The sequence below is a fragment of the Thalassospira permensis NBRC 106175 genome (assembly GCF_000714555.1).
In the GTDB taxonomy this organism is placed as follows: domain Bacteria; phylum Pseudomonadota; class Alphaproteobacteria; order Rhodospirillales; family Thalassospiraceae; genus Thalassospira; species Thalassospira xiamenensis.
In genome coordinates this window covers 1-57,671 of the sequence record NZ_AUNC01000011.1, presented here as the reverse complement: position 1 = coordinate 57,671, position 57,671 = coordinate 1, and the positions used below count along the sequence as shown (strand labels likewise).

53 protein-coding genes and 1 pseudogene are annotated in these 57,671 nt (G+C 55.8%); 28 read left to right on the top strand and 26 right to left on the bottom strand.

Annotated elements, in window-relative coordinates; all coding sequences use genetic code 11:
• The first annotated feature begins 175 nt into the window (after positions 1-175).
• Complete coding sequence (locus SMB34_RS06980; RefSeq protein WP_051682163.1) at positions 176-841, top strand: TetR/AcrR family transcriptional regulator; 666 nt, start codon at positions 176-178, stop codon at positions 839-841.
• Positions 842-853: 12 nt separating this feature from the next.
• Here SMB34_RS06980 and SMB34_RS06975 read toward each other — a convergent pair whose 3' ends face one another.
• Genes SMB34_RS06975 through SMB34_RS06965 form a run of 3 tightly spaced genes read right to left on the bottom strand, consistent with a single transcriptional unit; the run spans position 854 to position 4,673 of the window.
• Entirely contained in the window at positions 854-1,486 is a 633-nt protein-coding gene (locus tag SMB34_RS06975; RefSeq protein WP_037988810.1) for a hypothetical protein, read from the bottom strand.
• A gap of 30 nt (positions 1,487-1,516) precedes the next feature.
• Positions 1,517-3,820: a protein-arginine deiminase family protein gene (locus SMB34_RS06970; RefSeq protein WP_037988808.1), complete on the bottom strand. Its 2,304-nt coding sequence runs from the start codon at positions 3,818-3,820 to the stop codon at positions 1,517-1,519.
• Between the two features lie 7 nt (positions 3,821-3,827).
• Complete coding sequence (locus tag SMB34_RS06965; RefSeq protein ID WP_037988806.1) at positions 3,828-4,673, bottom strand: hypothetical protein; 846 nt, start codon at positions 4,671-4,673, stop codon at positions 3,828-3,830.
• Between the two features lie 313 nt (positions 4,674-4,986).
• Here SMB34_RS06965 and SMB34_RS06960 point away from each other — a divergent pair.
• The 3 genes and pseudogenes from SMB34_RS06960 to SMB34_RS06950 form a co-directional block, all read left to right on the top strand.
• Positions 4,987-5,715, top strand: a pseudogene (locus SMB34_RS06960) (methionine ABC transporter ATP-binding protein); the annotation flags it as partial.
• A 74-nt stretch (positions 5,716-5,789) separates the two neighbouring features.
• Positions 5,790-6,449 (top strand): methionine ABC transporter permease, encoded by a 660-nt coding sequence (locus SMB34_RS06955; RefSeq protein WP_037988803.1) that lies wholly within the window; start codon positions 5,790-5,792, stop codon positions 6,447-6,449.
• A 67-nt stretch (positions 6,450-6,516) separates the two neighbouring features.
• Positions 6,517-7,317 carry a MetQ/NlpA family ABC transporter substrate-binding protein gene (locus SMB34_RS06950; protein ID WP_007091435.1) on the top strand — a complete coding sequence of 267 codons (801 nt, stop codon included), beginning with the start codon at positions 6,517-6,519 and terminating at the stop codon, positions 7,315-7,317.
• 156 nt (positions 7,318-7,473) lie between these two features.
• Here SMB34_RS06950 and SMB34_RS06945 read toward each other — a convergent pair whose 3' ends face one another.
• The 7 genes from SMB34_RS06945 to SMB34_RS06915 form a co-directional block, all read right to left on the bottom strand.
• Entirely contained in the window at positions 7,474-10,248 is a 2,775-nt protein-coding gene (locus SMB34_RS06945; protein WP_167332742.1) for a DUF2339 domain-containing protein, read from the bottom strand.
• A gap of 216 nt (positions 10,249-10,464) precedes the next feature.
• Positions 10,465-11,193 (bottom strand): DUF899 domain-containing protein, encoded by a 729-nt coding sequence (locus SMB34_RS06940; RefSeq protein WP_037988866.1) that lies wholly within the window; start codon positions 11,191-11,193, stop codon positions 10,465-10,467.
• A 154-nt stretch (positions 11,194-11,347) separates the two neighbouring features.
• Positions 11,348-12,031 (bottom strand): GNAT family N-acetyltransferase, encoded by a 684-nt coding sequence (locus SMB34_RS06935; protein ID WP_037988798.1) that lies wholly within the window; start codon positions 12,029-12,031, stop codon positions 11,348-11,350.
• Between the two features lie 5 nt (positions 12,032-12,036).
• Positions 12,037-13,686 carry an MFS transporter gene (locus SMB34_RS06930; protein WP_037988796.1) on the bottom strand — a complete coding sequence of 550 codons (1,650 nt, stop codon included), beginning with the start codon at positions 13,684-13,686 and terminating at the stop codon, positions 12,037-12,039.
• Between the two features lie 139 nt (positions 13,687-13,825).
• Entirely contained in the window at positions 13,826-14,251 is a 426-nt protein-coding gene (locus SMB34_RS06925; protein ID WP_240478769.1) for an SRPBCC family protein, read from the bottom strand.
• Between the two features lie 39 nt (positions 14,252-14,290).
• Positions 14,291-14,656 (bottom strand): ArsR/SmtB family transcription factor, encoded by a 366-nt coding sequence (locus tag SMB34_RS06920; protein WP_037988792.1) that lies wholly within the window; start codon positions 14,654-14,656, stop codon positions 14,291-14,293.
• 37 nt (positions 14,657-14,693) lie between these two features.
• A complete protein-coding gene (locus SMB34_RS06915; RefSeq protein WP_037988790.1) occupies positions 14,694-15,341 on the bottom strand; it encodes a LysE family translocator in 648 nt (215 codons plus the stop codon).
• A gap of 99 nt (positions 15,342-15,440) precedes the next feature.
• Here SMB34_RS06915 and SMB34_RS06910 point away from each other — a divergent pair, with 99 nt between their 5' ends.
• The 6 genes from SMB34_RS06910 (at position 15,441) to SMB34_RS06885 (ending at position 21,018) form a co-directional block, all read left to right on the top strand.
• Positions 15,441-15,872: a VOC family protein gene (locus SMB34_RS06910; protein WP_240478768.1), complete on the top strand. Its 432-nt coding sequence runs from the start codon at positions 15,441-15,443 to the stop codon at positions 15,870-15,872.
• A 112-nt stretch (positions 15,873-15,984) separates the two neighbouring features.
• The gene (locus SMB34_RS06905) at positions 15,985-16,311 is read left to right on the top strand and encodes an ArsR/SmtB family transcription factor (RefSeq protein ID WP_007091426.1); all 327 of its coding nucleotides are present in this window, start codon (positions 15,985-15,987) and stop codon (positions 16,309-16,311) included.
• Between the two features lie 60 nt (positions 16,312-16,371).
• Entirely contained in the window at positions 16,372-17,457 is a 1,086-nt protein-coding gene (gene arsB, locus SMB34_RS06900; protein WP_007091425.1) for an ACR3 family arsenite efflux transporter, read from the top strand.
• Positions 17,458-17,466: 9 nt separating this feature from the next.
• Positions 17,467-17,886 carry an arsenate reductase family protein gene (locus tag SMB34_RS06895; RefSeq protein WP_037988786.1) on the top strand — a complete coding sequence of 140 codons (420 nt, stop codon included), beginning with the start codon at positions 17,467-17,469 and terminating at the stop codon, positions 17,884-17,886.
• Positions 17,879-18,592: an arsenical resistance protein ArsH gene (arsH, locus tag SMB34_RS06890; RefSeq protein WP_037988784.1), complete on the top strand. Its 714-nt coding sequence runs from the start codon at positions 17,879-17,881 to the stop codon at positions 18,590-18,592. Before SMB34_RS06895 ends, arsH begins: the two co-directional genes overlap by 8 nt.
• 308 nt (positions 18,593-18,900) lie before the next feature.
• A complete protein-coding gene (locus SMB34_RS06885) occupies positions 18,901-21,018 on the top strand; it encodes an autotransporter outer membrane beta-barrel domain-containing protein (protein WP_037988782.1) in 2,118 nt (705 codons plus the stop codon).
• 4 nt (positions 21,019-21,022) lie between these two features.
• Here the strand turns inward: SMB34_RS06885 and SMB34_RS06880 are convergent, their stop codons facing one another.
• The 3 genes from SMB34_RS06880 to SMB34_RS06870 form a co-directional block, all read right to left on the bottom strand.
• Positions 21,023-22,060 (bottom strand): helix-turn-helix domain-containing protein, encoded by a 1,038-nt coding sequence (locus tag SMB34_RS06880; protein WP_037988780.1) that lies wholly within the window; start codon positions 22,058-22,060, stop codon positions 21,023-21,025.
• A 451-nt stretch (positions 22,061-22,511) separates the two neighbouring features.
• A complete protein-coding gene (locus SMB34_RS06875; protein ID WP_037988777.1) occupies positions 22,512-23,786 on the bottom strand; it encodes a calcium-binding protein in 1,275 nt (424 codons plus the stop codon).
• 119 nt (positions 23,787-23,905) lie between these two features.
• Positions 23,906-25,816 carry an ABC-F family ATP-binding cassette domain-containing protein gene (locus tag SMB34_RS06870; protein ID WP_037988776.1) on the bottom strand — a complete coding sequence of 637 codons (1,911 nt, stop codon included), beginning with the start codon at positions 25,814-25,816 and terminating at the stop codon, positions 23,906-23,908.
• A gap of 376 nt (positions 25,817-26,192) precedes the next feature.
• Between SMB34_RS06870 and ndk the strand changes: the two genes are divergently transcribed.
• Positions 26,193-26,615: a nucleoside-diphosphate kinase gene (gene ndk, locus SMB34_RS06865; protein WP_007091418.1), complete on the top strand. Its 423-nt coding sequence runs from the start codon at positions 26,193-26,195 to the stop codon at positions 26,613-26,615.
• 117 nt (positions 26,616-26,732) lie between these two features.
• Here ndk and SMB34_RS21025 read toward each other — a convergent pair whose 3' ends face one another.
• The 5 genes from SMB34_RS21025 to purM all read right to left on the bottom strand — a co-directional run bounded on the left by SMB34_RS21025 (position 26,733) and on the right by purM (position 29,580).
• On the bottom strand, positions 26,733-26,867 hold the full coding sequence (locus tag SMB34_RS21025; RefSeq protein WP_110252298.1) for an aa3-type cytochrome c oxidase subunit IV: 135 nt from the start codon (positions 26,865-26,867) through the stop codon (positions 26,733-26,735).
• Between the two features lie 179 nt (positions 26,868-27,046).
• A complete protein-coding gene (locus SMB34_RS20855) occupies positions 27,047-27,175 on the bottom strand; it encodes an aa3-type cytochrome c oxidase subunit IV (protein WP_007091417.1) in 129 nt (42 codons plus the stop codon).
• Between the two features lie 114 nt (positions 27,176-27,289).
• Positions 27,290-27,667 (bottom strand): hypothetical protein, encoded by a 378-nt coding sequence (locus SMB34_RS06860; RefSeq protein WP_037988774.1) that lies wholly within the window; start codon positions 27,665-27,667, stop codon positions 27,290-27,292.
• A 177-nt stretch (positions 27,668-27,844) separates the two neighbouring features.
• Positions 27,845-28,519 (bottom strand): phosphoribosylglycinamide formyltransferase, encoded by a 675-nt coding sequence (gene purN, locus SMB34_RS06855; RefSeq protein ID WP_037988772.1) that lies wholly within the window; start codon positions 28,517-28,519, stop codon positions 27,845-27,847.
• On the bottom strand, positions 28,507-29,580 hold the full coding sequence (purM, locus tag SMB34_RS06850) for a phosphoribosylformylglycinamidine cyclo-ligase (RefSeq protein WP_007090847.1): 1,074 nt from the start codon (positions 29,578-29,580) through the stop codon (positions 28,507-28,509). Before purM ends, purN begins: the two co-directional genes overlap by 13 nt.
• 318 nt (positions 29,581-29,898) lie before the next feature.
• Between purM and SMB34_RS06845 the strand changes: the two genes are divergently transcribed.
• The 7 genes from SMB34_RS06845 (at position 29,899) to rnd (ending at position 36,915) form a co-directional block, all read left to right on the top strand.
• Positions 29,899-31,023, top strand: a complete 1,125-nt coding sequence (locus tag SMB34_RS06845) for a DUF2066 domain-containing protein (RefSeq protein ID WP_240478767.1) — start codon at positions 29,899-29,901, stop codon at positions 31,021-31,023.
• A gap of 96 nt (positions 31,024-31,119) precedes the next feature.
• Positions 31,120-32,217, top strand: coding sequence for an AI-2E family transporter (locus SMB34_RS06840; RefSeq protein WP_007090849.1), 1,098 nt, complete (start codon positions 31,120-31,122; stop codon positions 32,215-32,217).
• A 7-nt stretch (positions 32,218-32,224) separates the two neighbouring features.
• A complete protein-coding gene (locus SMB34_RS06835; RefSeq protein WP_007090850.1) occupies positions 32,225-32,977 on the top strand; it encodes an HdaA/DnaA family protein in 753 nt (250 codons plus the stop codon).
• Positions 32,978-33,061: 84 nt separating this feature from the next.
• Positions 33,062-33,598: an ATP-dependent zinc protease family protein gene (locus tag SMB34_RS06830; protein ID WP_007090851.1), complete on the top strand. Its 537-nt coding sequence runs from the start codon at positions 33,062-33,064 to the stop codon at positions 33,596-33,598.
• Between the two features lie 61 nt (positions 33,599-33,659).
• Positions 33,660-34,565, top strand: a complete 906-nt coding sequence (gene rimK, locus SMB34_RS06825; protein WP_007090852.1) for a 30S ribosomal protein S6--L-glutamate ligase — start codon at positions 33,660-33,662, stop codon at positions 34,563-34,565.
• Between the two features lie 3 nt (positions 34,566-34,568).
• A complete protein-coding gene (locus SMB34_RS06820) occupies positions 34,569-35,657 on the top strand; it encodes a succinylglutamate desuccinylase/aspartoacylase family protein (protein WP_007090853.1) in 1,089 nt (362 codons plus the stop codon).
• 88 nt (positions 35,658-35,745) lie between these two features.
• A complete protein-coding gene (rnd, locus tag SMB34_RS06815; protein WP_037988767.1) occupies positions 35,746-36,915 on the top strand; it encodes a ribonuclease D in 1,170 nt (389 codons plus the stop codon).
• Between the two features lie 98 nt (positions 36,916-37,013).
• On the opposite strand, the gene SMB34_RS06810 is transcribed toward rnd, so the two are convergent.
• Both SMB34_RS06810 and SMB34_RS06805 read right to left on the bottom strand, forming a co-directional pair.
• Positions 37,014-37,475, bottom strand: coding sequence for a nuclear transport factor 2 family protein (locus tag SMB34_RS06810; RefSeq protein WP_037988764.1), 462 nt, complete (start codon positions 37,473-37,475; stop codon positions 37,014-37,016).
• Complete coding sequence (locus SMB34_RS06805) at positions 37,472-38,332, bottom strand: SDR family oxidoreductase (protein ID WP_037988762.1); 861 nt, start codon at positions 38,330-38,332, stop codon at positions 37,472-37,474. The genes SMB34_RS06810 and SMB34_RS06805 overlap by 4 nt, the downstream gene beginning before the upstream one ends.
• Before the next feature lie 105 nt (positions 38,333-38,437).
• On the opposite strand from SMB34_RS06805, the gene SMB34_RS06800 reads away from it, so the two are divergent.
• A complete protein-coding gene (locus SMB34_RS06800; RefSeq protein WP_037988761.1) occupies positions 38,438-39,352 on the top strand; it encodes a LysR family transcriptional regulator in 915 nt (304 codons plus the stop codon).
• Here SMB34_RS06800 and SMB34_RS06795 read toward each other — a convergent pair.
• The 3 genes from SMB34_RS06795 to SMB34_RS06785 all read right to left on the bottom strand — a co-directional run bounded on the left by SMB34_RS06795 (position 39,349) and on the right by SMB34_RS06785 (position 44,456).
• The gene (locus tag SMB34_RS06795) at positions 39,349-40,593 is read right to left on the bottom strand and encodes a DUF1835 domain-containing protein (protein WP_037988758.1); all 1,245 of its coding nucleotides are present in this window, start codon (positions 40,591-40,593) and stop codon (positions 39,349-39,351) included. The genes SMB34_RS06800 and SMB34_RS06795 overlap by 4 nt on opposite strands.
• A 192-nt stretch (positions 40,594-40,785) precedes the next feature.
• Positions 40,786-42,282, bottom strand: a complete 1,497-nt coding sequence (gene ppx / locus SMB34_RS06790; RefSeq protein ID WP_007090859.1) for an exopolyphosphatase — start codon at positions 42,280-42,282, stop codon at positions 40,786-40,788.
• A 26-nt stretch (positions 42,283-42,308) separates the two neighbouring features.
• Positions 42,309-44,456 (bottom strand): RNA degradosome polyphosphate kinase, encoded by a 2,148-nt coding sequence (locus SMB34_RS06785; protein WP_037988756.1) that lies wholly within the window; start codon positions 44,454-44,456, stop codon positions 42,309-42,311.
• A 195-nt stretch (positions 44,457-44,651) separates the two neighbouring features.
• On the opposite strand from SMB34_RS06785, the gene SMB34_RS06780 reads away from it, so the two are divergent.
• The 4 genes from SMB34_RS06780 to SMB34_RS06765 all read left to right on the top strand — a co-directional run bounded on the left by SMB34_RS06780 (position 44,652) and on the right by SMB34_RS06765 (position 49,179).
• The gene (locus tag SMB34_RS06780) at positions 44,652-45,188 is read left to right on the top strand and encodes a SixA phosphatase family protein (RefSeq protein WP_037988754.1); all 537 of its coding nucleotides are present in this window, start codon (positions 44,652-44,654) and stop codon (positions 45,186-45,188) included.
• Between the two features lie 246 nt (positions 45,189-45,434).
• Complete coding sequence (gene aspS / locus SMB34_RS06775; RefSeq protein ID WP_037988860.1) at positions 45,435-47,222, top strand: aspartate--tRNA ligase; 1,788 nt, start codon at positions 45,435-45,437, stop codon at positions 47,220-47,222.
• A 146-nt stretch (positions 47,223-47,368) separates the two neighbouring features.
• Positions 47,369-48,283, top strand: coding sequence for an SPOR domain-containing protein (locus SMB34_RS06770; protein ID WP_037988752.1), 915 nt, complete (start codon positions 47,369-47,371; stop codon positions 48,281-48,283).
• 2 nt (positions 48,284-48,285) lie between these two features.
• The gene (locus tag SMB34_RS06765; RefSeq protein WP_037988750.1) at positions 48,286-49,179 is read left to right on the top strand and encodes an EipB family protein; all 894 of its coding nucleotides are present in this window, start codon (positions 48,286-48,288) and stop codon (positions 49,177-49,179) included.
• A 97-nt stretch (positions 49,180-49,276) separates the two neighbouring features.
• Here SMB34_RS06765 and SMB34_RS06760 read toward each other — a convergent pair whose 3' ends face one another.
• Positions 49,277-49,594 (bottom strand): ArsR/SmtB family transcription factor, encoded by a 318-nt coding sequence (locus SMB34_RS06760; protein WP_007090865.1) that lies wholly within the window; start codon positions 49,592-49,594, stop codon positions 49,277-49,279.
• Positions 49,595-50,059: 465 nt separating this feature from the next.
• Here SMB34_RS06760 and SMB34_RS06755 point away from each other — a divergent pair, with 465 nt between their 5' ends.
• Positions 50,060-50,989 carry a histone deacetylase family protein gene (locus tag SMB34_RS06755; protein WP_037988748.1) on the top strand — a complete coding sequence of 310 codons (930 nt, stop codon included), beginning with the start codon at positions 50,060-50,062 and terminating at the stop codon, positions 50,987-50,989.
• A gap of 2 nt (positions 50,990-50,991) precedes the next feature.
• Here the strand turns inward: SMB34_RS06755 and SMB34_RS06750 are convergent, their stop codons facing one another.
• Positions 50,992-52,176 (bottom strand): O-antigen ligase family protein, encoded by a 1,185-nt coding sequence (locus tag SMB34_RS06750; protein ID WP_037988745.1) that lies wholly within the window; start codon positions 52,174-52,176, stop codon positions 50,992-50,994.
• Entirely contained in the window at positions 52,163-53,194 is a 1,032-nt protein-coding gene (locus tag SMB34_RS06745; RefSeq protein WP_156962652.1) for a glycosyltransferase family protein, read from the bottom strand. Before SMB34_RS06745 ends, SMB34_RS06750 begins: the two co-directional genes overlap by 14 nt.
• Positions 53,195-53,426: 232 nt before the next feature.
• On the opposite strand from SMB34_RS06745, the gene SMB34_RS06740 reads away from it, so the two are divergent.
• The 4 genes from SMB34_RS06740 to dxs all read left to right on the top strand — a co-directional run bounded on the left by SMB34_RS06740 (position 53,427) and on the right by dxs (position 57,619).
• Complete coding sequence (locus SMB34_RS06740; RefSeq protein ID WP_037988743.1) at positions 53,427-53,690, top strand: exodeoxyribonuclease VII small subunit; 264 nt, start codon at positions 53,427-53,429, stop codon at positions 53,688-53,690.
• Positions 53,691-53,704: 14 nt separating this feature from the next.
• Positions 53,705-54,601 carry a polyprenyl synthetase family protein gene (locus SMB34_RS06735; protein ID WP_007090870.1) on the top strand — a complete coding sequence of 299 codons (897 nt, stop codon included), beginning with the start codon at positions 53,705-53,707 and terminating at the stop codon, positions 54,599-54,601.
• A 16-nt stretch (positions 54,602-54,617) separates the two neighbouring features.
• Positions 54,618-55,586: an alpha/beta hydrolase family protein gene (locus tag SMB34_RS06730; protein ID WP_037988740.1), complete on the top strand. Its 969-nt coding sequence runs from the start codon at positions 54,618-54,620 to the stop codon at positions 55,584-55,586.
• A 113-nt stretch (positions 55,587-55,699) separates the two neighbouring features.
• Positions 55,700-57,619 carry a 1-deoxy-D-xylulose-5-phosphate synthase gene (gene dxs / locus SMB34_RS06725; protein WP_007090872.1) on the top strand — a complete coding sequence of 640 codons (1,920 nt, stop codon included), beginning with the start codon at positions 55,700-55,702 and terminating at the stop codon, positions 57,617-57,619.
• Positions 57,620-57,671: the final 52 nt, after the last annotated feature.

The window sequence follows — 57,671 nt, the reverse complement described above, 5'->3', positions numbered from 1 at the left end:
AGCAGGGGCCGAAGTCTCGCCCCGGTTGGGTTTTGCTTCTAGTAAGCATGCGGTGCAGTTTTTGAAATTACTGAAAACCTTTTTAAAACAATGGAATATCGGAACTGGTCGGCTTTCTGGCGCATTCGGGGTTATGCTGTGCGACGGAAAACTGTACCGCCGGTAGGGTAAAGTGATGAACCAGACGATTGATCAGGCCGCCGATGCGGCATCAGAGCAGGCCAAGGGCAAGGGTGAGCGCACCCGCGACCGTATCCTCGAAATTGCCGAAAACTCTGTGCTGAACAAGGGATTTGGCGCAACCTCTATCGAGGAGCTCATCTGCGAGGCTGGCATCACCAAAAGCGGATTTTTCTATCACTTCAAGGATAAGAACGAACTGGCGCGCGCCCTTTTGCTGCGTCATATCGAACAGGATGAAAAGATTCTCGATCAGGTGTTTTTGCGCGGGCAGGAACTGGTTGATGATCCGCTGCAACAATTCCTGATCGGGCTTAAAATCCTTGCCGAACTGGTCGAAGATCTGCCGCAGGGTCACCCGGGATGCCTGATCGCGGTTTACTGTTATCAGGAACGGCTGTTTGACAATGAAGTCCGGCTTTTGAACCGGCAGGCGGTGCTGGGCTGGCGCACACGGTTCCGCGCCATTCTGGATCGGATCGTTGATGTTTATCCGCCCAACGAGCCGGTCGACCTTGATGAACTTGCCGACATGGTTTCAACCGTGGTGGAAGGTGGCATCGTTATGTCAAAGGCGCTTGGTCGCCCGCATATGCTTGCCAATCAGATCATGTTGCTACGCAGTTTCGTCAAATTGCTGTTTACCCGGCAACCGGTCTGATTTGATACGGGCTCAAGGCGTGCCGGTTTTGCCGCTACCACCAGTGCTCATGACATCCTCAAACAGGATTTCCACCAGCGCCTTGGTGACGTCATTCTGGCTTAGTTTTCCGGCGGCCATTTCATTGATTGCCGGGAAACTGTCCGCCGACAGGGCAAACAGCTTTGTCTGGATTTCAGATGCCCGCACTGGCCAGTCCGGGTCAATTTGTGCCAGACCCAGCAACATTGCGCGTGCCATCTGATCGGCATCACCACTTTTGATCGCGTCCTGAACCTGCGGGATTTGTTTGGCCTCGGACACGGCAACGTCAAGCGTCGCCAGAAGATCGGCCAATGCCTTTGCCTGAATCTGAATATCCGTCACCGGGTAATTCTGTTCGATGTCGCGCAACGGGGCGACGGCGGCCGATGTGCCGTAGCTCGACAGATAGGCAATCGCTCCGCCCAACTGCCAGCTTTCCCACTTTTTCCACGAACCGGCTTTAAGGTCATCGATCATCGGCGTGGCGATGGTGCCGCCATATTGCCGGAAAATCTGGTCAATCGCCTGTGGGGCCGGGCGGCCTGTCACGCGGGTTGCTTCCTGCGTTGCAAGGGCGGCGATATCTTTCAGGGCCTGTTGATAGTCGCTTTGTGCCGTCATCGGAAAGCTCCCGTTTCATATGTCACGATATCACGCATCAACCGCTGTCCACCAGTTGGCATAGCGCACATTGCCAAACGCCGCCTGACCGTCATAGGGCGTGCGCAATTCGTTGGTGCCACAGTGAATTTCGCCAAGTGCAACGTGATAGTCATCCCAGTCATCAATGAAGTCGCAGGTGGGGCCATTGACAATGGCAGCGATTTTCTGGGTCAAATCACGTTCAAAAAGATCATATCCGTGATTGGGATTTGTATTGTCCTCGATCCACGGGCCGAAAGGCTTGGGAATCATCAGGCGGTCATTACCAACAAACATATTGGGCATGTCACCGGTCAAGGCACCACACTGGAAGCCGCCCTGTTTGCCCGGATAGACGTTAAAGCCGTTATCCCGCCCGATTGTCCAGCCTGAAACCTTGTCGGCAAAGGTGAAATCACCGGGATTATAGCCTTCCGGGAAGAAGATGACCGGAACCTTGATGATATCGGTATCTACCAGATCGAATGCATTTTTCAGAACCGCGACATTTCTGGCGATAACTGTTTCAACCCCGCCAATGTTCCAGTCGCGCAGTTGCTTGTATGTGTAATTGCTGTGATCGCGTGGATTGGTCAAGGGTGCCGGGCCGTTGCCCAGAAAGGCATTGATGGTCGCGCCAACATTGGTCCCGTTGATTTGCAGGCTGGTATAATCAAAACGATTATGAACACCATCCCATGCCGCACGATTAAGCACATTTGCGGCACCATGTGCACCTTGGGCGGCCGTCATCAGGCGGTATGCCTCTGCCGGGCTTGCCACCAGAAGCTTCCATTTTTTGAAGGCACTGGCCGGATTGTTGTCAGGTACAAAGGTCATCATTTCATCGACATGACCAACCAGTAGCCAGTCCGTATCCAGAATGATCGGTGTTTGCATGTTCTGGGCGGCCATGAAGTCGCGGCTGCTGGCATCGACCCTGTGATACCGGTTATGGCCGTAATAAATCCGGCCGTATCGATATGGTGTGACGATGCCATTCGCCGTTTTCTGAACCGGTGGGGTTACGGCAATATTTCCACCCGAATTGGCCGAGGCAATGGCATCTGCGCTTCCCGCTGCCGGATAGGAAATGCCGACATTTGCATTCAGCAATGTCTCATACACCCAGTTTTGCAGGGGCCGCCAGCGGTGGGCCTTCATGAAAACATCCTTGTTTTCAACACCTGTTCCGTTACCGGGCCATGAACAGTGACCCGATACAATGGTGTCGCGCATCCAGCGGTCATCCCCGGCGGGAACGGTGCCCCCGCGATAGTTTGCCCATGCATTGCCGTTCAGATAAGGAACACCTGTTGGGGTTGCTGCGGCGGGATCGCCTACCGTGACCGGGATAACCGGATTGTCTGCACCGGCTGCCGCGCCAAGATCAATGCGAAACTGTGCATTGTTTGCGTTGGCGGCATACATGCGGGCAACTGTTTGCAAATGGTGATTGCCGACCCACCGTGCTGCGACAACCCGGTCTGCATAAAGATAGCTTGGATTGCCTGCTCCTGTGACCTCGGGCTGGATCACATGCAAAACGATGCGGACTTGACCAGAGGTAAACCCGGTGCCGGCAAACCGGACGGCTTCAAGGGCAAAGAGTTTGGAAGCGCCGACATTGCCGGTTGTAATTGCTGCGATGTCCGTCGTTTCGGGACCAATGATTTCGGTGCTGTTATTCAGAATACCGTTGAATATCCGCAAATGTTGCCGGGCCGGGTTTTCACCCCCAGTCCCGATAACGCGCAGTTCCAAACCCCAACCGCCCGGTACAACAGGGGCACCTGCATTCGGGCCAAGTGCATTTCGCCGGATTTCAAGGCGGGAGGTGCCGGTCACCAGGTCATTGTTACCGTTTACCCGCTGATCCTGATTGTCGGCATAGCCGACAGCGGTGTTATTGCCATCGCGGTTGCAGTTAACCGGAATGATCGCACCAACACCCCCTACGCCATATGTGATGGCGGGTGGTGTCACCTGATTAAGGATACCGGCATCGTCCAGATTGCCGTCACGATTGCGATCCGTATGAAGCGTATACCAGACAACATCAAGATTTTTGGCATTGGTGGCATCACCATTCACGACAATACCCGGCTCGTCCACCGGGACGAACCCGGCGCCGCTAACCTTCAGCCGCCACGTACCATCCGCAATATCAAAAACATGCGAAACCGTGACATTTGGTGTCACAACCAGATCCTGTGTCTTTTGCGGATGGGCATCGCTGGTGAGCGAGATGCGTACCGAGTTGAACGGATAAACTCCGGCGGGGGCAGTAAGCTGGACGGTGTAATTTGCCATGACGTCCTCAGCGGCTGGTAGGGGCGGGTGATGGGCTGTCATTCATCGCATCGGCCATCAGAAGCCGTGCCTGAAGCGCGTTGTTCAGAATGGCAATCCGGTCATCGATGGTGCCAAGGCCGACATCCTTCAGGATTGCACTCGCCCACGGCTGGCTGGTGATGTCCGGGCCACCTGCGAATTGTATGGTGGCGTAATCGGTAATCCCGTCCGGCGTTTTGACGCCAAGCCTGATCGCGGCATCCCCGGCGGCTTTGCTGGCAATCGCCAGGCTGTCGGCGTCATATCGGGCAACCGCATCGGGAATGGTGATCTGCAAATAACCGGGAAGCGATGCGATGACATCGTCAAGCGACGGCACCTGTGACGGGGTGGGGGATGGTGTTGGCGTCGGTGACGGTGTCGGCGTGGGTTGCGGTTTGGGGCCACAGGGCGAAGCTGGCAGGGCGGCAACGCTGCTGGCCTCTGCCGCCATCAGTTTCGCCACCTCGTCGGCAAAGCGTTTCTCGGCCTGAAGGCGGCTGGCAGCACTCGCATCGAATTTCTGTTTGCTCATGATGCTCAGCGTCTTGAGCCGTTCGGCATCCTGTGCGCCAAACGCCGCCAGAAGATTGCCGACCTGTGGGCCGGCATCGGCAATGCGTTGCGACAATGCCTTGGCGTCCTTGCCGCTGCCTGCTGCAATCAGGGCATCGCCATCGCGCGCAAGGTTCTGATCATTGCTGATCTGCGCATTCAGGCTTTCAAGCTGCTTGGCGGTGCGAATGTCGATCCTGGTGCCGGTAATGGTCACACTGGTCGGGTATTGCGCCAGTGTTCGGGCAAGGTCGCTGATCCTGTCGGCATAGGCCATTTGTCCGGTCCCGCTTTGGTGAAGACGTCCTATGACGCCGCCAGGCGGGGTTTGTGATGGGTGGGTTTAATACAAATATTTCGTGTTGATCGTGCCCGTCTCATGCAAGCCATGCGTAAATTGCATGTTGATGGGGATTGATGAATGACGTCCGGTTCGCTATACATGTCATATCGAACGCGCCGATTTGCTCCTCAGCTTGCGGGCGCGCTAAAAATGCGGCTAAAGCGAGAGGGCGTGCACGCTCCGACATGTACGACCGCCTCGGTTTCGCCGCGGCGGTTTTTTTTATGTTCGGAAAAGGTTGGGATCCATGATCAGGCTCTCGAACGTCCAGAAGACCTACCCCGCACGGCGCGGAAGCCCGGCGCATACCGCGCTGCACGGCATCGATCTTGATATCGCGGCCGGTGAAATCGTGGGGGTGATCGGTCGGTCCGGTGCGGGAAAATCCACGCTTATTCGTTGCATCAACCTGCTTGAAGTCCCGACATCGGGCAGCGTCATTGTCGATGGCACCGATGTCACGCAACTGGCAAAACGCGATCTGCCGCTGTTTCGCCGTCAACTTGGCATGGTGTTCCAGCATTTCAATCTGCTGTCGTCACGCACGGTTTACGACAATATCGCCCTGCCGCTTGAACTGGCCGGGGCCAGCAAGGCCGACATTGCTGCGGCGGTTGATCCGTTGCTGCCGCTGGTCGGGCTTGAAGACAAACGTGATCGTTATCCCGCCGAACTTTCCGGTGGTCAGAAACAGCGCGTTGGCATTGCGCGTGCGCTGTCAAGCAACCCCAAGGTCGTTCTGTGTGACGAGGTCACATCGGCCCTTGACCCGGAAACCACCCGCCAGATCCTCAGCCTCCTGCGTGACATCAATAAACGCCTTGGCCTGACCATGGTGGTGATCACCCATGAAATGGCGGTGGTCAAACAGCTTTGCGACCGCGTGGCGGTCATGGATGGCGGCGTGATTGTCGAGGAAGGCAAGGTTGACGCGATTTTCGCCAATCCGACCCACGCCACGACGCAATCGCTTCTGGCCGATGAATTCCTTGATTACCCGGCGCGGCCGAACGCGACTGTCGATACAACCACCGGGCAGGAGGCTTAATCATGTTTGCAACACTTGCACCGATCCTGCTTCAGGCAACGCTTGAAACCTTTGCGATGGTGATATCCGCCCTTGCACTTGGCACCGCATTCGGTCTGCCGCTTGGCGTTTTGCTGGCGACGTCTGGCCGGGGTGAACTGTTCGAAGCCCCGCTGTTTCAGAAATCCATCGGGCCGATTGTCAATGCCACCCGGTCCGTGCCCTTCATCATTCTGGCCGTCGCGATCATTCCGTTTACCCGCCTGATTGTCGGTACATCGATTGGTACGTCGGCTGCGATCGTGCCACTGACCGTTGCGGCCATTCCGTTCATTGCCCGCATCATCGAAGGTGCGATCCGCGAAGTCGATGGCGGCCTTGTCGAAGCCGCCCAGGCGATGGGCGCCCGCCCGTTCCAGGTGGTGACCAAGGTGCTGCTGCCCGAAGCATTACCGGGCATCATTCACGGCCTGACCTTAACCGCGGTCACCCTGATCGGGTATTCGGCGATGGTTGGCGCGGTGGGTGCCGGTGGCCTTGGCGATCTTGGCATTCGCTATGGTTATCAGCGTTTCCGCCCCGATGTGATGGCGGCGGTTGTCATCACCCTGATTGTGGTGGTGCAGATGGTGCAAAGCTTTGGCGACTGGATGGCGCGCAAGGCGGACAAGCGCAATATCTGAATCCGTTTTCGTTTCTTTATCTTCTTTGAATTCCCGCAAAACACCACAGTAAACAAGGAGTTTTACCATGCGGTTTCTGCTTAAACTGACGGCTGCTGCCGTTCTGACCGCCGCCCTGACCGGGCAGGCACTGGCGAACGAGAAAATCAAGATCGGCGTTACCCCCGGTGCGCACGAAGAAGTCATGGAAGAAGTCGTCAAAGTGGCGGCGACCAAGGGCCTTGATATCGAAATCGTCAGCTTCTCGGACTATGTCATTCCCAACCAGGCGCTTGATGATGGCGACCTTCAGGCCAACAGCTTCCAGCACAAGCCCTATCTTGATAACCAGATCAAGGATCGCGGTTATGATCTTTCGGTGGTCGGCTATAACATCCTGACCCCGATGGGTATCTATTCCGACAAGATCAAGGATCTTAGCGAGCTTAAAGACGGTGCCGAAGTCGGCATTCCGAACGATCCGACCAATGGCGGTCGTGCGCTTCTGGTCCTTCAGTCCGAAGGCCTGATCAAGGTTGATCCGGCGGTTGGCCTTGTCGTCAGCCCGCTTGATGTCATCGAAAACCCGAAAAACATCAAATTCGTCGAACTTGATGCCGCACAGCTTCCGCGTTCGCTGGCTGATCTCGATGCCTCGGCAATCAACACCAACTACGCGCTTGAAGCCGGTCTGAACCCGATCAAGGATTCAATCGCGATTGAAGGCAATGACAGCCCGTACGCCAACGTGATTGTCACCCGCACCCAGGACAAAGACGCGCCGTGGGTCAAAACGCTGGTTGAATCCTATCACGATGATGCAATCCGTGAATTCATCGAAACCAAATATGAAGGCTCGGTCCTGCCGGTTTTCAAAATTTCTGAATAATCCCCGCGATTATCCATAAAAACTTGCGCCCGCGCTCGGATCAGAGCGCGGGCGCTTTTGTTATGTGCAGGCATATGCATGATTTAACGCGGTTCAACCATATCGCTGGTCGTGTACGACACCCGGTTTCTGATCCTCTCAGACATAAAAACCGGTTTAGTCCTGATTTCCTTTTGGTGGCTCTGGCGGCGCATTTTCGGCGATTTCCCCGTTCTCATGATCGTTTTCGGGGCTGGGGCCGTTTTGGCGTGCCAAAAGGCGCTGATAGAACAGCCCGATACAGATCAGAACGACGCCAAGCCCGATAAAGGACAGCGCCCGCCAGATGCCTTCAAGGCCCGACATATCAAACAGGAACGCCTTGGCAACCGCCATAAAGACAAAGGCCGCCGATGCCATGCGGACATGCAGCGATCCACGCCACAACCCATAGGCCAAAAGCGCAATCCCAAAGCCCAGCCACGCCGCGGAATAGCTGTAAAGTTCCGGCGATGTCCAGGGCTGATACATGCCGATATAACCGCCGTGGAAGAAATGGCGGATTTCAAAGGTGATCCAGCAAAAGGCCAGCAGGATCGACAGAACCCCCGCCGTCCGGCGATAGCTTTCCGGTTTGCCCCCCGAAAGCCGGGTCGCCAGAAGGCCGGTCAGGATCGCAGGCAGCAGATAGGCCGAAAGCAGCAGGTTAAAGAACAGGCCATTGCCGACAAACTCGCCACTCATCAACGGGTTGAGCAACAGCAGGTTCAGCATACCGAGTATGAAGAATCCGGCAAAACCAAGCCCCAGAATGCACCGGGACATCACCGGGCTTGCCAGCGACCGGTCAAGCCGCTGCAAACCGATTGCCGCCGAAAGCGCCAGAAGGGATTGAAGGCTCCATTCCATCAGGGTATCGGGCACGGTATGGAAAATACCCTGATTGGTGGCGTGATGCAGGATCACGGCACCGGTCGCAAGGCTTGTGAAAATCGCAAGTCCTTCGAAAACAAGACGATGGCGCACATCACCCGATTGGCGAAGCATCCAGACGCAGGCCCAGAATGCCATCGCCGGACCGCCATAGCCCCACAGCAATGCATTGAAAACCGGTGTGGTGCCAAGCTGATCAGCGGGAACAATGGTCGGCTGCCAGAAGATCGTCACAAGAACCAGACCGGCAATGCCAATCGCCGTCTTGGCAAGCCCCGGCAGGGGCCAGCGCCCGCCAACCCAAACGGTCGCAACCGCAAGGGTGGCAAGCCCCAGCGGCAGCCAGCCATCCCCCAGCAGGATGAGCATCGCGGTGGCTATCATGCCGATGGTGCCCACCGTATAGGTGGCAAGCGCCCCATCCCGGCCATGTGCGGTGGCGGGCATTCTGCGGTCGATGATGCTTAAGGCACCAAGGAACCCTGCCGCCAGCGCAAGGGCAAAACCGCCAAAGAACATATCGACATCAAGAATATCACTACGCCAGAGCGCAATCAGGAACAGCCCGATCGGGCCCGACACCCCGGCAACCGCCATAAACAGGCGGGCGGTGGAAAATACCGCCCCGGCAAAGCCACCAAAACCAAGAATCAGGCCAAGCCCAAGCCCGGTCAGAAGGAAGGATTGCGTATCGGGCAGGACGGAAAATTTATCAATCGCATCGGTGATGATTGGCTGATCATATAGCAGCGGATCGATGGAAAGACGGATATCCCAACCCAGATAGCCAATCAGTGCCAATACTGGCGCACCAAGTGCAACCGGCCCCAGAACCGGGAACAGGGCCGCCGTCGCCAGCAGCAGGGCCAGCATGATCATCAGGGTCGCGGTGCCGGTCGCATCAAACCCGCTGTGATGAAGCAGATAAATCACAAGCCAGCCATTCCCGGCGACCATAAGCGACGATTTCCAGTCGATGCGTTCGGGAATGCGGGCAGGATCGCGGGGGTAAATGCCAATGGCATAGGTCGCAATCGCGGCCAGCAGAATGGCAATATCATAAACCGCAAGCGACGCCCCCATATCGGCCGGGGCGGCAAAGGCCAGAAGATGGCCCCAGACAAAACCCGCAATCGCGGTTGTCATGGCAAACCAGTGCCAGCCACGCAATCGCGCAATCCCATAGCTGCCCGCCGTGATGATCAAACCGTAAAAGGCCAGAACCCAGGGGGCGGGTTCACCCGACTGCACCATAAACGGCACGATGTAACTGGCCAGAAGCCCTGTCGATGCCACCAATGGCCCCTGCAAAAGCGAAAGTGCGAGCGTGCCCAGCGCCACAAGCGCCATCAGGACAAAGGCCATCGCCGGGCCGATCATGCCATAAAGCATATGGGCCGAAAAAACCGTGGCAAAGGCCGTTGTTGTCCCCGCAAGGGTCAGAATGCCCGGAATATAACCGGCATTATTGCCGGTCTTGGCCGCAAGCAGGGCGGGCTGACGGCGAAGATATTCGCCACTGCCAAACAGGGCCGCGGCAAACAGGGCCGCAAGCAGAATGCGCACCAGCGGGCTGAGCAAACCGGCCTCAATGGAATAATGCACAAGGAAAATGCCGCCAAACACCAGCGCGATGCCGCCAATCCACACCGCCCAGCGCGTGCCGATCTTTTCTTCAAAGCCGATGGCGCGTTTGGGGGCTGCTTGCGGCACGGTGCGTTGTGGTCTTGGCGCGACCGCCGCCGGTTTTGCTGGGTGGGCGGGTGTGCCGGTCCTGGCCGGTTTGGCCTGATCAGCAGGATCAGCCGCGTCGGCTTTTGCCGTTTTATCCGGTTGGGCCGCAGCAGGTGTGACCGAAGGAGCCGGTGGCACCGACAGACCGGCTTTCAAAAGCCCGATCTGTTGTTCCAGCATTTGCAGTTTCTGTTTGAAACCGCGTATCCGGAAAAAAGCGATGATGCCCATGATCGCCCCGACCAGTATGGTCAGGCTGAAGACACCTGTGAAAAACAGCTCCATGTAATCCTCTTTTTCGCATTGCTCGTGCGGGGGCGGATTTTTATCCGCGATTATTTCCCCCATCATAGCGCGAAAAAGCGAATTGTCTTGTCTTTACAGGAGTGTATGGGATTGCGCCCGTTTGGCCGCGGCAGAGGGATATTCATGGGTATTGCCCCGCAACATCGACAAGGGGGAGGCAATACCCGTAATAAGGCAAATGTCAGAGCAGCCTGATCAGTGACAGCAGGAATGCACGGGTTGGCATTCCTCGTACTGATCATGCAGCTTGACCCAGTCCATCACCCCGTCCTCGTTACGGCCAAAGGGCGTCATGTCAAGGAAGGCATGTGCCCCGATCAGGGCATCACCGGCGCGCGCATAACTGGAATAGGTGTGGAAAATCTCGCCGCTGTCGGGATCGCGGACAAAGACGCTTTCGCCGTGAAGGTCTTCCATCTTGCCGGTATAGGGCGCGTAGTTATAGGTCGCCTTGCCGGCCTTGACGTCATCAGGGCGAAACGACGCATCGAAATCGTAATTGAAATCTGATCCCGCCGAAGAAAACCAGGGGAAGTTCCAGCCCATCCGTTTCTTGAAATCCTGAAATTCCGAAAGCGGGGCCCGCGAAACGACCGCGAGTGTCACGTCATGATGTTTGAGATGCAGGTTGGCACCGTCAAAGTGATCGGCCAGAAACGAACAACCGACACAGCCCTCTTTCCAGCCGGGGCCAAACATGAAGTGATAGACGATTAACTGGTTGCGGCCATCAAACAGATCGGCGAGCGATTTCTGACCATCGGGCGTGTCAAAGACATAATCCTTGTCCACCCGCACCCATGGCAGGGCACGGCGTTCCTCGCACAGGCGGTCATAGGCACGCATATGTTCCTTTTCCCTTGCAAGATGCGCCTTGCGGGCATCAAGCCATTCCGCACGAGAGACGATTTCGGGGCGTTTCATCATATTCTCCTTGTTGATCGGTTGGCGCGCTGATCAAAAGGCAATGCAAATACGTGTCGTCCGGGAAATGGGTGGGCAATTCAGGCAGGCATCAGGCACCGATCAGGGGGCAAGACCGTTTTACCGGCAATATGTCCGTCCAATCGGATCTGACTTACATTCCCTCGCAGGCCTGTTTTTGCATCTCAGCGGCAGTGCCGGTTTTGTGATTGCAGTTGGCATAGGCAAAGTTGTCGGTACGACGTGACGCATCGGGTGTACCATGGTCCCAGAGATTGCGTTTAAGCGACCAGTCGACCTTTGCGGTGGTCCATTCGGTGGTAAATTCGGGGGAATTTTCCGACCCATGGCGTTCTGCCACGACTTCGGCCCCGAACCAGTCAGCCAGACGGGCAATGCGTTTATTGTCGCTGGCCGTAACGCCCATGATCGACGCAAGATCAAGCTCGCGGAAACCAAAGGCGATCATCATCGTGCTGGCCTCGATGGCGGCGCGGTAACGCCCCCAATGGGTCGGCGACAGCTCGATCCCGAAAATCGCGGTATCTACCGGCAGGTCCTTGCCACGCAGGCCGACACAGCCCAGAAGATCACCGGACGATTTATCAAAAATCCCGACCTGAAAATTGCGCCGCGGCTGTTCTTCCTGCCATGCAAGGAACCGGTCAAACAGCGCATTGCTGCTGGCGCGCGTGCTGTCGTTATCCGCAGTGCCGTAAAGGGCGCGATACCGTTCATCCATCTGATAGGCGACAAACGCCGCCCGATCCGAGGGCGTGAAATCGCGCAGGATGAAACGCTTGCTTTCAAGTCTTGGGGGGAGTTCCGGACTTCGCATTGTGATTACTCCACATTTCCGGTGGCGCAGGCCGCCTGTTTGATGGCCGGGTCGTAAGGAGTATCGCCATTTACCCCATCGGTCCCATCATCGTTATTTGTGTCACAATGCACATCGCGCAACGCGAACAGGGTGCCAATCGCCGATAAAACCATCAAAATTGTGCAGATAATCGAAATAACCTGTAAACCGTCCGTAAAGGCCGCGCGCGCCAGTGGCAAAATATCCGATGATATTGCCGCAGGCAGATCATGCAATGCATTGACCGCCCCGCCAAGCGTGCTGCGGATGGCGTCTGCGGCCTCGTTCCCGATCCCGGTCGGTACGGCTTCGATCATGACATCGCGATAGATCGCGGTGCCGACACTGCCCAGAATGGCAATGCCAAGTGCCCCGCCAAGCTCCGCACTTGTTTCCGACATCGCGGCGGCCGATCCGGCCCGATCAGACGGGGCCGATGCCACCACCATATCCGTAGAGATCATCGCAACCGGCGTAATGCCAAGCGAGAAGATCGTCGCACCAGCCACAAGGACATAAAGGCTGACGACGCTGCCCGGCCATGACAGCATGCCAAAGCCAGCCGCGGTCAGGATCAGGGCACCGGTCATCACCTGTCCCGGTTTGAACCGGCCCATAAGGACCGGCGCCCCCATCGAGCCGACAATACCGGCGACAGTTGCGGGCAACATCGAAAGCCCTGCCTGGATCGGGGTAAGGCCGATGACCAGTTGCAGGGCCTGGGACAGGAACAGGAAATAAGCCATCCCGGCAAAGATCACGGCGGTCTGAATGACGATGGGAAGTGCGATGGTCTTCTGTTTGAGCAGATCAAGATCCAGCAGCGGATCGGCAAGCTTGCGCTGACGGCGGATGAAAACCCATGCGCCAAGCAGGCCAAAGACAAGGGCAGAAAGGGCATCACTGCCAAAGCCATAGGCAGCAATGACCTTGACCCCGTAAATGATTGCCAGCACCGAGCCAAGCGACAGCGCGGCACTGAACAGGTCCAGCCGGCCAAAGCTTTTGGCCTTGTGTTCCGGAAGCAGGATCGGAGCAACAATCAGCAAAAGTCCCATCACGGGCACATTGAGCAGGAAAACAGCGCCCCACCAGAAATAGCTGAGAACAAGTCCGCCCAGAAGCGGCCCGGCAGCCGTGCCGACCATAAAGGTTGTCATCCATGCGGCAATGGCAAAGGACCGTTCCTTGTCATTGTGAAACATCGAACGGATCAGCGACAGGGTAGAGGGCATAAGCGTCGCCCCGGCAATGCCCAGAACCCCACGGGCAAAAATCAGCATTTCGGGCGTATCGGAAAAGGCCGCCAGCACGGAGGCCGCGCCAAAGCAGCCACCGCCGATCATCAGCAATTTGCGCCGACCGATCCGGTCACCCAGTGTCCCCATGGTGATCAGCGATCCGGCAATGAAAAAGCCATAGATATCGACAATCCACAGCAATTGGTCACTTGTCGGGTTAAGGCTTGCGGTCAGGGCCGGTACGGCAAGATGCAGAACCGTCATATCCATCGCGATCAGAAGGCACGGCAGGGTCAGCACCAGAAGGCCGATCCATTCGCGGCGGGTGGCCTTGTTGTCGGTCTGGGCGGTATCGTCGGTTGGTGACGCGACGGGGGTGTTCGGGGCGCTCATGTCTTGTGTTTCCAGTATTTCTTATGGTGGCGCAGGCCGCAATGGATTGGGGCATCGCGGAATTTATTCTGCGCTCGTTATTCGGGGCGATGTTGGGACCTTAACCATGGTTGAGGTCAAGACGGAAATCGGGGCAAATTCATTCCGAGGTGCAATAGGCTTCAAGCTTTTCAAGCGTACTGCTCCAGCCTTTCTGATGTCCATCACGCGCAGCCTCGTCAAAGAACTGCGTGTGATGGAGGGTTAATATGGTCGCCGCCCCGCGATCCTCGGCCATAAAGGTCAGGGTCACATGCGATTTGCGTTCGGGCATTGTGATCCATTGCCAGGAAAAGGACAGCTTTGCATCGGTTTCAACCGCATCATAGGTGCCGCTGACATCGTGGATTTCACCATCTGGCCCCGGTTCCTTGAAACGGATGCGAAAGGTGCCGCCGATTTTTGCATCGATGCTGGCATCAATCATCTCGCAACCTTCTGGTCCCCACCATCTGGCGAGTTTCTCGGGCTGGGTCCATGCGGCGTAAACCTGTGCCGGTGGGGCGGCAATCCGGCGCCGAATCATTAGGCTCGGCTTGTCTGGTATTGTATCGGGCATCAGTCCCTAATCCTGCTGCTTTTCGGTTTTGATGGCGTCGTCGTCTTCTTGTTCAAGGAAGGCGGCAAGCTGATCGAGTTTATGCGACCAGAAGCGCTGATAGCGGGCCAGCCATTCCATGGCGTGCTCCATCGGTTGGGCATTCAGGCGCACATTGACCGTGCGCCCGGTCTTCTGCCGCGCAATCAGCCCGGCATCGGACAGAACATCCAGATGTTTCATCACCGCCGGCAGCGAAACGTGAAACGGCCGAGCCAGTTCACTGACCGACAGGTTTTCTTCCGTCTCCAGCCGGGCCAGAAGCGCACGGCGGGTTGGATCGGCAAGGGCGGCAAAGATGTCGTTCAGTTCGGTTTCTTGATACTTAACCATGAAGTTAAGTATTGATCAGGCCACGCCGCCCTGTCAATCAAAAGTTGATCCCGGTTGTCACCATCCCCTGCCACGCGGTCAGAAGGGCAACTCCGATAAACAGCAAACCCGCCACCCGCCCGATGAAAATCGTTGCCACCGGATTGCCGGTAATCAGGTTGCGGCTGGTCCCGGCCGCAAGGGCAAGCGCGCCATAAACCGCAAGCTGAACCGCAGCGGTCATGATCCCCATGATCAGCGCCTGCGACCAAAGCGGCCCGTAATGCGGGCGGATGAATTGCGGGTAGACCGCAAAAATGAACAGATAGGCCTTGGGATTAAGCATGCAGGTGATCATGCCCTGGCGAAACGCGACCCAAAGCGATGCGGTTCTGGCCGCCCGGATGCATTCCACCGTGATGGCGCTGCGCAACAGCGTAATGCCGATCCAGACCATATAGGCCGCCCCGGCAAACAGCATGACATTCAAAAGCCATGGTGCAACGGCCAGAAGGGCGCTGATGCCGATGGCACCCAGCAGCGTGTGATACACCCCGCCCAGCATGATCCCGGCAGTGGCCGACAACCCTGCGCGTTTGCCCCCGGTCAGGGAATTGGCAATAACGAAAAACATATCCATGCCGGGCACGATGATGATGCCCGACAGCAGAACAAAGAACAGCCAGAGATTTTCAGCATATGTCATGGGGCGCTCGTAATTTATCCACCGAACGGCTTGATCGGCAGGGGTAAACTAGCAGGGCGCTCCTGACAGGCTCATGTCAGGATGGTGGAGGGGGGAGCTGTGTTCGATGTTGAATTTACTTTTCGTGTCAGATCGGATTGGGAAGAAGGCCGTCGTTTGCGGGGCTGGGTTGCCGCGACAAAATCCATTGATTCCGTTGTTTCAGCCCATGGCGCGATTTTTGGCGAAAAGGTGCTTTTGCCGACAGCGGAGCCGACTTTCGCCTTTGCCATTCCTGCTGATGGCTCGTTACCGCTGGATGGTGCTGCACCATCGATCATTGATCATCAGGGTGACCCGACATCAATGGCGGAAATCCCCGATTTGGGCGCGCGCCTTGTTTCGATGAGGATGGAGCATCCCGACCCTGCGTTCGTCGAGGCACTCTATCGCGAACTTTCCATTGATCGTCCACCTGCGATCATTCAGGGGGCCGACGTCCGTTATCGGGCGCAGATCGAGACACCGACAGGATTGAAAGAGCTGACTTGAGCCAGTTTTGAAACTGTGCCAGTTCGGGGTGGGGGCAGGTCACGGGAACCTGATCGTGATTTGCGCATATTTTCCATTGCGCTTATCTTTATAATTCGATATTTCATGAATTATGGAAAAGATAGATACCTTAAACGCATTATCGGCGCTGGCGCATGATGTTCGGCTTGATATTTTCCGGCTGCTGATCAAGGCGGAACCGGAAGGCATGATTGCCGGGGATATTGCTGCAGCACTTGATATCCGCGCCAATACGCTTTCGAACAATCTGAACATCCTGTCGACTGCCGGATTGGTTCGGTCGGTGCGCGAAGGGCGGGCGATCCGCTATTTTGCCGAGATCGGCACGATGCGCGATCTTCTGGTGTTTCTGATGGAAGATTGTTGTGGCGGGCGGGAGGATATCTGTCTGCCGATGTTGAACAAAACCTGCCGATAATCACAGCGACCACAGCGACCACAGCGACCACAGCGACCACAGCGATCACAGGGAATTCCGATGACAGAGAATAATCGCGCAAACAATGGTGCCGATTGCAGTGCCGATAGTGGCAAACTTGGCGTGTTCGAACGGTTTCTGACCCTTTGGGTCGGGCTTGCCATGATTGGCGGGGTTGTGATCGGCGTGGTTGCCCCGGGGCTTGTCGATGCGATTGCCGCAAGCGAGGTGGCGTCGATCAATCTTGTGGTCGCCGTCCTGATCTGGGCGATGGTCTATCCGATGATGGTCGGGGTTGATTTCGCCGCCGTGGCCGGGGTGGCCCGCCAGCCCAAGGGGCTTCTGGTGACGCTGGTGGTCAACTGGCTGATCAAGCCGTTCACCATGGCGTTTCTGGCGGTGGTGTTTTTCGAACATGTTTTTGCCCCCTGGATCGCACCAGCTGACGCCGCGCAATATATCGCCGGTCTGATCCTTCTGGGGGCGGCACCGTGCACGGCGATGGTGTTTGTCTGGTCGCAACTGACGCGGGGTGATGCGACCTACACGCTGGTACAGGTATCGGTCAATGATCTGATCATGGTCGTGGCATTTGCGCCGATTGTCGCATTGTTGCTCGGCGTGACCGACATTGCCGTCCCTTGGGAAACACTGGTTCTGGCAACCGTGCTTTATGTGGTTCTGCCGCTTCTGGCCGGGTTGCTAACGCGCCGGATCCTGGGATCAAAGGACGCAATCGAAAGATTTTCCGCCCGGGTCAAGCCATGGTCGATCCTTGGCCTGATTGCGACGGTCGCCATTCTGTTCGGGCTTCAGGGCGATGTGATCCTGCGACAGCCCCTGGTGATTGTCCTGATTGCGGTGCCGATCCTCATTCAAAGCTACGGGATTTTCGCGCTGGCCTATGGGGCGGCGTTCCTGCTGCGTATTCCGCATCGGATGGCTGCCCCCTGCGCGATGATCGGGACATCAAACTTTTTCGAACTGGCGGTTGCGGTGGCGATCAGTCTGTTTGGCCTGAATTCCGGGGCGGCATTGGCAACCGTGGTGGGTGTTCTGGTCGAGGTGCCGGTGATGTTGTCGCTGGTGGCTTTTGCCAACCGGACACGCGCCCATTTCCCCGAAGCACAAAACAAGGTTTCATAAGGTTCTGCCATGATCGTTGTCCACCACAATCCGGATTGCGGCACATCGCGCAATGTCCTCGATATCATCGAGAAATCCGGCGATCCCTATCAGGTGATCGAATATCTGAAAGAAGGCTGGACCCGACCGCAGCTTATCGCTCTTTTTGCCGCTGCCGACCTGACGCCGCGCACAGCATTGCGCACGACCAGATCACCCGCCGCAGAATTGGGCTTGCTTGATGACGCGATATCGGACGATGCCCTGATCTCGGCGATGCTGGCACACCCGGTTCTGGTCAACCGGCCGATTGTCGCATCGCCCAAAGGGGTTCGGTTGTGTCGCCCATCCGAAACGGTACTTGATCTGCTCGATCACCTGCCGGCCGGGCCGCTTTACAAGGAAGACGGCGAAATGATTTTAAACGAGAAAGGAGCGCGCGTTGGCTGATACCCCCAATATTCAGGACGAACAGTTCGCACCAATCCCGGCTGCGGCATTGTTCCCCAAGGCACACAGTACCCATGCGCCGCGCATATTGGTGCTTTATGGCTCGCTTCGTGAACGCAGCTTTTCGCGTTTCGCCGCCGAGGAGGCCGCGCGCATCCTGACCCGGTTTGGTGCAGATGTCCGGATATTCAACCCCGCTGGCCTGCCCTTGGTCGACGAAACCGGTGCCGATCATCCCAAAGTGGCGGAGCTTCGCGATCTGGTAAGCTGGTGCGAGGGGATGGTGTGGTCCTCGCCCGAGCGGCATGGGGCGATGACCGGCCTTATGAAAAGCCAGATCGACTGGATACCGCTTTCGCTTGGCGCGGTGCGCCCGACGCAGGGCAAGACATTGGCCGTGATGCAGGTGTGCGGCGGCAGCCAAAGCTTTAACACGGTCAATCAGTTGCGCATTCTGGGGCGCTGGATGCGGTTATTGACCATTCCCAATCAGTCATCGGTTGCCAAGGCATGGAACGAGTTTGATGAGGCGGGGCGCATGAAGCCGTCCCCCTATTACGACCGGATTGTCGATGTGATGGAAGAACTGGTGAAGTTCACGCTGTTAACCCGCGATATTCGCGATCACCTTGTCGATCGGTATTCCGAACGGGTGGAAAGCCACGCGGCCCTTTCGGCCAGGGTCAATCAGCCCACCGCAACCTGAACAGAACAAAGGCCGCCCTGTCATAATCGGGCGGCCTTTCGTTTTTCTGGATCAGGGCAGGTGAAATCGCGACGAAGCCTGAGAATAAAGCTTTGTCTTTAAATGCGTTGCTCACCGAACTATTGGCGCATCAATGCCCAGCCAAAGTCAGGACTGGTTTCGGATCAAAGCATGTCGTTCTGTACGCTCGTAACAATAATTTGGGATGCTCAGTCAAAACAAAAATCTTAGGCGTGTTATTCTCTCCGGCATCATTGGGGGGATAAATGGCTAAGGGATTCAGATTGTTACGTCGACGGGTAGTTCCCTTGGCGTTGGTTGGTGCAGCATTATCGGGTCATGCGGCGCAGGCCGCAGATTTTACCGTTTCTGGCGGTGTCACCGATACGGTTGCCAAAACCCTGAGCGTCGGGGAAACCGGATTGATCGAGCAGGGCGGGGTTCTCAATGTTACGACGCCGGCGAATAGCGCCGCCATCACTGTTAGCGCAGACGGCGTGCGTGTGACCAATAACGGCACGATCACGACGGTGGGTGGCGGGCGCGTGGGCATATTTGGTGATGGGGGGGCTAGAAATGCGCAGTTTGTTAATAACGGTACAATTCGGACAGACGCAGCGAGCGGTTACGGAATGGCCAGTTTCGGGCCGGGTTCTAAATTTTTCAACAATGGCACGCTTACGACAGGCGGTGCGAATGCCCATGCCATAAATGGCACCGGAACCAATTCGACACTTGTCAATAACGGCACGCTTACGACAAGCGGAGATGGTTCGTACGGTCTAAACAGCGCCAACGCCAATTCGACACTCGTTAATAGCGGTACGATTACGACAAGCGGAACAGATTCCTATGGCATCGGAAGCACCAATAGCGGTTCGACACTTTCCAATAGCGGTACAATCACGACAAGCGGAGTTCGTTCCCGTGGCATGTACGCTGACGGGAATGGCGTAACAGCTGTCAATAGCGGTACGATTACCACAAGCGGCAGCGATGGCGAGGGCATGCGGAGCGACGGAAATAATTCGACACTTGTCAATAGCGGTGCGATTACCAGCACGAATGCCGACGGAATACGATCAACCGGTAGCGGCAACACCCTTACGGTCAGTGACGGCGGAACCGTCACCGTATCGGGTGCAGGACTTGCCGGGATCAGATCCACAGGGGCCAACGGGACGATCAATGTCAGCGGGAAGGTGATTGCGACCGGGTCGGCGACCGAGGCGATTGTGGGGTCGAGCAACCAGACCCTGAACATCAAACCAGGTGCGACGATTGTCGGGACGATTAATCTTGGTGCAGGCACCAATGCGGTCAATATCGATACATCCGCCGGGGCGCGGTCATCGACCCTGAGCATCAGCAATGCCGGTACGGTGAATACATCGGCTGGCGGTGAGGGGCTTGTCCGGCAAAGTGGATCGACGGTGGTGATCGCAGATCCGACAGGTCTTGCTGCCAATCGGGCGGCGCTGGGAACGACGGCAGCCGGCATTCATCAGGCGGTCAGCCAGCAACTGGCACGATCAAACAAACCGCAATCGGTTGTGGTCGCGGCCAGCGAACTTGAACCGGGTATGTTATATGCGCCGCAGATGCCCTTTGTCTGGGGACATGTTTTTGGTGGGTACAAAAAACGCGGCGATGACGGGGCGAATTTGGGCTATCGCAGCCGGGTTGGTGGCGTGATCGGCGGATATGAAAAGCCGATTGATGACCACAGTATCGGTGTGTTTGGCGGGGCGTCCGTTGCAGGGATGAAAACCGACGAGGCATCGGTCGAAAGTGACAGCAACGGCTTTTTTGTCGGCGGATATGGTGAATATGTTGTCGGCGACTGGGCTATCGACGGGGCGTTGGTCGTCGGCTATCAACGCCATCAGGATAAACGTCTTGTGGTCGATAACCTGACCGGCGAGGAAACCGCACAATCAGATTACAACAGTGTCTATATCAGTCCGTCACTGGCGGTGGTCCGGTCGATTGACATCGGCGGCGGGATTGAATTGCGGCCATCGGCCGAAGTTAATTACACCTATGGCTATTACGGTGAATATACCGAAACCGGTACGACATCATCGAACCTTCGCGTTCAGGGGCATGGTGTGGATGTGATCAACGGGCGTTTGCAATTGGCAGCCCGTCAGGCGCTTGCAGATGGCCGGGGCGAGATGGAACTGCGCGGCGGGATGAAATACAGCTATTTCGGGCGTGACAGTGTTGATGTCGGGCTCGGCAACGGTCCGGTTTTACGCTATCAGGGAACCGGTGATACGTCCTCGTACGGGGGATATGTCGGGGGCAATATGCGCTATGACGTGGACCGGCGGATGACGGTTGTCGCAGACATGGAACTGGGGCTTGCAACTGGCGACGAACGCACTGCTTCAGGCTATCTGGGGCTGGAATACCGGTTCTAAAGCGTTACAGCCGCCGCACCCAGTTTGGCAACCCTGCGGCGTAGCCGGTTGACGTTGTGGCTTTGCCGTGATGATGCAATCGGGCGTTCACGGCATCGGCACGGATCTGACTTGGTGTTGAATGGAATTTGGCGCGGAATGCGCGGCTAAAATGGGACTCACTGTTAAAACCGCATTCAAAGGCAATGCTGCCAATGTTCTTGTGGCTGTAACGCTGTTGCGACAGCAATTGAAAGCTCCGCTGCAAACGGCGATCCCAAAGATAATTTGCGACCCCGCCATGCGGGGCAAAAATGCGATAGATATGTGTTCTTGACATTCGAAAGATCAGGGCAAGGCTTGCTGGCGTGATGCATTCGGCAAGGTTGACATCAATATAGCGGTAGATGCCCTTTGCAAGGGCAACTGATGTTGGCGCGTCGATTTCCTCGGGAAGCAGGCCTTCGCACAGCAAGCATCCTTGCATCAGGCCGAGAGTTCCTTGCACGGCACTAACAGCTTGTTGAGTTGTCATGTCAGGAATGTTCTTCCAAAGGTTCAGAAAACCGGTGGCCATAAAGCGGACCATCGGGTTGTCCTTGGAAAGCTTCAGTCCATGCAGTGGCGCGAGCATATCCGATATATCTGGTCGCAATTCCCGTGGCAGAACAAGCGTAAGGTTTTCAAAATCACCCGTGATCATGTCATGGGGGTAAGAAAGATCGATGATAAGCATGTCGCCCGCGACAATGCGCTCATTGTCTTTGGTAAGGCCGCCGCCCTGCAGGAAAAGCTGAACCAGAATGTGGTCCATATCATCATCGATCACTCGGCGGGGATGCCGTAAAAACTGCTGGGCTTGTGATCTGGTGACACCAAAAACCGTTTCCTGAAGGTCGTAAACATCGATCTGTGCAAAAAAATTCGTGAGATGACATTCATGATCGGACATCATTACATCAAAAAAGATACCGATATTTTCCTGCCATGCGTCAAAGCGGTGACGCGGATCGATATCATTGGTGTCAAAGTTTGATACGGGAACCGGTTTCAGTTTTGTCAATCCGGGGACTCTTTCGCATTAATGGCAGAACGATAAATTGGTACAATTAATCGCCCGCACTTTTGCGCCCGGACTAAATCAATGATTGATGTGATTGTTGCTTTTTCTACATTGTGGATATATTTTTTGCAAGTTCTTATGGTTTGACAATAGCTTGCTGTGTCATCCTTTCCGGACGGTTTCGGTCGCTGGTTATTGGCATTGGGAATTGGTTTTGACGCATCAGGCGCAAGGATTTGACCAAATCGCCTGAAGGGTTTGGTTAACCGGCAACATTCGCGATCACCTTGTTGATCGGTATTCCGAACAGTTCGAAAGCGATACAGCTATTTCGTGCCAGGGATCTATCAACCAACTGCAACCTGACGGACAAGATCAGAAACGGGAAATGCCGAAGAAAAAGGCCGCCTTGCGATAAACCGGACGGCCTTTGGTGTTTCGGGGGCGGGGCCTAGCCGAACTCGACATTGTCGGGTGTCAGGTCGTCCTTGGTGATGTCTTCGATAATCACCCCAAAGGTCCATGGATCGCCGTTGCTGAAATCGATGTAAAGATCACCGCCATCGGTTTCAGTCGCATGATCAAGCAGGCTGTCGAAATCGGTAATGCCCGATCTGGCCTGAAGATCAGCGGTGAGGAGCAGGGTATCGCCGTCATTGCCGCTTTCGAAATCAACCACACGATCCCGGCTGGAGGCTTCGGCGTCGAAGACGAAAGTATCGTCGCCGATATTGCCCTGAAGCCAGTCATTGCCGCCGCCGCCCGAAAGGATGTTGTCGGAGAAGGCTTCATGGGCGATGGGGCCAGCATCAAGTGTGTCATGGCCGTCGCCGCCATAAAGCGAGACATCATACCATTCGCCGGTGAGCGTATCATTTCCGGCTTCGCCATGGATGTTTTCGCCGACAATGACGTCGTCGCCATCGCGGCCATATATGGTATCGCCGCCCTTGTTGCCGATCAGGTGGTTATCGTTTTCATCACCGATGATCAGGTCGCTTTGATTGCTGCCATCGACATTTTCGATACTGACGAAATGATCGCCGGTGCGCCCCGATCCGGTTTCAAGATTGATCACCGGTTGCGGACCATATTCACCATAGGGCGCATCATTGCCCCAACCGGCGATATAGCTAATGGTGTCAGACCCTTCGCCGCCGATGAAAATGCTTGTCTGTTCCTCAGAAAAAGCAGAGCCATATGCGGCATAGAAAGTGTCATCGCCGCCGCCGCCATTCATCACATCACCGTCGCCAGCACCAGTTTGGAAAAAGGCGTTGTTGCCGTCATCGCCGATCAGAATGTCGCCATAGCGTGAATCACGGATGTCTTCGATATTGAAATAGCGGTCGCCATCCGCATCGCCGCCCACACCAATGCCGGTGGCAAGATTGACGATGACGCCTTCCTTGGCCGAGTCATTTGAATAGGAAAATCGAATTTCATCGCGGCCGGGACCGCCATCAATGACATCGGCCCCCGGGCCGCCATCAAGTTTGTCATTGCCCGACCCGCCAAGCAGCGTGTCGTCACCGATACTTGCATGGAAATGATCATGACCGGCACCGCCATCAAGCGTATCGTCCCCCGGTCCGATCTCATAGAAGCGGTCATTTCCGCCAAGTCCACGGATATAATCACCGCCCGCGCGCCCAAAGATATGATCGTCCTGCTCTGTTCCGACAAGCACATCTGCCCCGTCGGTCCCATAGATGAGTTCAACCATGGTCCATCTCCCGCATTGTTTGCTTTGCCCTTGGGAAAAGCTGCGGGGAGAATTCGGCGACTTGATGGCAGTGGGGCGGGATTGACGTCAAAACAGGGGAGACGCCAGAAGGCGGCGGCTTACGCCACCTTCTGTTCGTATTCTTCCTGCTTTTCCATCCAGCGGGTTTCGATCTCGGCCAGTTCGTTTTCGATCTTGCCGAGGTCTTTTTGCAAGGTGGTCAGTTTGGTGGCGTTATCAGGCTCGTAAAGCGTCGGATCGGCCATCTCGTCCTTGATTTTGTCACGACGCGCGGTCAGCTTTTCCATCTGCTTTTCAAGATTTTCAATCTCGCGCTTGATGGGGGCTGCAGCCTTGCGCTTTTCGGCAGCCTGCTGGCGGAGCGCCTTGCGGTTGCCCTTGTCCTCTGGTCGTGCCGGTTCGCCGTTTTCGTTGGCTTCTGCCTTGTCCGCGCGGCGTTCATCACGCGCCCGGTTCAGCAGATACTGGCGATATTCGGCAACGTCGCCGTCAAAGGCGCTAACCGCACCATCGGCAACCAGAATAAGTCGATCCGCACAGGCTTCGATCAGATAGGGATCGTGGCTGATGATGATCACCGCACCTTCATAGGCATTAAGCGCATGATTAAGCGCATCGCGGCTGTCGATATCAAGGTGGTTGGTCGGTTCGTCAAGGATCAGCATATGCGGCGCATCAAGCGTCATCAGCGCAAACAGCAGACGCGCCTTTTCCCCACCCGAAAGGTCCTTGACCTTGGTGTCACCTTTCTGGCCTTCAAACGCAAAACGGCCAAGCTGGGCCCGGACCTTGTGTTCGATGACATCAGGCATCAGGGCAGCCATATGCTGATACGGGGTTTCATCGGGGCGAAGCTCGTCGGTCTGATGCTGTGCAAAATAACCGATGCGCAGCTTGCCCGACGCAACCTTTTCCCCGGCCATCAGTTCAAGCCGGTTGGCAAGAAGCTTTGCCAGTGTCGATTTACCGTTACCGTTGGCACCCAGAAGCGCGATGCGGTCATCCATATCAATGCGCAGGCTAATATTGCGCAAGACCGGTTTGCCGGGTTCATAGCCGACATCGCCGTTATGGATATTGATCAGCGGCGGTGGCAGTTCCTTGGGGCTTGGGAAGTCGAACGAAATGCTGCGGTCTTCGACAACGGCAATCGCCGGTCCCATTTTTTCCAGCATCTTGATACGGCTTTGCGCCTGTTTGGCCTTGCTGGCCTTGGCGCGGAACCGGTCGATGAAGGACTGGATGTGTTTTTGCTGGGCGACCTGTTTTTCGTAATGCTTGGACGCCAGTTCCATCTGTTCGCGGCGCGTTTTGGCAAATTTGTCGTAATTGCCGCCATACATCGTCACCTTGCCATCGGTCAGATGGGCAATATGTTTGACCGCCTTGTTCAGAAGGTCGCGGTCGTGACTGATCAGGATGATCGTGCCGGGATAGTTGATCAGATAGTTTTCAAGCCAGATGGTGGCTTCAAGATCAAGGTGGTTGGTCGGCTCGTCAAGCAGCAGCAGGTCGGGTTGCAGGAACAGGGTTGCCGCCAGTGCCACACGCATCCGCCAGCCGCCGGAAAAATCATCGCACGGGCGTTGCTGGGCTTCGGCATCAAAACCAAGGCCTGACAGGATCGATGCCGCGCGGGCTTCTGCGGTATGGGCATCGATATCGGCAAGCCGGGTATAGATATCGGCGATCCGGTTCGGATCAGTAACGTTTTCGGCTTCATGCAGAAGGGCGGCCCGTTCGGTATCGGCATCCAGAACCGTATCAAGCAGGGAGCGCGACCCCGCCGGGGCTTCCTGCGATACCACACCCATGCGGGTGCGGTTAGACAGCGATACATCGCCGCCATCCGATGCGATTTCGCCGGAAATCAGTTTCAAAAGCGTGGATTTGCCGGCCCCGTTACGTCCGATCAGGCCCAGTTTGTACCCGTCGGGTACGGTCAGGGTCACGTGATCAAGGATCATACGGCCGCCAATGCGGTAGGTCAGGTCGGTAATTTGCAGCATTTCGGGTCCGCGTTCGGGAATCGTTTGAAAATCTGTGCTTTCAATAGGGCAGGGAGGGCCGTGACGCAAGGATTCTTGAAACTGTCATGAACACTCGATCACAGGACCAACAGGACAAAATGCGTGCGTGATGGGGCGGCAAGGCGCGCAGTTTCACGGGATTTGGCGGCTTTTCACACCTGTTCAACCCCCGATGCAAGGGGCGCAGGTCTGAATTGCGCGGACCGAACTATGTGTTGCGTTGCGAACCAAGGGCGTTTATATAGCGCCAACCTTAGGGTCTGCGGATGATAAGGAAGCCTTGTCGTCGGCTTTTTTATCTTCCGCAGTCCCTTCTTGGGGGTAACGAATTTTTACAAGTAGCTAGGTGAAACCAATGGCTATCGAACGCACTCTTTCGATCATCAAGCCGGACGCAACGCGCCGCAACCTGACGGGCAAAATCAATGCCGTCATCGAAGACGCAGGCCTTCGCATCGTCGCGCAGAAGCGTGTCGCTCTGACCCGTGCACAGGCCGAAGGCTTCTACGCTGTTCACAAGGAACGTTCGTTCTTTGGCGAACTCGTGGACTTCATGGTTTCCGGCCCGGTCGTCGTCCAGGCTCTGGAAGGCGAAAACGCTGTTGCCAAATACCGCGAAGTTATGGGCGCTACCAACCCGGCCAATGCCGAGGAAGGCACCATTCGCAAACAGTTTGCAGAATCCATCGAAGCGAACTCGGTCCATGGTTCGGACTCGCTTGAAAATGCTGCAATCGAAATTTCCTATTTCTTCGCCCAGACCGACATCGTCGGTTAAGCCTTAAAGCTCCGACATCGTCGGTTAAGCGATATGAAATACGGTTTTCGGTTCGCCGGATAAGAAGCGCCCCGCATCATGTGCGGGGCGTTTTTTATGCCTGAAATATACAGCCGATCAGAGCAGGAATGCCGCCATCAATAACAGCAGGACGGCAATTGAAATGACGCTCCAGAGCATGAATTTGGTCCAGTTTTCCCAGCCATGCTGGTGGACCTCAACCAGATTGTTATCGTAGTCGCTTCCCTGCATTGTTTCCTCCCTGACTTGTTACAGGTGTGGCGTGACCCTTGGCGGGAAATGCCAAACGCATCGTAACACATTTCAGGGGTGAATAAAGATCATCAAAATAACGTCAGGCGTTTGTTTTTGGCCAAGAAAAAAGCTGCCGAAACCGGCAGCTTTGCATTTTTTTCCCCGCGATCAGGCGATCACAGCAGGAAGATGGCCATCAGGATCAGAATGGCGACAACAGAAAGAGTGCCCCACTTCATAAAGACGGTATAGCCGTTATAGATGTCGACGTGGGTTTTGGTCAGTTCGTAGTCTTTACCCTGCAAATTAGCCTCCTGCGTTTAGAATTTCTCCAGTGTATAGACGTGAAGTTGTTGCGACGCAAGACGCAGATTAACTGGCGATATCATTCATTTGGCCAATAAAGCCCGATGCGGATGTCAGTCTGTCGGGGCGCAGGAATAGGGCAGGAAGGAACCCGTGGCGCCTTCATTCATCATTCTCAGGGACATTTTATTGGCGTAATCGAGTTCAGCCTCGGTGGTCGGACAGACATGGATGCGTCCGGTGCATCCCGATGCAACAAAGGCATCTTCGCTTTTTAGAAATTCCTCTCCAAGCTCGCTTTTATCCCGGCTCGTTTGAAGCTGGTTGCGAAACGACTGGTAAAACTGGCACTTGCGTTGGGACCAGCTCGGTTCATCGGCGCGGGCTTCATCGGCACAAAGCAGCATCGGTGCCACCAATACAGCAGCCAGAAGGGATGTATGCATCAGGATGGCTTGGGGAATATTCAGGCGCAGCACGAATAATTTCATGTTTTTGGGGCTCTGATCCGGTGGACAGGTCGCAGGAGAAAAGACCTGAAAAATGCGAATGAAATATGACCAATATCAGAAACTGCCAGATCATTTTTCGTGATACCAGCAGACAAAAAAAGGGACAGGTTTTTACCTGCCCCTGAACCACATGCGGATCGCCCGCCACGGGCGCAGTCAATTCGGTTCAGGCACCGGATTGATTTGCGCGAAATCCGGGGCATTCGCATCGGCGACCGTAACGATCCCGGCTTCATCGACCGAAACCCGGCCCTCGGCGATCCAGCGGATCACCTGCGGATAAATGCGATGTTCCTGTTTCAGGATGCGCTGCGCCAGCGTACCGGCATCATCACCGGGCAGGACCGGCACCACGGCCTGCGCAATGATCGGGCCGCTGTCGACTTCTGGCACGACGTAATGCACCGTGCAGCCGGAATATTTCACCCCGGCATCAAGGGCGGCCTGATGAACGTGCAGGCCCTTGAAGCTTGGCAGAAGGGACGGGTGAATATTGATCAGCCGACCTTCCCAGCGCGTCACGAAGCTTTCACTGACCAGACGCAGATAACCCGCCAGAACCACCAGATCGGCACCGGATTCTTCAATCAGGTTGCTGACCGTGCTGTCATAGGCTTCGCGCCCACCTTCAAAGCCCTTGTGCGAAATGGCTTCTGCCCGGATACCGGCACGACGCGCCCGTTCAAGCCCGCCTGCGTCAAGCTGGTTGGAAAACACCAGAACGATTTCCGCCGGATAATCAGGCGTCTTGCAGGCATCAATGATCGCCTGAAGGTTCGACCCGCCGCCCGAAACCAGAACCGCGAGTTTTAGCGGCGTTACTTTTCCCATGCCGCGGCCATGTTCTTGATGATGACCTGCGGGCCATCACCGGCACGCGGGCCGATCACACCGATCTGGCTGACGGTTTCGCCGTGTTCGCGCAAAAGCGCTTCGGCCTCATCGGCCTTGTCGGCCGGAACCACAACGCACATGCCAATGCCGCAGTTAAAGGTCCGCGCCATTTCAACCGACGGGATGCCGCCCTGTTTGGACAGCCATTTGAAAATCGGAAGGAATTCCCACGTGCTGGCGTCAAACACCGCCGTCAGGTTTTCGGGCAAAACGCGCGGGACGTTTTCGGTCAAACCGCCACCGGTGATATGCGCCAGCGCCTTGACCAGACCGGCTTTGTGCGCCGCCAAACAGCTTTTGACATAGATTTTGGTCGGTTCAAGCAGCGCCTCGCCAACATTTTTGCCCGGTGCAAACGGGGCATCATCGCCGTAACCAAGACCGGCCATGTCGACAACCTTGCGCACCAGCGAATAACCGTTGGAATGAACGCCACTGGATGCCAGGCCAAGGATCACATCGCCCTCGGCAACGTTGGAACCATCAAGCAGTTCGCCGCGTTCGGCGGCACCAACCGCAAAACCGGCCAGATCATATTCGCCGTCCGCATACATGCCCGGCATTTCGGCGGTTTCCCCGCCAATCAACGCGCATCCCGCCTGTTTGCAACCCTCGGCAATACCGGCAACAACGTCGGTTGCCTTATCAACGGCAAGTTTGCCGGTGGCAAAGTAATCAAGGAACAGAAGCGGTTCTGCCCCCTGGACCACAAGGTCATTGACGCTCATCGCGACAAGGTCGATGCCGACGGTATCGTGTTTGTCGGCCAGAAAGGCGACTTTAAGCTTGGTACCGACACCATCGGTGCACGAAACCAGAACCGGGTCGTTATAACCGGCAGCTTTCAGGTCGAACAAAGCGCCGAATCCCCCCAAACCACCGGTAACGCCGGTTCTGCTGGTTGCTTTGGCCAGCGGTTTGATAGCATCGACAAGGGCATTGCCAGCATCGATATCGACACCGGAGTCCTTATAGGTAAGGCCGTTGGAGGCGGTCATTGGGTGATCCTCGGCTTAAGCGCATGGATAAAACAAAGCGGGCAACCCGCGTTTTTCATCAGTAAAGGCGATCAGGCCGGGTTTTGGCAACCGGGGCTGGAACTTTCGCCTTGGTTACGCCTTTAATCAGGGCAATAAGAAGCCAAAAGTCATCATACTGATAAAAAACGCGGGCTTGATAATTTCCGCTGGGCCGAAAATACTCAAACGTGGGCAATATGCAATGCTCAGGTGCGCATGGGAGAGTTTTCTTTCCAGAATGCTTCACTCGTGCCACAAGAAGCATCAAACCATCGAAAAATGGGCAAAGAGGCAAACGTGCTTACAAGACTCAAAAGTTTCAGGCTGTTGGCAGGTGTCGTCGGACTTTCGGCGTCCTTATCCTTTCCGGTATTTGCGCAGGATATCTTTTCGGTATCGGGGGTGCATGTTGACGAAAGTGCGGAAACCGCCGCCGCCGCACGTGATCAGGCCCTAGCCATCGGTCAGCGCAAGGCCTTCGATGAGGTTGTGGCACGCCTGACATTGCCCGAAGACCGCAGAAGTCTTGGCACGCCAAACCAGAACGACATCAATAATATGGTGCGCGATTTCGGCGTTTCGAACGAGAAAACGTCCTCGGTGCGCTATATCGCCGACATGACGGTGCGCTTCAAGGAAAACGAACTTCGCAATTATTTGCGTTTCCGCGATATCCCGTTTGCCGAATTGCAGTCCAAGCCGGTGATCATTGTGCCGGTCTATCATTCGGGCGGTTACACCAGCCTGTGGGATGACCCCAATCCGTGGCGCGATATCTGGAGCCGCAATTTCGCATCGGGCGGTCTGGTCCCGGTCAAGGCACCAATTGGCGATTTGCAGGATATCGGCATTGTTTCGGCCGAGCAGGCTGAAAATGGTGCGATCGACCGCTTGAACGAGCTTGCCCGCCGCTATGGTGCGAATGTCGCCGTTGTCGCCAGCGCCACGGTCCGTGGTGAAACCGGCGCGGAAACGGTTGATGTGACCGCCACCCGATATGACGCGGGCGGTGCGCCACAGATTTTTGGCGTGACCGAAACCACCCAGCCGGGCGAAAGCCTGAACGAAACGCTGGTTCGCGCGGCCAAAGGCGTACAGGACCAGCTTTCGGACGGCTGGAAACGTGCCAACCTGATCAATTACGGCACCGGCGGGCAGTTGATGGTGTTCATTCCGATCACCGGTCTTGATGACTGGGCCAGGATCGAGGAACGCATTATCGACTCTCCGGTGGTACGCAACAGCCGGGTCGTCGCAATGTCGCGCCGTGAAGTACAGATTGCTGTGGATTATGTCGGTTCGACCGATCAGCTTCGCACCGCCCTGGCACAACAGAATCTGAGCCTGAGCCAGATGGGGGATATCTGGTTCATCCAGCCTGCCGGGTCGGAGCGTTTGCAGGACCTGTCGATTGGCGGATAATGCCGCCTGAGGCTTAACCGTGCAGGATGTTCGCAAATATTTTGGGGGCGGGCATCATCACGGCGACATGACAGCGAAACAAGGGGAAAAACGGATATGACGTTTCGGCAACAGGCCCGTTTCTGGCTGATTTTCATTGTCGGTTTTTTCGTTCTGATCTGGCTTTTTTCCGGCATCCTGCTGCCGTTTGTGGCCGGGATGGCGATTGCCTATTTCCTTGATCCGCTGGCCGACCGGCTGGAAGCACGCGGGATCAACCGGACGATTGCCACGACGATCATCACGGTTCTGTTTTTTCTGATTTTCATTTTCGTGTTGTTGCTGATCGTGCCGATGATCGGCAGCCAGCTTGCAGGCTTCCTTGAAAGACTGCCCGGTTATATCGACACATTGCGGACGACCGTAGCACCGTATGTGCAGCACATCATCGACCGCATCGCGCCCGAAACGCTTGAAGGCATATCGGATTCGGTCAAAGGCCAGACCGCGAACGCGATCAAATGGGTCGGCAACCTTCTGACCAATGTGCTTTCGGGGGGGCTGGCGTTGCTGAACTTCCTCAGCCTTGTGTTCATTACCCCGGTTGTGGCGTTTTACCTGCTGCGTGACTGGGACAAGATCGTTGCCAAGATCGATGGATATCTGCCGCGCCGTTCGGCCGAGGATATCCGCCAATGCGCGCGCGAAATTGATGAAACCCTGGCTGGCTTCGTGCGCGGGCAGGCCACGGTTTGCATTTTGCTTGGCCTGTTCTACGCGCTGGGCCTGACGGCGGTTGGGCTTGAATTCGGCTTTGTCATTGGCCTGATGACCGGGCTCGTGTCCTTTGTACCCTATTTCGGCATGTTTGCCGGGTTCGCCGTTGGCATGGGCGTGGCATTGGCGCAGTTTGGCGTCAGTGTCGATCTGGCGCTGGTCGCCCTTGTTTTCGGGGCCGGGCAGGTGATGGAAGGCAACTTCCTGACCCCGAAACTGGTCGGCGACAAGGTCGGTCTGCATGCGGTCTGGGTGATGTTTGCCCTGCTGGCCGGGGGGGCTGTTTTCGGATTGCTGGGTGTGATGCTGGCCGTACCGGTGGCTGCGGTGATCGGTGTGCTTGTGCGATATGGCTTAAGGCAGTATCTGGATAGCCGGTTATATGATCACGGCCCTGACAATCCGGCCTATGATCCGTTAAAAGACGCCGAGAATTGAGAACACAGTGACCCGCGCACCCCAAAAGACGGCCCCGGACGAAACGCCCGCTGCACCCGAAAAGGGTGGCGACGGCCATATGCCGGAATTATCGCCGCAACAGTTGCCGCTGGAACTGGAACTGCGCCCGGCATTGGGGCGGGCCGATTTCATGGTCGCCGATTGTAATCGCGAAGCCGTTTCATGGATTGATCACTGGCCGGAATGGCCGGTTCCTGCCCTTTGCCTTTATGGTCCGCGCGGATCGGGCAAAAGCCACCTTGCGGAAGTATGGCGGGCACGGTCGGCCGCGCTAAGCGTTTCGGGGCGTGACCTTGTCGGGGCGAATCCGGACGTGCTTCTGGGCGATGCCACCGGGCTTGTCATCGAGGATGCCGATCTTGGCCTCGACGAGACGGTGTGTTTCCATCTTTATAATATGCTCAAAGAACGCGGCGGGCATTTGCTGATGACCGCACAGCAGCCCCCATCGCGCTGGAAAGTCGATCTGCCGGATTTGAAATCACGGCTGGGGGCGGCACTGGTCTGCGAAATTTCCCCGCCCGATGACGACTTGATGGTCGGACTTCTGATCAAGCTGTTCGCCGACCGGCAGATGGCACCTGGCCCGCAGATCATTGCCTATATCCTGCCACGCATCGAACGCAGCTTTGTCGCGCTTACCGAACTTGTGGCCGCGATTGACCGGCAGGCATTGGCGCAAAAGCGCGCGGTGACATTGCCGCTGGTGCGGGCTGTTATGGATGGTCAACAGGATTGACGTAGCAGTCAGACGCATTTTCGATAGGCGAGGCAAGATGTTGCGCGTTATATTCGCCTGATTGCAAATTACTGGATAGTGCATGTGACCCCGCGCAAGACCAAGGTTAAACCGTCCCTGAAATCCAAGACCGATGCACTGGTCCAGTCCGGACATGTTCTGGGCTGGCGCGAATGGATCGGACTACCGGATTTTGACGTGCCGTTGATGAAGGCCAAGGTCGATACCGGGGCGCGGACATCGTCGCTTCATGCGCTTAATCCCCGCATGATTGAACGCGATAACCAAAAATTCGTAAAATTCATCTTGCCGCATTACCGCGGTGACGGGCATGGTCGTATCGAATGCACGGCACCGCTTGTTGAAACCCGCGAGATTCGCAGTTCCAACGGCGAGGCCGAGGAACGTTATGTGATTTCGACCCATATTGCCGTCGGGCATCATAAAATCCGGGTCGAGATTTCATTGGCAAACCGTTCATTGATGGGCTTTCCCATGCTGCTGGGGCGCACGGCAATGAAGGCAGGAAGATTTTTGGTCCAACCGTCAAAATCTTATCTGGCGGGGAAACCGGAACAGGTTTATACGGCGCTGCAATCCGGCACCGTTTCGGAACAATGATCCGACGCTGTCGTTGAACCTTCGACACATTCTGTAACGCTCGACCACGGGAGTCCATTGCATGAAAATCGCAATGCTTGCGCGCAATCCTAATCTGTACTCCCACAAACGGCTGGTCGAGGCGGCCGAAAGTCGCGGGCACGAGATTGATGTCATCAACACCTTGCGCGTGACGATGAACATCACGTCGCTGAAGCCGGAAATCTATTACGGCGGCAAGAAACTGACCGGGTATGACGCGGTTATTCCGCGTATCGGCGTTTCGGTGACGTTTTTCGGACTGGCGGTGTTGCGTCAGTTTGAAATGATGGGGGTTTATCCGTTAAACGAATCCGTGGCGATTGGCCGGTCGCGTGACAAGCTGCGCTCCTTGCAGATCCTGTCGCGGCGTGGTGTCGGCCTGCCGGTGACGGCCTTTGCCCATGATCCGAAAAAAACCGATGAGGTTCTTTCGATTGTCGGCGGCGCGCCGGTTGTGATCAAGCTTCTGGAAGGCACCCAGGGCATTGGTGTGGTTCTTGGCGAAACCGAAAAATCCGCCAAATCCGTGATCGAGGCCTTCCGCGGGGCCAATGTCGATATCATGGTGCAGGAATTCATCAAGGAAGCGGGCAATACCGATATTCGCTGCTTTGTAATTGGCGAGAAAGTCATTGCCAGCATGGAACGCACCGGGGCGGAGGGTGATTTCCGGTCCAACATTCATCGTGGTGGTTCGGCGCGTGCCGTGCGTATTACTCCGCAGGAACGTGCAACAGCAGTTGAAGCCGCCAAGGCGATGGGGCTAAATGTCTGTGGTGTCGATATTCTTCGCTCCAACCACGGTCCGGTGGTGATGGAAGTCAATTCATCGCCTGGGCTGGAAGGCATCGAAGGGGCAACCGGCAAGGACATTGCCGGAATGATTATCGAATTCATGGAAAAGGATCACCGCCCCGGCAAGGTGCGGACCAAAGGCAAGGGATAAACTGTGAACGAGATCGGGAAGAAAGTATCCAACGCCAGATCGGCAAAGGTAGCCAGGACCCCGGACTTCGAGATTGGCGATAAAAGGGTGCCTGCGGGCACCCGCCAGATCGTTGATATTCCGATCTCACTTTTATCCAATCACACGCCGGTCAATCTGACCGTCAATGTGGTGCATGGCAAACGGCCCGGCCCGGTTCTGTTCGTTAGTGGTGCCGTGCATGGCGATGAAATCGTCGGGGTGGAGGTCATCCGCCGGGTTCTGAAATCGCCCGCCCTTCGCGGGATGCATGGAACCTTGCTGGCGGTTCCGGTCGTCAATGCGTTCGGGTTTCTGAACCATACGCGCTATCTGCCCGACCGCCGCGACCTTAATCGGTGTTTCCCCGGTCATTCGGCGGGCTCCCTTGCCGCACAGCTTGCCCATCTTTTCCTGACTGAAATTGTCGAACGGTCCGATTTCGGCATCGATCTGCATTCCGCAGCCGTGAACCGCGTGAACCTGCCCCAGATCAGGGTCAATGAAGATGACGAGGATATCATGGCCTATGCCGAGGCCTTCGGCGCCCCGATCATCCTGACCAGTCCGCTGCGCGAAGGGTCGCTGCGCCAGGCCGGCAAGGAGGCCGAGGTGCCGATCCTGCTCTATGAAGCGGGCGAGGGGCTCCGGTTTGATGAAATGTCGATCCGGGCCGGTGTTTCGGGGGTTTTGCGCGTGATGCGCAAGCTTGGCATGACGTCGGGCAGATCAATCCGCGATCCGAAAGTCCCCCCTTTCAAATCATCAAGCAGTTACTGGCTGCGTGCGCCGGTCGGCGGGATTTTAAGGACCTTCAAGATCGCGGGCGAGTTCGTCAACGAGGGCGATGTGGTGGCCGCAGTTTCCGATCCGTTTGGCCTTCGCGATGCAGAGGTCGTGGCGAAGCATGCCGGATTGATCATCGGGCGGACCAATCTGCCGATTGTCAATCAGGGCGATGCGCTTTTCCATGTGGCGGCGATCAAACGGTCATCGGAATTGCAGGAACGCATGGATGCCATCGAAACCCATCTGCAATCCGATCCGCTGCTCGACGAGGATGAAATCATCTAAGACGTCGTTTTTAAGTGCTTTTTGCGCATGATAGCTGCCATATCGAAGCTACTGGCGGATCACGCCCGGCAATGTTATAGCAAGGTTTATGGAACCAATTACAAATACAGAAGAACTGCGCGCGTTGTGCGAAAAGCTCCGGCAGTTCGAATATGTCACGGTCGATACCGAGTTCATGCGTGATTCGACCTATTGGCCGCAGCTTTGCCTTGTGCAGTTGGCAAGCCCCGAACCGTCGGATAATGGTGCGGCGGTTGATCCGCTGGCCGAGGGCATTGACCTTGCCCCGCTGTTCGACCTGATGCAGGACGAAAGCGTGGTCAAGGTGTTTCACGCCGCCCGTCAGGATATCGAGATTTTCGTCCATCTCAGCGGCAGGGTCCCGCACCCGGTATTTGATACCCAGGTGGCGGCGATGGTGCTTGGCTATGGCGATCAGGTCGGTTACGAGACGCTGGTTAACAAGGTGGTGCGCAAGAATATCGATAAATCGATGCGCTTTACCGACTGGTCGCACCGCCCGCTTTCAACCAAGCAGCTCAGCTATGCGCTGTCGGATGTGACCCATCTGCGCGTGATTTACGAAGCCTTCCACGAACGCCTCGAAGCCAATGGCCGGGCCTATTGGCTGGCCGAGGAAATGGAACGCCTGACCGATCCGTCGATCTATTCGATTGATCCGAAAGAAGCCTGGCTTCGGCTTAAAACCCGCTCCAACAGCCCGAAATTCCTGGCGGTGGCGCGCGCGCTTGGCGAATGGCGCGAGACCGAGGCACAGCGCAAAAACCTGCCGCGTAACCGTGTTCTGCGCGATGATACGCTGCTTGATATCGCCGCCCGGCAGCCATTGACCGACAAGGATCTCGACAAGACCCGTGGTGTTGGCCGCAATTTCGGCAGCAGCAAACCCGGTCAGGCGATCATCGAAGCCATTCAGGCTGCGCTTGACAGCCCGCAGGAAGATTGGCCACAACCAAAATTCCGCCCCGACCTTCCATCGGGCATCGGCCCGACGGTGGAGCTGCTCAAGGTGCTGCTCAAACTCTGTTCCGAGGAAAAGGGCGTGGCCCAGCGTCTTGTGGCATCCAGCGACGATTTGCAGAATATCGCGGCTGATGACAATGCCGACGTCCCGGCGATGCATGGCTGGCGGCGCGAATTGTTCGGGCAATATGCCCTGCAACTCAAACACGGACAGATCGGGCTCAAGCTCAAGAACGGCGAAGTTGTGTTTGTCGAACTTGAAGCCGAGGACTAAATCCTTTCACCCAATCGAAGACATGAAAAAACGGGCCAAAGTCGGCCCGTTTTTCATTTTTGCAACAGGGGAGGAAGCCCGGTTTTAGAACCCCGGTTTTAGAACATCGTGTTGTCATGCGCCTGTTCGGCCGGGACCGGCTGGGCGACGTCCCAGTGTTCGATGATCTTGCCGGCATCATCAAGGCGGAAGATATCCATTACCGCACTTTCGCCTTCTGCCGAAAGGGACCTGACATGGGTAACCACCAGATTGCCCTCGGCGACAGTACGGACGATTTCGGCATGGATCGACGCATCAGAATTCAGCCAGCCGGTAATGCCCTCGCGGAAGCCGTCAATGCCATCGGCAACAAACGGGTTATGCTGGATATATTCATCGCCGATATATTTCGTGATCGCGCCATCAACATCGCGCTGATTGAAAACCATGTCATAAAACGCGACGACATTGGCGGTGTTGCGGTCTTCGACCTCGCCCGCATGGGCGGGCAAGGCGAAGCCGATGGCAACCAAGGTGACGACCAGGCTGGCAGCAAGGATTGTTTTGGTGCGGCTCATTTCAGTGCCTCTTTCAGAAAGTCCGCGGTGCTTTGCGGTGCGCGGCCAACAACCTTGGCGAAATCATCGCTGGTTTGTTCATAATCGCCATTACGCGTGCCGACATACATGCCGCTTAGCGCCTCAACCAGATGGCCGGGCAGGCCAAAGCTTGCCAGAATGCCGGTATGGACCTCGGGCGGCAGATCGGCATAACGGATATCCTTGCCGGTTGCGTTGGCAATGATGGCGGCGATATCGGCAAAGCCGATGGGTGTGCCGGAAAGCTCGTAGGTCTGATTGACGTGATCGGCCGGGTTGGCAAGGACGGCAGCGACGGCTTCGGCAAGGTCGTTACGCGGAATGTAGCTGACCTTGCCATTGCCGGCCGGGGCACCGAAATCACCGGTTTCAAGCGCATGCGGCACGCCTGCCATCAGAAGGTCGGTATAGAAGCTGTTGCGAAGCAGGGTGAAGGACAGGCCGCTTGCCTTGATGTAGCTTTCGGTGTCGGCATGGATCGCGGCATAGGTAAACGGGCTTTCAGGGCGCGCATCGATAAAGCTGGTATAGACCAGATGGCTGACACCGGCTGCTTTGGCGGCATCAACGGCGGTACGGTGCTGTTTGATGCGGGTTTCAACATCGGTTTCACCCGAAATGATCAGCGCGATATCAATGCCTTTGAACGCATTGGTCATCAGGGCAAGATCATCAAAATCGCCATGGCGGACATCGATGCCTTTGGCGGCCATTTCCTGTGCCTTGGCAACATTGCGGACACTTGCGGCGATCTGATCGGCAGAAACGCGGGTCAGCAGATGTTTGACGACAAGGCTTCCGAGCTGGCCGGTTGCGCCGGTAACAAGGATTTTCATGGTTTCATTCTCCGGTAATCGGGGGTGGGCATTGGCCCGTCAATGGAATGAAACTGCACCTGATTTCCCATATGATCAATTCGATCAAGGTGATAGTATTCATGTATGAATATCGATGAATTGGACCTTGATTATCGTCTGCTGCGGCTTTTCCTGACCATCTATGACGAGGGATCAGTAACAGCCGCCGCCAACCGCCTTGGCGTCGGGCAACCCACCGTCAGCCACGGGCTCGACCGGTTGCGCCAGATTGTCGGCGATCCGCTTTTTGTCCGGTCAGGCCGGGGGATCACGCCAACCGCCCATGCCGATGAAATGGCCGGGCGGGTGCGCATCCTGTTGCAGGATTTGCGCAACCTTGCCCGCGTTGATGCCTTTGATCCGAACGATCCGAACCAATCCGCGCGCTTTGTGATCGGCACCAATGATTATGAGGTCGCGGTGATCATGCCCGAACTGTTTCGCATCATTCGCGGTTATGCCGCCGATATCCGGCTTCGGATTTTACCGATCCATGGCGATGTAAACGTGATCGACCGGTTGCGAAGCGGTCAGCTTGATCTGGCGATTGGCCTGCATATGACTGAAAATGTTGGCGATATCGCGCAACAGACCCTGTTTCGCGAACATATGGCGTGCTTTTATGATGCGGATTGCCATGATGTGCCACCCGATACGCTCGATCAATATTGCGCCGTGCCCCATGCGCGCGTGATCATCGGCAATAACGAACATTCGGCGGTGGACGAGATGCTCGATGCCTGCGGACGCAAACGCCGCACGGTTTTGCAGGCATCGACCTTTGCCAGCATCGCCAGCCTGATCCGCGGGACGGACGTGATCGCATCGCTGCCCTCGCGGCTTGAACGCGATGTCATGGCGGGCTTTGCCAAATGCACCTTCCCGCTTGATTTCCCTGAATACAGCTTCGCTCAGTCCTGGCATGTGCGCAACGCCGCCAGCGCCCCGCATAAATGGCTGCGGGGCGAGATTTTCAGGGTGACGCGAAAGCTGGTTTAACCGACCGCGGCTCCCGCAATCCTGATCCCGCCAACCCAACGTTCGCCGGTGTAAAGTTCCATGAAATTCCGGGTGCCGGAAAGGACTTCGTGGCCGGTTTCAGTCAGTGACAATATCTGTTCGGGCCAGGGCGTGTGCGGTTGATTGTCGGCGAAGTCAAAAAGCGGTGACCGGGTTTGCTTCATATCGGCCAGAATTCCCCGGAACATCAGATCGCCCAGAAACGGCAGCGGTTCGTAAGACAGCATAAGATGACCAAAAACCTTGCCGGCCGGAAGTGGACCGAAATCGGCAAGGATTTGCAGGGTCAGTTCCTGCGTCAGGCCAAGACCGTTTCCGGGATCGGGCAATTCGCGCAGATGGCGGTCAAGGGCTGCGATCATGCAGGGGATCGGCGATTGGCCGTTATCGATGATGGCGCGCAGCGCATCGGGGTTTGAGGCACGGATCGCGGGCCAGACCGTTTGACCGCATTCCAGCATGGCATCCGAAACCGGCGCGCGGGCATTTTCCCAGCACCAGATCAGCAGTTCGGGCGAAAGCTGACCAAGGCCGATGAAACGCTCGACCCCGGGCACCCGATCCACACAGATCAGATCAAGCCGGGTTTGCGGGCGAAGTGTTGCGATGAAATCAAGCAGGAAGGCCAAGATCAGCTGATCGTAACTGTCATGTTCAAACCACAGCACGACATGATCATAATCGCCCAATGTCGCCAGCCCGGCATACTCGCGTTGCAGGCGGGAAAGCGCATCGGGAAAATCAATGCGATAGGATGATGCGATAAAACGCGCCCGGGTTTCGATGAAGTCGGGCAGGGGCACATCCGGCACCGGCCCCTGACAGAAGGGATCGGAAAATTCCATGAAAGCACCAACAAACCCGGCCAGTTTCAGGCAATGCGAAATATCCGAGCCACAGCGCAGATGTAGGGTTTGCGCCGTATCGAGCGTTGGCAGGTGGCCCGATGCGATCTGGCGCTGATGTTCGGTAATCCGGTCGATATGGGATTTCAGTTTCGGCCAGCTGGCAAAACCGTTTTCGCGCGCGATGACAATCTGGCTATCGGCCAGTTGCAGATCCTCAATGCTTTTGCCGGGCAGGTGGATACTGATGCGGGTTTGGGCATCGCCCTGTTGGGCGCGGGCGGATTTCAGCAGCTCCTTGGCGCGCTTGCGCTGCTGCTCAAGGTTAAGGCGGCCGTCAAAGATTCCGGATTTCGATGTGCGCGAAGCAGACATACGATTCCCCTGTGCTTAAGCCTGTGTCCGCCAGACAGGCAAGGAAACCGTGTGGTTCATATGTCGATTAGACCGGGCGCAGCCCTTTCCGCGGACGGGGTGCTTTGGGAAGCAACGGCACCATAGCATTGCGGGCTTTCCGGTTCAAAATAAATGAACCGAAAAGCACTGAATAAACAGAAGGAAACGGGATCAGGGCTGGGGAAGCTGATCGACAATCACGACCCTGCTGTCGCAATCCATCAGTTTGGCAAGCTTCGATAAACGCTGTTCAACGACTTCACCGTTGAGTGCCGCGAAGTCCCTGTGCATCTGAAGTGTAAGCGTCTTGTCTTCATGAACAAGCGCCGTACCGGGAAGGATGCCTTCAACACCCCCCGAAAGGGTATGGCCAAGGCGGATGGCGTGACCGTAAAGGCGGCCAATCGCACGCGTGTCTTCGTCAAGCAGACGGTCGCTTGACTCGTCACCCTTGAAATTGCCGGTATAGCGTGACCCGATGGTATAAGCGAGGAACACCCGGTCATGATGGTTCAGATCAAGATAGGGATGATGCAGGATGCGGTTATAGCTCTGGATCGCGCGGTAATCGGGGTGTTCGCTCCATCCGACATCGCCGATGATGCAGGCGGCAAGGCGCAGACGGCCAAGATTGCCTGGCTGATCGCGGAAAATCGGTGCCGACCAGCGATACAGTTCTTCACCATGCTGATGGAACCTCTCGCCATCTTCGGCGAAGCTGAGACAGGCATCAAGCAATGGATCACGTTCGCGCAATTCATCGGGCAGGGCTTCGTACATCCAGCCTTCGCGAAGCCCGTGACTGGAAAACACGACCTCCTTGGCCTGCATGCGTTCAAGCAGCAGGTTCATGACAAGCCCCGCATGAGGCAGGCTATCAATACGGCGTTTGGAAACACCGCCCACCTTGTCAAGCGACACGCGGCTCTGCTGGGATATGATATGCGTCAGTTCGGCGATTTCGGCACGTGGCATGGTCAGGTTATGCACCACCGAAATCGGATAATTTTCCTGGGCGATATAAAGCTTGGCAATCGAACGCCACGAACCACCAACCGCAATCAATGGCTTGCCCGCCCCTTCATGCAGCCAGTCGATGCTTTCAAGGTGGGTTTTGACTTCGGCTTCCAGACGGGCACGGTCCGAACCAAATACCGCATGCAGGCGCATGGCACCCAACGGAACGCTGACGCGTTTTTTGATCTCGCCTTCATCAAGCAATACCAGTTCCAGCGACCCGCCACCGATATCACCAACAATGCCGGTTGCGCGCCGATCCCCCGAAATCACGCCAAGGGCGGAAAGGCGGGCTTCTTCAAGGCCGTCAATGACCTTGACGGTCAGGCCGGTCTCGGCAAGGACCCGATCACAAAAAGCCTGTCCGTCGCTGGCGGCACGGACAGCCGCGGTCGCCAGGATGTCGACCCGTGTGACCTTCATCGCGCGGAGCAACCGGGCAAAACGCCGCAGGGCGGCGGTTGCCATTTCAACACCTTCGGGGTTGAGACGGCCGGTGTTTTCGGGGTCGCGCCCCAGACCGCACATCACCTTTTCGTTAAAAATCGGGGCCGGTGCGCGTGTCATGCCATCAAACACAACAAGACGCACCGAGTTCGAGCCAACATCAATGATGGCGATACGGTTGGAAACCCTTTGGTCAGTCAGCATGCGGTTGGTTGAACCTGCCTGTTTTCTTAGTCATCAAGCTGCAGCACGGGGACATTTGGATCTTCCTCGCTAAGCGCGCTGCCACGGCCCGAAAGTGACGGGTTGGTCATGAAATACTGGTGAGAGGAGAAAGCATTTTCATCGGCTTCGCACCGCTCGTAAGTCCCGTCGGGCTGCAGGTACCAAGCCTGCGCCGTATCTTTCAGATTTGCAATCATGATCTGTTCGACAATCTGGCGCTGGCAGGTGGGGTTTTCCACCGGGACCAGTGTTTCGACACGACGGTTAAGGTTGCGCGGCATCCAGTCGGCAGATGAAATAAACGCCTTGGCCTTGCGCGACGGCAGTTTTGCGCCGTTTGCAAAGACGACAATGCGCGAATGTTCAAGGAACCGACCGACGATGGATTTGACCCGAATATTTTCCGATAACCCCGGCACACCCGGCCGCAAACAGCAGATGCCGCGCACGACCAGTTCGATATGAACCCCGCACTGGCTGGCGCGATAAAGCGCGTCAATCACCACCGGATCAACAAGGCTGTTCATCTTGGCCCAGATGCCCGCCGGTTTGCCCGCCTGACAGTTTTCGATCTCCTGATCGATATGGGCAAGCAGGGTCGGGCGAAGCGTATGCGGCGCGATGGCAATCTTTTCAAGCGACCGCGGGGTGGCATAACCGGTCATGAAATTAAAGATGCTGGCCGCGTCACGACCCAATGCCGGATCGCACGAGAAGAACGAAATATCGGTATAGAATTTCGCAGTGATCGGGTGATAGTTGCCGGTCCCGAAATGGACATAGGTCCGAAGCCCGTGGCTTTCGCGCCTGACCACCAGTGACACCTTGGCATGCGTTTTCCAGTCAAGGAAGCCATAGACCACCTGACAACCGGCACGTTCAAGATCAGCCGCCCAGCGCAGGTTGGCTTCCTCGTCAAAGCGGGCCTTGAGCTCCACCATCGCCGTCACCGATTTGCCCGCTTCTGCAGCCGCAATCAGGGCCTTGACGATCGGGCTGTTTTCCGACGTGCGATAAAGGGTCTGCTTGATGGTGACGACTTCGGGGTCACGCGCAGCCTGCAACAGGAACTGCACGACGACGTCGAAATCCTCGAACGGGTGGTGAACCACCAGATCCTTTTTGCTGATCGCGGCAAAGCAATCGCCGCCAAAGTCGCGCACCCGTTCGGGATAACGCGCGCCATAGGGCGGGAACAGAAGATCATGATGCAGATCTGAATCGATCAGCTGTTTGACATCGACAAGCCCGACAAGCCCGTCGACCTTGACGACTTCTTCGGGGGCGACAGAAAGTTCGTCGACCACGAAATCCAGAAGGTCTTCTGGCATCTCGGCATTGACTTTAAGCCGGATGATGCTGCCGCGCCGCCGGCGTTTCAGGGCGGTTTTGAAAACGCGCACCAGATCTTCGGCTTCTTCCTCGATTTCAACGTCCGAGTCACGGATAACGCGGAACAGGCCGTGTTCGATCATGTCGAAACCGGGGAACAGCTTGTTAAGGTAAAGGACAATCGCCTGTTCCAGCGGCAGATAGCGTTCTGTCCGGCCCGGCAGGCGCAGGAAACGCCCGATTTTCGGCGGAACCGGGATCAGACCGCGCATGTTATGCCCGTCTGCCGGGTCAAACAGCTGCATGACAATCGCGAAACCAAGGTTCGGAATGAACGGGAAGGGATGCGACGGATCAATCGCAAGCGGCGTCAGCGTCGGGAAGATTTCGCGCATGAAATAGCCGTCCAGCCATTTGCGATCTGTCTGGGTCAGGTCTTCCGGCCCGATCACGGAAATGCCATGCTTTTCCATCTCGGTGCTGATCTGCTGCCAGATGCGTTGCTGGTCCTGCATCAATTGGTTGGCGTGATAGGTGATGGCGCGCAACTGTTCGGACGGGCTCATGCCATCCTGGCTGACTTTTGTCATGCTTGCGCGCACTTGCCCGACCAGACCGGCAACGCGAACCATATAAAATTCGTCAAGGTTGCTGGCGGAAATCGACAGGAAACGCACGCGTTCCAGCAACGGATGCCGCTTGTTCTGAGCCTCTTCAAGGACGCGGCCGTTGAAGGCCAGCCACGAAAGTTCGCGGTTTATAAAGCGCTTGTCCGAATCAAGTGTGATGGCGCTTGATTGAATAACGGCGGCGTGGGTCACGCGATGCTCCCTGCGAAAGTGGGTTTGTGTCCTTGAAATAAAGCGACAGGTCCCGGTTGCGATTGGAGTATAGGATAACTGCTTGTCGGGGTGCAATTTTCTTAAATTTTTAAGTCAGTTTTCTTGGTGGCTTCACAGCGCCCGATGTGGCATGCAAAAGTCTGCTTTCCTTAAGAACACCGGATATCCGATTTCATGAAGACATTGCTTCTGCTCAGGCATGCAAAATCAAGCTGGACCGACCCATCCCGATCCGATCACGACCGGGAACTGAACCGGCGCGGCGAAAAGGCGGCCCCGGTGATGGGACGCTATTTGCATGAACAGGGGCTGGTGCCCGATCTGATCTGGTGTTCAACCGCCGAACGTGCGGTTCAGACATTAACCCTGCTGGGGCGCGATTTTGCCAGTGCATCCGACGTGATCTACAACGAAGACCTTTATATGGCGACCGAGGCCGTGCTGCTTGAAAGCCTTGGGCACACCCATGATGAGGCCCGCTGTGTGATGATGATCGGCCATAATCCGGGACTTGCCGATTTCGCCGCCCGGCTGTTTGGCGAGGGCGATGGCGAGGCATTGCTGGAAATGAACCGTAAATATCCGACCTGCGGTCTTTGCCAGTATGAATTTGATGTTGAGCATTGGGCGGACGTTCGGTTTGAGACCGGGCGCCTGATCCGCTTTGTAAAGGTCAAGGATTTGCAGGGGATCGGTGCGCCGCCGACCTGAAATTCCGGCCCGCAATGCAGACCATTGCGACGGGCACTTGACGGCGGGGCTTTGGCAGCGTTTTATACCGCAGAATTTCAAGCGCCGCGTCGCGCAAACAGACAGATCACCCGATTTAAGCCCCCCGAATTGACCGGAGTGGCTGGATTGCGGTGCTTTTTTGTTTGACAGCGCGGTGCAGCCATGCACCTTTGCGCCAAATTTGTGGCCCAAAATACCAAGCATACAAAGCAACCTGGAAAGACCATGCATCCTTATCGTTCACACAATTGTAATGCGTTGCGCGCCTCTGACGCCGATGCGGAAGTGCGCCTGTCCGGCTGGATCCACCGCAAGCGCGACCACGGCAACCTTCTGTTTGTCGATTTGCGCGACCATTACGGCATCACCCAGATCGTGATCGATATTTCAAGCCCGCTTTTCGCGGTTCTTGAAAAGTCGCGCGCCGAAAGTGTGATCACGGTGGACGGCAAGGTCGTCAAACGTACCGCCGAAACCGTCAACCCGAACCTGCCGACCGGCGAGATCGAGGTTTATGCATCGAACATCGAAGTCCAGTCGTCGGCCGACGTGCTGCCGATGCCGGTCTTTGGCGATGCCGAATATGGCGAGGAAATCCGCCTGCGTCACCGTTACCTTGATCTGCGTCGCGAAAGTGTTCATTCGAACATCGTTCTGCGCTCGCGCGTGATTTCGGCGATGCGTCAGAAAATGACCGCACAGGGATTTTTGGAAATCCAGACCCCGATCCTGACGGCAAGCTCGCCGGAAGGTGCGCGTGACTTCCTCGTACCGTCGCGCATGCATCCGGGCAAATTTTATGCCCTGCCCCAAGCCCCGCAGCAGTTCAAACAGCTTCTGATGGTTTCGGGCTTTGACCGTTATTTCCAGATCGCACCGTGCTTCCGCGATGAAGACGCCCGTGCCGACCGCTCCCCGGGCGAGTTCTATCAGCTCGACTTCGAGATGGCCTTTGCCACCCAGGACGATGTGTTCGACGCGATCGAGCCGGTTCTTCATGACATCTTCGTCGAATTCGGCGGTGGTCGTGACGTAACGCCGCTTCCGTTCCCGCGCATTCCGTTTGATGAATCGATGGCGAAATACGGCTCGGACAAACCCGACCTTCGCAACCCGATCATCCTGTCTGACGTGACCGAAGCCTTCCGTGGTTCGAATTTCGGCATCTTTGCCTCGAACATCGAAAAGGGTTCGGTGGTTCGCGCCATTCCGGCACCGGGGGCCGCTGGCCGCCCGCGCAGCTTCTTTGACAAGCTCAATGCCTGGGCCCGCGAAGAAGGGGCGGCTGGTCTTGGTTACATCGTTTACGATGAAAACGGCGAAGCCAAAGGCCCGATTGCCAAAAATCTTGATGCCGAACGCATCGCAAAGATCAAGGAAGTTACCGGCGTTGCCAATGGCGATGCGGTCTTCTTTGCCTGTGACAAGGAACTGGCAGCCGCCAAATTTGCCGGCAAGTCGCGCGACAAGGTTTGCGATGAACTGGGCCTTCGCGAAGACGGCATGTTCAAATTCTGCTGGATCGTTGATTTCCCGATGTACGAGGAAGACGACGACGGCAAGATCGAATTCAGCCACAACCCGTTCTCGATGCCGCAAGGCGGTCTTGAAGCCCTTGAAAACATGAACCCGCTTGATATCAAGGCGTGGCAGTATGACATCGTGTGTAACGGTATTGAACTGTCGTCCGGTGCCATTCGTAACCACCGCCCGGACATCATGTACAAGGCGTTCGAGATTGCCGGTTATGGCAAGGACGTCGTTGATGACCGCTTTGGCGGCATGATCAACGCGTTCAAATTCGGCGCACCGCCGCACGGTGGTTCTGCCCCGGGTGTGGACCGTATTGTGATGCTTCTGGCTGACGAGCCGAACATTCGCGAAGTCATTGCCTTCCCGCTGAACCAGCAGGCGCAGGACTTGATGATGAATGCCCCGGCCGAGGTCGATGACCGCCAGCTTAAAGAACTGCATCTGCGGGTGCAGCTTCCGCCGAAAATCAAAAAAGACTGATTTCTGTCTTTTGATGACGATAAAAACGGTCCGGAAATTTCCGGGCCGTTTTTGTTTGTCTATCGACCTTCGATGCTTACGTAATCTTAACCCGCCGTAATCCACATTCAGGGTGGAACAATTTATATCCTGCGGGGGATTACGGTTTGAAAAAGATACTTGTGGTGGTGGCACCGTTGGCATTGGCGGCGTGCGGTGGTCCGGTCGAACTGACCGTTGCCAAGCTGGCCGGTGATCTGATCAGCTATGTGACCACGGGCAAAAGCACCACCGATCATGCGGTTTCAGCGGTTGCCGAGCGCGATTGCGCTCTGCATCGCCCGTTATTCGAAGAAGACGTCTGCCGCGATAATGTCGTGCTTGATGATGCGGTTGCGCTGGCCGAACCGGGCGCGCCATCGGTGAAACAGAAAATCCGCGACGCCGAACCTGCAATTTATGCCGTTAACGCACCCAGCGAAGACTGGTCAAACCCCAAAGCCGGTGCCCGCACATCGGCCGTGATTGTCAAAACCGATCTGCCGCCGCGTCCGGTGTCGCATGACGAAGTGGCTGCTGTTCCTGCATCAGCCCCGGTCGAAATCGCCAGCGCACAGGCGCAGTTCACCCCTGATCATGACCGTACTCCGCTTCGCAACGAAGGCCCCCTTGATCCGCAGGGCGAAGCCGATGCCGCGGTTGCCGGATATGTCGCCCCGCCAAAGCCGGTCGCACCTGTTGTCCAAACCCAAACCGCCGCCCTGACCGATACCGGCATCATGACCGACGAGGTCAGCGTGATCGCGCCGGAAACAGGGCAGGATAACCTTGTTGCAGTGCCGCTGCCGGGAGACTATGTAATACTGGCAAGCTTTGCCGATCAGCTGCGCGCGCAAAATGCCCTGTCGCTTTACCGCGAATATCAGCCGCGCCTGATCAGTGCGACGGTTGCGGGCCGCGAATATCTTCGTGTCGCTGTTGGTCCGCTTTCGCATGAGCATGCAAAAGATTTACGCCATCTTGCTGCCAAAAAGGGTGTCAAAGATCCTTGGATTGTCGGGATCGACGCTGCCGGAGAATAGAGTTGCCAGTTATTACGGTTTGTCCTGAAAATCGACAGCGTTCCGTCTTCGGGGCGCTGATCTTTTGTGTTGCCCTGGCGGGATGTTCCGCGCAGGCAGGGCAATCCTTTGCCGCCGGTCCGGGCGGTTTTGACCCGGCCCATGTGCGCAAGGCGGCTGATATACAGGCCGAACTGGTGCCGCATGTGGCGGAATACCGGTTTTCGATGGTGTCATCGGATGTCGGCAGCTCCGTTGTCGGTGTGCGCGGTGCACTGGGTTACCGGTTTGAAAAGGTCTGTGATGGCTGGATCACCGAGATGCAGCATCTGATGGTTCTGCAAGGGGCCGAGGGCGGTTCGATCAATTCCGCCTATTCGATGACCCAGTGGGAAAACTTTGACGGATCGAAATACCGCTTCCGCATGCGTGATTATCTTGATGGTGTGCAGGTCGACGAGGTTGTTGGTGATGCGGTGCGTGACAAGGACAAGGTTCTTGTGACCTACGAAGTTCCGGTCGAAGTGACCGAGGAACTTCCGGCCGATACCATGTTCCCGACCCAGCATTCCCTAACCCTGCTGAAGCGCGCGCTTCAGGGGGATAAATTTGCCAATGATCTGGTGTTTGATGGCAGTGGCGATACACCGACCAACCGGATTGCCGCGGTGATTTCGGCAGCCAGACCATCGCAGAACACGGCCGAAGATGCCGATGGTATCGCAAATCGGCCCTATCACAGCCTTAACCTGGCCTATTACCCGCTTGGTGATGCCGAAAACGGCCCGTCGACCGAGATTGCGGTTGATTTCGGTGAAAACGGTGTCGCCCAGGAACTGCGGATGAATTACGGCAGTTTCCGCGTGCGTGGCGACCTTCAGAAAGTCACGCGGCTTGCTGCCCCCGAATGCGGTTAAACACAAACCGGATTATTGCCGCAATAACGGCCCGATAACGCAAAAAAGCCTGCCGGATGTCCGACAGGCTTTTTTGTGGGGGAAGTTCCATAAAGTCTTAGGCGGCGACGGCGCTGCTGTCGTCGCGGCAATACAGACCATAAAGTGTCTTGATGACGGTGACGGCTTCATCGCCTTGCAGCGAATAAAAGATCGTCTGTGCCTCGCGCCGGGTTTTAACCAGCTTGTCCCGCCGCAATCTTGCAAGATGCTGTGACAGGGCGGACTGGCTCAGTCCGACAATGCGTTCAAGTTCACCGACCGATTTTTCGCCATCGTTAAGCTGGCAAAGAATCATAAGTCTGCTCTGATTGCTCATGGCCTTCAGAAGCGCGCTGGCTTGCTCGGCCTTTTTTTCGAGATGGGTAAGTTCCATTTGGCTCCCTTTAGCCTGGCCATATTCGGCTTTTGTCCCAACTGGGGCATCGAGTGTATCACATTCGTGGTGATAATCTCCGATGGGATGTCCCCGATTTTTTCCAACCAACGAGGTCTTTGTGCCTCAAACCCATTAATGAAATTCAAGAATGGGAAGCTTCCTATTCTCAAGTATAACATCAAACTGTCAAGACACTCTTTGTCTTGTGGACAGAGATTATGGCGATATTTCGTTCTGAGTCACCGTGTATACAATAGACAGTTCATGCAGGGTCTTAATCTGTCATTCAGTTTGAAAACTTGCAGTATTTGTCTGATTCATGATGATCTAGAACAAAGCAGCAGATAACGTCGGCTGGCACGATGAAACAATAATAATCAGGGTCGCCGCCCGTAAGGCAAGGTGACCGGCAAAAATCAAACTTGTCTGACTGGCATCTATTCAGGAAGGTATCCGCAAAACATGGCGACATTATTTGTCACGCATCAAAGCTGTATCGACCACGATACGGGGCCGGGCCACCCGGAACAGCCTGATCGTCTTCGCGTGATCCAGCGGGTGCTTGAAGCCGAAGAATTCATGTTCCTGCACCGGGAAGAAGCCCCAAAGGCCGATCTTGATCTGATCAAAAAGGTGCATGACCCTGCCTATGTCGACCGGGTCATGGCCGCGATCCCGCAAAGCGGATATGAATCCCTTGATGGCGATACCTATGTTTCACCGGCCTCGGGCGAGGCGGCATTGCGCGCGGTTGGCGGTGTCTGCGTCGCGGTCGATGCAGTCTTGGCCGGCCATGAACGCAATGCCTTTGTCGGCGTACGCCCGCCGGGACATCATGCGGAATATGACCGGGCGATGGGGTTCTGCCTGTTTAACAATGTGGCGGTCGGTGCGCGTCATGCCCGCGATGCCCATGGCATCAAACGTGTGGCGGTGATGGATTTTGACGTTCATCACGGCAATGGCACACAGGATCTTTTCTATAACGATCCCGACCTGTTTTACTGTTCAACCCATCAATGGCCGCTTTATCCCGGCACCGGTGCCCCCGATGAACGCGGATGTGCCAACAATATCCTCAATGTCGGCCTGACCGCCGGGGCGGGAACGGCTGAAATGAAACACGCCTTCGAACAATCGGTTTTACCCGGCATTGCCGCCTTCAAACCGGAATTGCTGATCATTTCGGCGGGTTTCGATGCGCACCGCAATGACCCGCTGGCGGGACTTTCATTCATTGAAAGCGACTTTGCCTGGATGACACAACAGCTTCTCGCCCTCGCGGGCGAGGTTTGCGATAACCGCGTCGTCTCGGTGCTTGAAGGCGGTTATGACCTGCCATCGCTGGCAAGTTCGGTTCAGGCCCATGTGCGAACCCTGATGACCTCTTGAGTTTATTCAATAAAGGTTTGCTGAGCCTGTTGCTTCTGCTCACGGTGCGATTTAATCGAATGCCCGATAATAATCGTCACCGGCACCCACAATATGTACCACAATTCACCAGGAGATTTGGAGACTTGGGCAAGATCGGTTAATCCACCGATAATGGGTACACATAGCAAGCCAAGATGAAATGCCTTTGTGGTTCTATCTTCTGTATTCCAAGCGGCCCAAGCGAGCTGCGCAAACAATGCCAGAAGAAGAAATAGCCCTATTGCGCCACCAAAAAATGCCGATGACACGTATATGCTATGGGGAAATTTCTGTTCAATCGCTCCAAAGGTATTCAGGCTTGCCAGGCCATTACCAATGATTGGAGCATCCTGAATATATTTCCATGCATCCATCCATATTTCAAAACGCCATGGATTTCTGGAAAGTGATTGAATGGCATGTTGTTGGATTTCGTCGCTAAGCAGGAAAATTGAAACAATCGAGAATAGTATTCCGGCGGTGCATCTTCGCACAACTTTTCCAGAAAAAATGGAAAAGATGATGCCGATGCAAAATAGCGTCAGAAATGGCCCTCTGCTTTGTGTGAGTATTACGAAGAATACACAGAAAAGGCAGACGGCTGCGTAGAATATCTTGTATTTCTTTTCTGTTGATATTTGAGATTGATAAAATGATATGCAAAAACCTGTCAGTATAACTAAGCTACCGAGTATTGGGTGCCTGGTTTCTGCCCATCCTGTCAATCTATCATTCAATGTGTGAGTGTCTATTGCGTAAAATAAAACAATAGATATCAATATATTCAACAGAACAGCATAAGGTAGTGCCTTGAAAAGGAAGTCTTTCCATCGGGTGCATTTTGAGAAGAAGTATGTTGCTGTGAATAAAAATATAAGGTTTACTAATGACCTTGATATGTATTTTTTCACGTTGAATTCTGGTTGGTTTACTCCCCACGATATCGTGAGAAGAAACCATAGTATTAATATGGCGCTGGTGATTAATATTTTGTTTTTAAACAGACCGAATAGTTCTTTTTTTTCTTTGAATAGTATTATCGTGAATGTCGGGGCTATGATCGCGTAAAATATTATTGCCCATGTTGGTGTGGGGTGGATTAAGTATCCTGATATTATGAATATGGAAAATGATACTGGAAATACATATTTTTCAATAGCGCTCATTGTATGTCTTCTTGATTATGTCGTCCGCGACATTCTTTTCGTTGAATTTTCTATGGTATTCGCGCCAAGAGCGTTCAGCAATATTTTGCCTCTCTTGATCGTTGTCGATAAAATGAGATATTTTTGCAATAAGCTCATCTTTATCTGAGAAAAAGGCCATCTGATCTTCTTGGAAATCGTCATTCAAGCCCGTGGCTCTGTCTACGAACGTTAAAATTCCGTTGCCGACAGTCTGGGCAATTCTGTCAGATGAATATCGATAGGCGTCATTTCTGCGGCTGAAGTTTAAACTCATCGAAGTTTTACTTAGATAATGATCATATTCTTCGCATGTTATGCGAGGGCTTGTATAGCCAGGAAATGACGTTCTTATTTTTGAGCTGGACTTTGCAATATCATCCAAAAGATCCTGAACAATATAATCTTCTCCACAAATATTGCGGACCTCGTTAGGGGTTCCTATTGCCATCCCGAAGTCAAAAGCCAGTTCTTCTCGCGAATATTTAAAGTTCTGGTGACGTTCAATGCTCATGTCGACCGGATTAGGCATGAAATAAGCGCGATACTTTCCCTCGGACAATTTGGCCAATAAAGTCCCATCCGTTGAGCAGAAGGTTGCATCAACAAGGTCGATCTTGCTTTTAATGCGCCCGACATTATCTGAGGAGAATAACGGATCAACATTCCATTGAACTGTTTTGACACTTGGCAGCTTTTCTTTGATTTTTTCCAAAGTCTTGCGGGTTATCATGTCTGCGTGACCGAATACAATCATATCCGGCTCGAATTTCTCTGCCACCTCAAGCAATTTTTTATTTAATTGCGGAATGCCAAATTTTCGACTTTTGAATATATTTAAAAGTCTGGCTAAGTCTCGATCCCCAAATGTTAAAACATTGTGCCCCAAGCGCGTAAAGCCGTTGGTGATCTTGTAAGGTACGCCGTAATAGCCGGGTACCTTGGGCGTTAAGCTGTAATTTGTGACATGCAATATGCGCAAACGGGAAATATCAAACAATTTGTGTACTCTGAATCAGTTTTAAGGGGGCCATGTTCATCAATGATCTTGGAAGTTAAAAGATATTCAGGATTTGGCAAACCCTTTATGGCCATCGTTTCGTTATAATTTTATCTATTCGTAGAGCGGCACTTGTTTCTGAAAAATAGCTGCATGCTCTTAGTATGCATACCCCTTGTTACTGAGCAAGTCACCGCGTAAACTCCGCGCCAATCAAATCAATGGAGCAGATATGTCCAAGCCAACCCCGTCCACCGCAATCCCCGATGATATCGCCAAACTCAGCTTTGAAGAGGCCCTTGGTCAGCTTGAAAGCCTCGTGCGGCAGCTCGAACAGGGGCAGGTGGGGCTTGATGATGCCATTGCATCCTATGAACGCGGTGCGGCGCTGAAACGTCATTGTGCCGATAAACTGCGCGCTGCCGAAGAACGCATCGAGAAAATCACGCTGGGTGCTGATGGCCGTCCGAACGCAACCCCGACTGAAATCGAATAATTCTCGCGGAGAATATGGTGAGTTACGACCTGCTTGCTGAGCTGAGTACTGCTTCTGCTGACCTTGGCGAAACGCTTGATGGCATTCTGCCGCGTCCCAATGGCCAGATCGAGCAACGCCTGTTTCAGGCGATGCGTTATTCAACCCTGGGCGAAGGCAAACGCCTGCGTCCGTTTCTGGTGCTAAGCTCCGCCGGATTGTTCCGGGTATCGCGCCAATGCGCGTTGCGAGTCGCCGCTGCGGTTGAAATGGTGCACAGCTATTCGCTGATCCATGATGATCTTCCGGCCATGGATGACGATGACCTTCGCCGTGGCAAGCCAAGCTGCCACAAGCAGTTTGACGAGGCGACCGCCATTCTGGCCGGTGACGCGCTGTTAACCCAGGCCTTCGAAGTGCTGGCCGATGAAAGCACCCATCCCGATCCGCGTGTCTGCACCGATCTTGTCCGCGCCCTTGCCCGTGCGGCCGGGCCGTACGGCATGGTTGGCGGTCAGATGATCGATCTGGCGGGCGAGGGGCAAAGCCTTGATCAGGCGCAGGTCACCCATTTGCATCTGCTGAAAACCGGCCGGATGTTTGCCTTTGCCTGCGAAGCCGGGGCAATTCTGGGCAAGGCCCCCAAAAGCATGCGCATGGCCTTGCGATCCTACGCCCATGACATGGGGCTGGCCTTCCAGATCAAGGACGACCTTCTCGATGTGGAATCCAGCAGCGCGGAACTCGGCAAGACGGCCGGCAAGGATATCGATCAGGACAAATCGACCTATGTGAAGCTTCTGGGCCTTGAACAGGCCCGCGAGCAGGCAACCATGCTGTGCAATCAGGCGATCAATCACCTGAACTGCTTTGACGGCGAAGCCGAACCGCTGCGCGAGATGGCGCGTTTCGTGATCGAACGCGGGCGTTAAGGCCAGTCCCCCTGTCATGAGCCAGCAAACCAGATATACAGCCGGTTTTCGTGACCGGCTGTTTGACAAGGACCCGTTCCCGCTGGCGATCTGGTATCCGTCGCATGCCGCCGAAGGCCCGGTGCGTCATATGGGTGTCACGTCAACCGGCGCGCGCGATGCGGATTTTGCAGGCGACGGACCCTATCCGCTGGTGATGTTTTCGCACGGCTCGGAAGGGCACCGCTTCAATCAGTTCTGGCTGGCGGAATATCTTGCACGGCGCGGTTATATCGTTGCCGCCCCGCAGCATCATGGCGACAATTATCTTGATCCGTCCGATGCGCGGCAATTGACGATCATCGAACGTCGCCCGCGCGAAATGCGTTTGGCTCTTGATCTGTTGCTGGATCATGACGGCATTGCTGTCCATATCGATACGGATCGTATTTATGCGCTCGGCCATTCGGCGGGCGGGGCGACGGTGCTTAAAATGGCGGGATGGCGGTTTGATGCCTCCGCCTGGCAAAGCTATTGCGCGCTCAATGCCGATCAGGACCGCGTGATTTGCCAGCATGTACCGGGTGATGACATTGTCGATGAGTTGCATGATCGTTATGGCGGCCCGGTTGTTTCCGCACGCGATGACCGGATTGCAGGCGTGATTGCCGTGACCCCGGCCTTTGGCGTTGCCGCGACCGATGCGGGCTTTGCCGATGTCACGGTGCCGATGCTGTTTATCGAGGCCGATACCGATGAAATCCTGCCCGAAACCGCCAATGCCGCGCATTTTCGCACCCTTTTGCGCGGGCGGGCGAAGTTTGTTAAGGTCAAGGGGGCCGGGCATTATTCATTTCTGCCGCCCTGCACGCCCTATATCGCGGAAAATTTCGGCTATTTATGCCGGGATTTCGGGCGCGAACGTGTTGATATTCACCGCACTGTTGAACAGGTGGTGCTGAAGTTCCTAAGTGACATCAAATCAGGTGATTTTCAGGGTCGCTAATTATGGCGAAGCTGTTTATTTTACGCTGCTTGCAATAGGGCTTAGGAAACGTCACCCTGTTGGTTTGACGACTATATAAAAAACGCCACACAAAACTGAAAATCGAGATCGGTATGAGCACGACCTCCAAGACCCCGCTTCTGGACACGATTAAAATCCCGGCTGACTTGCGTAGCCTTCAGCCCGCGCAAATGAAGCAGGTCGCAGATGAATTGCGCGCCGAGGTGATTGATGCCGTGTCCGTCACCGGCGGGCATCTGGGGGCCGGGCTTGGCGTGGTCGAACTGACCGTGGCGATCCATTACCTGTTTGATACCCCTGATGACCGGCTGATCTGGGATGTCGGGCATCAATGCTATCCGCATAAAATTCTGACCGGGCGGCGTGATCGTATCCGCACGCTTCGTCAGGGCGGCGGGCTTTCGGGCTTTACCAAGCGCTCCGAGTCCGAATATGACCCGTTCGGTGCCGGGCACAGCTCGACCTCGATCTCGGCCGGGCTTGGCATGGCGGTTGCCAACCAGCTTTCCGATGATAAACGCAAAAACGTCATTGCCGTGATCGGCGATGGCTCCATGAGTGCCGGCATGGCCTACGAGGCGATGAACAATGCCGCCGCTGCCGATCAGCGCATGATTGTGATCTTGAACGATAACGACATGTCGATTGCCCCGCCGGTGGGCTCCATGTCGGGCTATCTGTCGCGCCTGATTTCGGGCAAGGGCTATCAGGGCCTTCGCAATGCGGCCAAGGGCCTGACCAAGCATCTGCCGCGCCAGATCGAAGAAGCCGCCCGCAAGATCGAGGAATATACCCGCGGCATGGTGACCGGCGGGACCCTGTTTGAAGAAATGGGCTTCTTCTATGTCGGCCCGATTGATGGTCATAATCTGGATCATCTTCTGCCGGTGCTGAAAAACGTGCGCGATGCGGATGTCGATGGCCCGATCCTTGTTCATGTCGTGACCCAGAAGGGCAAGGGCTATGGCCCGGCCGAAAATGCCGCCGACAAATATCACGGTGTCGCCAAATTCGACGTCGTCACCGGCAAACAGGCCAAGGCCACACCCAATGCACCATCCTACACCAAGGTTTACGGCGAAACGCTGACCAAGCTTGCCGAAACCGATGACAAAATCACCGCGATCACGGCCGCCATGCCGTCGGGCACCGGGGTCAATATCTTTGCCGAACGGTTCCCCGATCGTGCCTTTGACGTCGGCATCGCCGAACAGCATGCCGTGACCTTTGCCGCCGGCATGGCGTGCGAGGGATACAAACCGTTTTGCACGCTCTATTCGACCTTCCTGCAACGCGCCTATGATCAGGTGGTGCATGATGTCGTGATCCAGAACCTGCCGGTCCGTTTCGCGATGGACCGTGCCGGGCTTGTCGGCGCGGACGGGGCAACCCATGCCGGGGCCTATGACATTGCGTATCTTGGCTGCCTGCCCAATATCGTCCTGATGGCGGCGGCGGACGAGGCCGAACTGGTTCATATGACCACAACCGCATGGGCGATTGATGACCGGCCCAGTGCCTTCCGCTATCCGCGGGGCGAGGGTGTCGGCGTTGAAATGCCGGCCGAGGGCAAGGTTCTTGAAATCGGCAAGGGGCGTATCCTGCGCGAAGGCGGCAAGATCGCCATCCTGTCCTACGGCACCCGCCTGGCAGAGGCGATGCTGGCCGCCGAAGACCTTGCCGCACGCGGCCTTCCGGCAACGGTTGCCGATGCCCGCTTTGCCAAGCCGCTTGATCATGCGCTGATCGCCGATCTGGCCCGCAACCACGAAGTCCTGATCACGATTGAAGAAGGCTCCATCGGCGGCTTTGGCGCAATGGTGTTGCAGCATATGGCAGGGCAGGGATTGCTCGATCACGGGCTCAAAGTCCGCACCATGGCCTTGCCCGACGCCCTGATCGATCACGACAAGCCCGACATTCAATATGCCAAGGCGGGATTGGATGCGCAAAGCATCGTCAAAACCGCCCTTGGCGCGCTGGGTCTTTCCGAGGCCAAAGTGCGCGCCTGATCGGTCAGGCAAGACCGGTTAACGTAAAAACGCCGCCCTGAAAAAGGCGGCG

Coding starts and splice junctions, on each gene's coding strand:
- aspS (WP_037988860.1), top strand. CDS start 45,435: ATGCATCCTTATCGTTCACACAATTGTAATGCGTTGCGCGCCTCTGAC.
- SMB34_RS06755 (WP_037988748.1), top strand. CDS start 50,060: ATGGCGACATTATTTGTCACGCATCAAAGCTGTATCGACCACGATACG.
- SMB34_RS06935 (WP_037988798.1), bottom strand. CDS start 12,031: ATGCGAAGTCCGGAACTCCCCCCAAGACTTGAAAGCAAGCGTTTCATC.
- rimK (WP_007090852.1), top strand. CDS start 33,660: ATGAAAATCGCAATGCTTGCGCGCAATCCTAATCTGTACTCCCACAAA.
- SMB34_RS06980 (WP_051682163.1), top strand. CDS start 176: ATGAACCAGACGATTGATCAGGCCGCCGATGCGGCATCAGAGCAGGCC.
- SMB34_RS06975 (WP_037988810.1), bottom strand. CDS start 1,486: ATGACGGCACAAAGCGACTATCAACAGGCCCTGAAAGATATCGCCGCC.
- rnd (WP_037988767.1), top strand. CDS start 35,746: ATGGAACCAATTACAAATACAGAAGAACTGCGCGCGTTGTGCGAAAAG.
- SMB34_RS06950 (WP_007091435.1), top strand. CDS start 6,517: ATGCGGTTTCTGCTTAAACTGACGGCTGCTGCCGTTCTGACCGCCGCC.
- SMB34_RS06840 (WP_007090849.1), top strand. CDS start 31,120: ATGACGTTTCGGCAACAGGCCCGTTTCTGGCTGATTTTCATTGTCGGT.
- SMB34_RS06740 (WP_037988743.1), top strand. CDS start 53,427: ATGTCCAAGCCAACCCCGTCCACCGCAATCCCCGATGATATCGCCAAA.
- SMB34_RS06780 (WP_037988754.1), top strand. CDS start 44,652: ATGAAGACATTGCTTCTGCTCAGGCATGCAAAATCAAGCTGGACCGAC.
- SMB34_RS06875 (WP_037988777.1), bottom strand. CDS start 23,786: ATGGTTGAACTCATCTATGGGACCGACGGGGCAGATGTGCTTGTCGGA.
- SMB34_RS06930 (WP_037988796.1), bottom strand. CDS start 13,686: ATGAGCGCCCCGAACACCCCCGTCGCGTCACCAACCGACGATACCGCC.
- SMB34_RS06730 (WP_037988740.1), top strand. CDS start 54,618: ATGAGCCAGCAAACCAGATATACAGCCGGTTTTCGTGACCGGCTGTTT.
- SMB34_RS06945 (WP_167332742.1), bottom strand. CDS start 10,248: ATGGAGCTGTTTTTCACAGGTGTCTTCAGCCTGACCATACTGGTCGGG.
- SMB34_RS06915 (WP_037988790.1), bottom strand. CDS start 15,341: ATGACATATGCTGAAAATCTCTGGCTGTTCTTTGTTCTGCTGTCGGGC.
- SMB34_RS06925 (WP_240478769.1), bottom strand. CDS start 14,251: ATGATTCGGCGCCGGATTGCCGCCCCACCGGCACAGGTTTACGCCGCA.
- SMB34_RS06805 (WP_037988762.1), bottom strand. CDS start 38,332: ATGAAAATCCTTGTTACCGGCGCAACCGGCCAGCTCGGAAGCCTTGTC.
- SMB34_RS06795 (WP_037988758.1), bottom strand. CDS start 40,593: ATGTCTGCTTCGCGCACATCGAAATCCGGAATCTTTGACGGCCGCCTT.
- SMB34_RS06955 (WP_037988803.1), top strand. CDS start 5,790: ATGTTTGCAACACTTGCACCGATCCTGCTTCAGGCAACGCTTGAAACC.
- SMB34_RS06870 (WP_037988776.1), bottom strand. CDS start 25,816: ATGCTGCAAATTACCGACCTGACCTACCGCATTGGCGGCCGTATGATC.
- ndk (WP_007091418.1), top strand. CDS start 26,193: ATGGCTATCGAACGCACTCTTTCGATCATCAAGCCGGACGCAACGCGC.
- SMB34_RS06860 (WP_037988774.1), bottom strand. CDS start 27,667: ATGAAATTATTCGTGCTGCGCCTGAATATTCCCCAAGCCATCCTGATG.
- SMB34_RS21025 (WP_110252298.1), bottom strand. CDS start 26,867: ATGCAGGGAAGCGACTACGATAACAATCTGGTTGAGGTCCACCAGCAT.
- purM (WP_007090847.1), bottom strand. CDS start 29,580: ATGACCGCCTCCAACGGCCTTACCTATAAGGACTCCGGTGTCGATATC.
- SMB34_RS06905 (WP_007091426.1), top strand. CDS start 15,985: ATGGAAAAGATAGATACCTTAAACGCATTATCGGCGCTGGCGCATGAT.
- arsB (WP_007091425.1), top strand. CDS start 16,372: ATGACAGAGAATAATCGCGCAAACAATGGTGCCGATTGCAGTGCCGAT.
- dxs (WP_007090872.1), top strand. CDS start 55,700: ATGAGCACGACCTCCAAGACCCCGCTTCTGGACACGATTAAAATCCCG.
- SMB34_RS06800 (WP_037988761.1), top strand. CDS start 38,438: ATGAATATCGATGAATTGGACCTTGATTATCGTCTGCTGCGGCTTTTC.
- SMB34_RS06735 (WP_007090870.1), top strand. CDS start 53,705: ATGGTGAGTTACGACCTGCTTGCTGAGCTGAGTACTGCTTCTGCTGAC.
- SMB34_RS06760 (WP_007090865.1), bottom strand. CDS start 49,594: ATGGAACTTACCCATCTCGAAAAAAAGGCCGAGCAAGCCAGCGCGCTT.
- SMB34_RS06940 (WP_037988866.1), bottom strand. CDS start 11,193: ATGAAACGCCCCGAAATCGTCTCTCGTGCGGAATGGCTTGATGCCCGC.
- purN (WP_037988772.1), bottom strand. CDS start 28,519: ATGGGAAAAGTAACGCCGCTAAAACTCGCGGTTCTGGTTTCGGGCGGC.
- SMB34_RS06750 (WP_037988745.1), bottom strand. CDS start 52,176: ATGAGCGCTATTGAAAAATATGTATTTCCAGTATCATTTTCCATATTC.
- SMB34_RS06920 (WP_037988792.1), bottom strand. CDS start 14,656: ATGGTTAAGTATCAAGAAACCGAACTGAACGACATCTTTGCCGCCCTT.
- SMB34_RS06965 (WP_037988806.1), bottom strand. CDS start 4,673: ATGGCCTATGCCGACAGGATCAGCGACCTTGCCCGAACACTGGCGCAA.
- ppx (WP_007090859.1), bottom strand. CDS start 42,282: ATGCTGACTGACCAAAGGGTTTCCAACCGTATCGCCATCATTGATGTT.
- SMB34_RS06970 (WP_037988808.1), bottom strand. CDS start 3,820: ATGGCAAATTACACCGTCCAGCTTACTGCCCCCGCCGGAGTTTATCCG.
- SMB34_RS06895 (WP_037988786.1), top strand. CDS start 17,467: ATGATCGTTGTCCACCACAATCCGGATTGCGGCACATCGCGCAATGTC.
- SMB34_RS06810 (WP_037988764.1), bottom strand. CDS start 37,475: ATGAGCCGCACCAAAACAATCCTTGCTGCCAGCCTGGTCGTCACCTTG.